Origin of the sequence: Citrobacter werkmanii (assembly GCF_008693645.1) — a bacterium.
GTDB lineage: Bacteria > Pseudomonadota > Gammaproteobacteria > Enterobacterales > Enterobacteriaceae > Citrobacter > Citrobacter werkmanii.
On record NZ_CP044101.1, the window covers coordinates 4,771,852 to 4,829,522 of the forward strand.

General features: G+C 53.9%; 54 protein-coding genes (2 of these 54 only partly in view). 19 read left to right on the forward strand and 35 right to left on the reverse strand.

What is annotated here, in order from left to right:
• The 6 genes from glgP to asd all read right to left on the reverse strand — a co-directional run.
• Window positions 1-2,172, reverse strand: partial view of a glycogen phosphorylase gene (gene glgP / locus FOB24_RS23530; RefSeq protein WP_087856281.1) — the 5' portion only. The gene continues 276 nt to the left of window position 1, outside the view; 2,172 of the gene's 2,448 nt are visible here — the first part of the coding sequence; the start codon lies at window positions 2,170-2,172; its stop codon lies off the left edge, out of view.
• A gap of 19 nt (window positions 2,173-2,191) precedes the next feature.
• Entirely contained in the window at window positions 2,192-3,625 is a 1,434-nt protein-coding gene (gene glgA, locus FOB24_RS23535) for a glycogen synthase GlgA (RefSeq protein ID WP_038634926.1), read from the reverse strand.
• A complete protein-coding gene (glgC, locus tag FOB24_RS23540) occupies window positions 3,625-4,920 on the reverse strand; it encodes a glucose-1-phosphate adenylyltransferase (RefSeq protein ID WP_006687433.1) in 1,296 nt (431 codons plus the stop codon). Before glgC ends, glgA begins: the two co-directional genes overlap by 1 nt.
• Before the next feature lie 14 nt (window positions 4,921-4,934).
• Complete coding sequence (gene glgX, locus FOB24_RS23545) at window positions 4,935-6,911, reverse strand: glycogen debranching protein GlgX (RefSeq protein WP_150345517.1); 1,977 nt, start codon at window positions 6,909-6,911, stop codon at window positions 4,935-4,937.
• A complete protein-coding gene (gene glgB, locus FOB24_RS23550) occupies window positions 6,908-9,094 on the reverse strand; it encodes a 1,4-alpha-glucan branching enzyme (protein WP_150345518.1) in 2,187 nt (728 codons plus the stop codon). Before glgB ends, glgX begins: the two co-directional genes overlap by 4 nt.
• A gap of 273 nt (window positions 9,095-9,367) precedes the next feature.
• Window positions 9,368-10,474: an aspartate-semialdehyde dehydrogenase gene (asd, locus tag FOB24_RS23555; RefSeq protein ID WP_069323790.1), complete on the reverse strand. Its 1,107-nt coding sequence runs from the start codon at window positions 10,472-10,474 to the stop codon at window positions 9,368-9,370.
• 191 nt (window positions 10,475-10,665) lie between these two features.
• On the opposite strand from asd, the gene yhgN reads away from it, so the two are divergent.
• A complete protein-coding gene (yhgN, locus tag FOB24_RS23560; RefSeq protein ID WP_003023480.1) occupies window positions 10,666-11,259 on the forward strand; it encodes an NAAT family transporter YhgN in 594 nt (197 codons plus the stop codon).
• Between the two features lie 257 nt (window positions 11,260-11,516).
• On the opposite strand, the gene gntU is transcribed toward yhgN, so the two are convergent.
• From gntU to FOB24_RS23585, 5 genes are all read right to left on the reverse strand, one after another.
• Complete coding sequence (gene gntU, locus FOB24_RS23565; RefSeq protein ID WP_032940610.1) at window positions 11,517-12,857, reverse strand: gluconate transporter; 1,341 nt, start codon at window positions 12,855-12,857, stop codon at window positions 11,517-11,519.
• Window positions 12,857-13,387 (reverse strand): gluconokinase, encoded by a 531-nt coding sequence (gene gntK / locus FOB24_RS23570; protein ID WP_038634945.1) that lies wholly within the window; start codon window positions 13,385-13,387, stop codon window positions 12,857-12,859. The genes gntU and gntK overlap by 1 nt, the downstream gene beginning before the upstream one ends.
• A gap of 141 nt (window positions 13,388-13,528) precedes the next feature.
• Entirely contained in the window at window positions 13,529-14,524 is a 996-nt protein-coding gene (gene gntR, locus FOB24_RS23575; protein WP_038634949.1) for a gluconate operon transcriptional repressor GntR, read from the reverse strand.
• Between the two features lie 129 nt (window positions 14,525-14,653).
• Window positions 14,654-15,349 carry a quercetin 2,3-dioxygenase gene (gene yhhW, locus FOB24_RS23580; RefSeq protein ID WP_085049023.1) on the reverse strand — a complete coding sequence of 232 codons (696 nt, stop codon included), beginning with the start codon at window positions 15,347-15,349 and terminating at the stop codon, window positions 14,654-14,656.
• 123 nt (window positions 15,350-15,472) lie between these two features.
• The gene (locus FOB24_RS23585) at window positions 15,473-16,510 is read right to left on the reverse strand and encodes an oxidoreductase (RefSeq protein WP_150345519.1); all 1,038 of its coding nucleotides are present in this window, start codon (window positions 16,508-16,510) and stop codon (window positions 15,473-15,475) included.
• Between the two features lie 330 nt (window positions 16,511-16,840).
• On the opposite strand from FOB24_RS23585, the gene yhhY reads away from it, so the two are divergent.
• The 6 genes from yhhY to FOB24_RS23615 all read left to right on the forward strand — a co-directional run bounded on the left by yhhY (window position 16,841) and on the right by FOB24_RS23615 (window position 22,629).
• Window positions 16,841-17,329 carry an N-acetyltransferase gene (gene yhhY / locus FOB24_RS23590; RefSeq protein ID WP_069323786.1) on the forward strand — a complete coding sequence of 163 codons (489 nt, stop codon included), beginning with the start codon at window positions 16,841-16,843 and terminating at the stop codon, window positions 17,327-17,329.
• A 45-nt stretch (window positions 17,330-17,374) separates the two neighbouring features.
• Window positions 17,375-18,259 carry a hypothetical protein gene (locus tag FOB24_RS23595; RefSeq protein WP_087856277.1) on the forward strand — a complete coding sequence of 295 codons (885 nt, stop codon included), beginning with the start codon at window positions 17,375-17,377 and terminating at the stop codon, window positions 18,257-18,259.
• Between the two features lie 322 nt (window positions 18,260-18,581).
• The gene (locus FOB24_RS23600) at window positions 18,582-19,796 is read left to right on the forward strand and encodes a PfkB family carbohydrate kinase (RefSeq protein WP_069323785.1); all 1,215 of its coding nucleotides are present in this window, start codon (window positions 18,582-18,584) and stop codon (window positions 19,794-19,796) included.
• 15 nt (window positions 19,797-19,811) lie between these two features.
• On the forward strand, window positions 19,812-20,573 hold the full coding sequence (locus FOB24_RS23605; protein ID WP_085049026.1) for a glutamine amidotransferase: 762 nt from the start codon (window positions 19,812-19,814) through the stop codon (window positions 20,571-20,573).
• Window positions 20,574-20,626: 53 nt separating this feature from the next.
• Window positions 20,627-21,598, forward strand: a complete 972-nt coding sequence (locus FOB24_RS23610) for a DMT family transporter (protein WP_069323783.1) — start codon at window positions 20,627-20,629, stop codon at window positions 21,596-21,598.
• Window positions 21,595-22,629: a phosphotriesterase family protein gene (locus FOB24_RS23615; RefSeq protein ID WP_150345520.1), complete on the forward strand. Its 1,035-nt coding sequence runs from the start codon at window positions 21,595-21,597 to the stop codon at window positions 22,627-22,629. The genes FOB24_RS23610 and FOB24_RS23615 overlap by 4 nt, the downstream gene beginning before the upstream one ends.
• Window positions 22,630-22,673: 44 nt before the next feature.
• Here FOB24_RS23615 and ggt read toward each other — a convergent pair whose 3' ends face one another.
• Window positions 22,674-24,419, reverse strand: a complete 1,746-nt coding sequence (ggt, locus tag FOB24_RS23620; RefSeq protein ID WP_190971850.1) for a gamma-glutamyltransferase — start codon at window positions 24,417-24,419, stop codon at window positions 22,674-22,676.
• 117 nt (window positions 24,420-24,536) lie between these two features.
• Between ggt and FOB24_RS23625 the strand changes: the two genes are divergently transcribed.
• On the forward strand, window positions 24,537-24,980 hold the full coding sequence (locus tag FOB24_RS23625; RefSeq protein WP_150345521.1) for a DUF2756 family protein: 444 nt from the start codon (window positions 24,537-24,539) through the stop codon (window positions 24,978-24,980).
• On the opposite strand, the gene ugpQ is transcribed toward FOB24_RS23625, so the two are convergent.
• The 12 genes from ugpQ to livK all read right to left on the reverse strand — a co-directional run bounded on the left by ugpQ (window position 24,977) and on the right by livK (window position 35,972).
• Window positions 24,977-25,720 (reverse strand): glycerophosphodiester phosphodiesterase, encoded by a 744-nt coding sequence (gene ugpQ / locus FOB24_RS23630; protein WP_087856273.1) that lies wholly within the window; start codon window positions 25,718-25,720, stop codon window positions 24,977-24,979. The genes FOB24_RS23625 and ugpQ overlap by 4 nt on opposite strands.
• On the reverse strand, window positions 25,717-26,787 hold the full coding sequence (locus tag FOB24_RS23635) for a sn-glycerol-3-phosphate import ATP-binding protein UgpC (protein WP_069323779.1): 1,071 nt from the start codon (window positions 26,785-26,787) through the stop codon (window positions 25,717-25,719). Before FOB24_RS23635 ends, ugpQ begins: the two co-directional genes overlap by 4 nt.
• A 2-nt stretch (window positions 26,788-26,789) precedes the next feature.
• Entirely contained in the window at window positions 26,790-27,635 is an 846-nt protein-coding gene (ugpE, locus tag FOB24_RS23640; RefSeq protein ID WP_006687455.1) for a sn-glycerol-3-phosphate ABC transporter permease UgpE, read from the reverse strand.
• Complete coding sequence (gene ugpA / locus FOB24_RS23645; protein WP_085049029.1) at window positions 27,632-28,519, reverse strand: sn-glycerol-3-phosphate ABC transporter permease UgpA; 888 nt, start codon at window positions 28,517-28,519, stop codon at window positions 27,632-27,634. Before ugpA ends, ugpE begins: the two co-directional genes overlap by 4 nt.
• A 104-nt stretch (window positions 28,520-28,623) precedes the next feature.
• The gene (gene ugpB / locus FOB24_RS23650) at window positions 28,624-29,940 is read right to left on the reverse strand and encodes a sn-glycerol-3-phosphate ABC transporter substrate-binding protein UgpB (protein ID WP_016154831.1); all 1,317 of its coding nucleotides are present in this window, start codon (window positions 29,938-29,940) and stop codon (window positions 28,624-28,626) included.
• A gap of 237 nt (window positions 29,941-30,177) precedes the next feature.
• On the reverse strand, window positions 30,178-30,585 hold the full coding sequence (locus tag FOB24_RS23655) for a hypothetical protein (RefSeq protein ID WP_038634978.1): 408 nt from the start codon (window positions 30,583-30,585) through the stop codon (window positions 30,178-30,180).
• Window positions 30,586-30,725: 140 nt separating this feature from the next.
• Window positions 30,726-31,007, reverse strand: coding sequence for a hypothetical protein (locus tag FOB24_RS23660; protein ID WP_069323776.1), 282 nt, complete (start codon window positions 31,005-31,007; stop codon window positions 30,726-30,728).
• Between the two features lie 98 nt (window positions 31,008-31,105).
• Entirely contained in the window at window positions 31,106-31,819 is a 714-nt protein-coding gene (gene livF / locus FOB24_RS23665) for a high-affinity branched-chain amino acid ABC transporter ATP-binding protein LivF (RefSeq protein ID WP_087856271.1), read from the reverse strand.
• 17 nt (window positions 31,820-31,836) lie between these two features.
• Window positions 31,837-32,604, reverse strand: coding sequence for a high-affinity branched-chain amino acid ABC transporter ATP-binding protein LivG (livG, locus tag FOB24_RS23670; protein ID WP_003827578.1), 768 nt, complete (start codon window positions 32,602-32,604; stop codon window positions 31,837-31,839).
• Window positions 32,601-33,878, reverse strand: coding sequence for a branched chain amino acid ABC transporter permease LivM (gene livM, locus FOB24_RS23675; RefSeq protein WP_150345522.1), 1,278 nt, complete (start codon window positions 33,876-33,878; stop codon window positions 32,601-32,603). Before livM ends, livG begins: the two co-directional genes overlap by 4 nt.
• Window positions 33,875-34,801: a high-affinity branched-chain amino acid ABC transporter permease LivH gene (livH, locus tag FOB24_RS23680; RefSeq protein WP_003827575.1), complete on the reverse strand. Its 927-nt coding sequence runs from the start codon at window positions 34,799-34,801 to the stop codon at window positions 33,875-33,877. The genes livM and livH overlap by 4 nt, the downstream gene beginning before the upstream one ends.
• A gap of 61 nt (window positions 34,802-34,862) precedes the next feature.
• Window positions 34,863-35,972, reverse strand: a complete 1,110-nt coding sequence (livK, locus tag FOB24_RS23685; RefSeq protein ID WP_085049032.1) for a high-affinity branched-chain amino acid ABC transporter substrate-binding protein LivK — start codon at window positions 35,970-35,972, stop codon at window positions 34,863-34,865.
• A gap of 423 nt (window positions 35,973-36,395) precedes the next feature.
• Between livK and panM the strand changes: the two genes are divergently transcribed.
• Window positions 36,396-36,779 (forward strand): aspartate 1-decarboxylase autocleavage activator PanM, encoded by a 384-nt coding sequence (gene panM / locus FOB24_RS23690; RefSeq protein WP_038634992.1) that lies wholly within the window; start codon window positions 36,396-36,398, stop codon window positions 36,777-36,779.
• Window positions 36,780-36,845: 66 nt separating this feature from the next.
• On the opposite strand, the gene livJ is transcribed toward panM, so the two are convergent.
• From livJ to ftsY, 5 genes are all read right to left on the reverse strand, one after another.
• Window positions 36,846-37,949 carry a branched chain amino acid ABC transporter substrate-binding protein LivJ gene (gene livJ / locus FOB24_RS23695; RefSeq protein ID WP_139815584.1) on the reverse strand — a complete coding sequence of 368 codons (1,104 nt, stop codon included), beginning with the start codon at window positions 37,947-37,949 and terminating at the stop codon, window positions 36,846-36,848.
• Window positions 37,950-38,274: 325 nt separating this feature from the next.
• Window positions 38,275-39,129, reverse strand: coding sequence for an RNA polymerase sigma factor RpoH (gene rpoH, locus FOB24_RS23700; protein ID WP_038634997.1), 855 nt, complete (start codon window positions 39,127-39,129; stop codon window positions 38,275-38,277).
• A 269-nt stretch (window positions 39,130-39,398) separates the two neighbouring features.
• A complete protein-coding gene (ftsX, locus tag FOB24_RS23705; RefSeq protein ID WP_038635001.1) occupies window positions 39,399-40,457 on the reverse strand; it encodes a permease-like cell division protein FtsX in 1,059 nt (352 codons plus the stop codon).
• The gene (gene ftsE / locus FOB24_RS23710; protein WP_006687468.1) at window positions 40,450-41,118 is read right to left on the reverse strand and encodes a cell division ATP-binding protein FtsE; all 669 of its coding nucleotides are present in this window, start codon (window positions 41,116-41,118) and stop codon (window positions 40,450-40,452) included. The genes ftsX and ftsE overlap by 8 nt, the downstream gene beginning before the upstream one ends.
• A gap of 2 nt (window positions 41,119-41,120) precedes the next feature.
• Complete coding sequence (gene ftsY, locus FOB24_RS23715; protein WP_085049033.1) at window positions 41,121-42,647, reverse strand: signal recognition particle-docking protein FtsY; 1,527 nt, start codon at window positions 42,645-42,647, stop codon at window positions 41,121-41,123.
• A gap of 276 nt (window positions 42,648-42,923) precedes the next feature.
• Here ftsY and rsmD point away from each other — a divergent pair, with 276 nt between their 5' ends.
• Together rsmD and FOB24_RS23725 are read left to right on the forward strand one after the other, a co-directional pair.
• On the forward strand, window positions 42,924-43,520 hold the full coding sequence (gene rsmD / locus FOB24_RS23720; protein WP_150345523.1) for a 16S rRNA (guanine(966)-N(2))-methyltransferase: 597 nt from the start codon (window positions 42,924-42,926) through the stop codon (window positions 43,518-43,520).
• On the forward strand, window positions 43,510-43,785 hold the full coding sequence (locus tag FOB24_RS23725; RefSeq protein ID WP_038635009.1) for a DUF1145 family protein: 276 nt from the start codon (window positions 43,510-43,512) through the stop codon (window positions 43,783-43,785). The genes rsmD and FOB24_RS23725 overlap by 11 nt, the downstream gene beginning before the upstream one ends.
• A 99-nt stretch (window positions 43,786-43,884) precedes the next feature.
• Here the strand turns inward: FOB24_RS23725 and FOB24_RS23730 are convergent, their stop codons facing one another.
• A complete protein-coding gene (locus FOB24_RS23730; protein WP_038635012.1) occupies window positions 43,885-44,244 on the reverse strand; it encodes a DUF2500 domain-containing protein in 360 nt (119 codons plus the stop codon).
• A 141-nt stretch (window positions 44,245-44,385) separates the two neighbouring features.
• Between FOB24_RS23730 and FOB24_RS23735 the strand changes: the two genes are divergently transcribed.
• Window positions 44,386-45,012 (forward strand): lysoplasmalogenase, encoded by a 627-nt coding sequence (locus FOB24_RS23735; protein ID WP_038635015.1) that lies wholly within the window; start codon window positions 44,386-44,388, stop codon window positions 45,010-45,012.
• Window positions 45,013-45,087: 75 nt separating this feature from the next.
• Window positions 45,088-47,286 (forward strand): Zn(II)/Cd(II)/Pb(II) translocating P-type ATPase ZntA, encoded by a 2,199-nt coding sequence (zntA, locus tag FOB24_RS23740; RefSeq protein ID WP_150345524.1) that lies wholly within the window; start codon window positions 45,088-45,090, stop codon window positions 47,284-47,286.
• A gap of 75 nt (window positions 47,287-47,361) precedes the next feature.
• Here the strand turns inward: zntA and tusA are convergent, their stop codons facing one another.
• A complete protein-coding gene (gene tusA / locus FOB24_RS23745; RefSeq protein ID WP_038635021.1) occupies window positions 47,362-47,607 on the reverse strand; it encodes a sulfurtransferase TusA in 246 nt (81 codons plus the stop codon).
• A gap of 168 nt (window positions 47,608-47,775) precedes the next feature.
• Here tusA and FOB24_RS23750 point away from each other — a divergent pair, with 168 nt between their 5' ends.
• Both FOB24_RS23750 and FOB24_RS23755 read left to right on the forward strand, forming a co-directional pair.
• The gene (locus tag FOB24_RS23750; RefSeq protein ID WP_038635023.1) at window positions 47,776-48,441 is read left to right on the forward strand and encodes a 7-cyano-7-deazaguanine/7-aminomethyl-7-deazaguanine transporter; all 666 of its coding nucleotides are present in this window, start codon (window positions 47,776-47,778) and stop codon (window positions 48,439-48,441) included.
• A gap of 72 nt (window positions 48,442-48,513) precedes the next feature.
• Window positions 48,514-49,071 carry a DcrB family lipoprotein gene (locus FOB24_RS23755; RefSeq protein ID WP_016154847.1) on the forward strand — a complete coding sequence of 186 codons (558 nt, stop codon included), beginning with the start codon at window positions 48,514-48,516 and terminating at the stop codon, window positions 49,069-49,071.
• A gap of 3 nt (window positions 49,072-49,074) precedes the next feature.
• On the opposite strand, the gene FOB24_RS23760 is transcribed toward FOB24_RS23755, so the two are convergent.
• Window positions 49,075-50,292, reverse strand: a complete 1,218-nt coding sequence (locus tag FOB24_RS23760; protein WP_038635029.1) for an MFS transporter — start codon at window positions 50,290-50,292, stop codon at window positions 49,075-49,077.
• A gap of 133 nt (window positions 50,293-50,425) precedes the next feature.
• On the opposite strand from FOB24_RS23760, the gene FOB24_RS23765 reads away from it, so the two are divergent.
• The gene (locus FOB24_RS23765) at window positions 50,426-51,475 is read left to right on the forward strand and encodes an AI-2E family transporter (RefSeq protein ID WP_032940622.1); all 1,050 of its coding nucleotides are present in this window, start codon (window positions 50,426-50,428) and stop codon (window positions 51,473-51,475) included.
• Between the two features lie 62 nt (window positions 51,476-51,537).
• Window positions 51,538-52,128: a 4'-phosphopantetheinyl transferase AcpT gene (acpT, locus tag FOB24_RS23770; protein ID WP_150345525.1), complete on the forward strand. Its 591-nt coding sequence runs from the start codon at window positions 51,538-51,540 to the stop codon at window positions 52,126-52,128.
• Here acpT and FOB24_RS23775 read toward each other — a convergent pair.
• A complete protein-coding gene (locus tag FOB24_RS23775; protein WP_038635035.1) occupies window positions 52,120-52,626 on the reverse strand; it encodes a phenolic acid decarboxylase in 507 nt (168 codons plus the stop codon). The genes acpT and FOB24_RS23775 overlap by 9 nt on opposite strands.
• Before the next feature lie 99 nt (window positions 52,627-52,725).
• Here FOB24_RS23775 and FOB24_RS23780 point away from each other — a divergent pair, with 99 nt between their 5' ends.
• Together FOB24_RS23780 and nikR are read left to right on the forward strand one after the other, a co-directional pair.
• A complete protein-coding gene (locus FOB24_RS23780) occupies window positions 52,726-53,586 on the forward strand; it encodes a LysR family transcriptional regulator (protein ID WP_038635037.1) in 861 nt (286 codons plus the stop codon).
• 91 nt (window positions 53,587-53,677) lie between these two features.
• Entirely contained in the window at window positions 53,678-54,079 is a 402-nt protein-coding gene (nikR, locus tag FOB24_RS23785; RefSeq protein ID WP_006687486.1) for a nickel-responsive transcriptional regulator NikR, read from the forward strand.
• Between the two features lie 97 nt (window positions 54,080-54,176).
• On the opposite strand, the gene FOB24_RS23790 is transcribed toward nikR, so the two are convergent.
• Window positions 54,177-55,301: an ABC transporter permease gene (locus tag FOB24_RS23790; protein ID WP_038635040.1), complete on the reverse strand. Its 1,125-nt coding sequence runs from the start codon at window positions 55,299-55,301 to the stop codon at window positions 54,177-54,179.
• On the reverse strand, window positions 55,301-57,671 hold the 3' portion of the coding sequence (rbbA, locus tag FOB24_RS23795; protein WP_150345526.1) for a ribosome-associated ATPase/putative transporter RbbA. It continues 377 nt past the right edge of the window; the window shows 2,371 of its 2,748 coding nt (coding positions 378-2,748); its start codon lies off the right edge, out of view; its stop codon occupies window positions 55,301-55,303. Before rbbA ends, FOB24_RS23790 begins: the two co-directional genes overlap by 1 nt.

Sequence of the window (57,671 nt, forward strand, 5' to 3'; positions counted from 1 at the left end):
CAGCACCTGATGCAACTCTTCATCTTTCTCGTAATACTCACGCGGCTTGTAGCCCTGAACGCGTAAAGCCTCAACCTCTTCCGCCGTATTACCAAAGATAAAGATATTCTCCGCACCCACATGTTCCAGCATCTCAACGTTGGCGCCATCCAGCGTCCCGATGGTCAGCGCGCCGTTGAGCGCAAATTTCATATTACTGGTCCCGGAGGCTTCGGTCCCGGCCAGCGAAATCTGCTCAGACAAGTCGGCAGCAGGAATAATCACCTGCGCCAGACTGACGCTGTAGTTGGGGATAAACACGACCTTCAATTTATCGCCAATCTGCGGATCGTTGTTGATCACCTTCGCGACATCGTTGATCAAATGAATGATGTGCTTCGCCATGTAATAGGCTGAAGCCGCTTTACCCGCGAAGATATTCACGCGCGGCACCCACTCGGCGTCTGGATCGGCTTTGATGCGGTTGTAGCGGGTGATCACATGCAGCACATTCATTAGCTGACGTTTGTACTCGTGAATACGCTTAATCTGCACATCAAACAGCGATTTCGGGTTCACTACCACGTTCAGCTGCTGGGCGATGAGCGTTGCCAGTCGCTTTTTGTTCTCCAGCTTCGCACGACGCACAGCCTGATTCACTAACGGGAAATCACAGTGCTGCTCAAGCTCGCTGAGCTGGCTGAGATCGGTACGCCAGGTGCGGCCAATGTTCTCATCCAGTACGTCAGAAAGCGATGGGTTCGCCAGCGCCAGCCAGCGACGCGGCGTCACACCGTTGGTCACGTTGCAGAAGCGAGTCGGGAAAATCTTCGCAAAGTCAGCAAACAGCGACTGCACCATCAGGTTGGAGTGCAGTTCAGACACACCGTTAACCTTGTGGCTCACCACCACCGCCAGCCATGCCATACGCACACGACGACCGTTAGATTCATCGATAATCGACGTCCGTCCCAGCAGAGCGGTATCGTTCGGATACTGCTCCTGCAGCGTCTTCAGGAAGTAGTCGTTAATCTCAAAAATGATTTGCAAATGGCGCGGCAGGATTTTGCCCAGCATATCCACCGGCCAGGTTTCCAGCGCTTCACTCATCAAGGTGTGGTTGGTATACGAGAAGACCTGACAGCACACCTCAAACGCGTCGTCCCAACTGAACTTGTGTTCATCGATCAGCAGGCGCATCAGCTCAGGGATCGACAGCACCGGGTGGGTGTCGTTAAGGTGAATGGCGATTTTATCGGCCAGGTTGTCGTAGGTTTTATGCAGTTGATAATGGCGGTTCAGGATGTCCTGCACCGTTGAGGAGACGAGGAAATACTCCTGGCGCAACCGCAGCTCGCGTCCCGAATAGGTAGAGTCATCCGGATACAGTACGCGGGAGACGTTCTCGGAGTGGTTTTTATCTTCCACCGCCGCAAAGTAGTCGCCCTGGTTAAATTTACCGAGGTTGATTTCGCTGCTGGCCTGGGCATTCCACAGGCGCAGCGTGTTGGTGGCGTCAGTGTCATAACCGGGGATAATCTGGTCGTAGGCCACTGCGAGGATCTCTTCGGTCTCAATCCAACGCGTTTTCTTGCCTTCCATCTGCACGCGGCCGCCAAAGCGCACTTTGTAGCGCGTGTTGTGGCGTTTGAATTCCCACGGGTTACCGTATTCCAGCCAATAGTCCGGGGACTCTTTTTGTCGACCATCGACAATGTTCTGTTTAAACATGCCATAGTCATAACGGATACCGTAACCACGTCCGGGCAGACCCAGCGTTGCCAGTGAGTCGAGGAAGCAGGCTGCCAGGCGTCCGAGGCCACCGTTACCGAGACCGGGGTCATTCTCTTCGTCGATCAGATCTTCCAGATCTAATCCCATACCTTCCAGCGCACTTTTAACATCGTCGTAAATCCCCAACGATAACAGCGCATTGGAAAGCGTGCGCCCAATCAGAAACTCCATTGACAGATAATAAACCTGACGGGTTTCCTGGGATAATTGCGCACGGTTAGAACGCAGCCAGCGCTCCACGAGACGATCGCGCACCGCGAATAACGTGGCGTTCAGCCACTCATGTTTGTTGGCAATGACCGGGTCCTTACCAATCGTGAACATCAGTTTGTAGGCAATAGAATGCTTAAGTGCCTCGACGCTGAGTGTGGGCGATGCATAAGTAAATGGAGCGTTCATATAGGTGATTCCTGGATATCTATTTCAAGCGGTAGTAAAGCTCGCGGTAAGACTTCGCCGCGACTTGCCAGCTAAAATCCATGGTCATGGCCTGGCGTTGTACAAACCGCCAAAGCGAAGGCCGGGACCACAATACGAAAGCACGCCGGATCGCGCGTAGCAGCGACCAGGCATTACTGTCCTCAAAGACAAACCCACTGGCGATACCGTCCGCCAGGTTTTCCAGCGAACTGTCAGAGACCGTATCCGCCAGCCCACCGGTACGCCGCACCAGCGGCAGCGTGCCATACTTCAGCCCATACAACTGCGTTAAGCCGCACGGTTCAAAACGGCTGGGTACCAGAATGACGTCGGCCCCACCCATGATGCGGTGCGAGAAGGCTTCGTGATAACCAATTTGCACCCCTACCTGTCCCGGATGTTCCGCCGCAGCGGCCAGGAAGCCTTCCTGTAATACTGGATCGCCCGCGCCAAGCAGCGCCAGTTGCCCCCCCTGCTCTAACAGACCCGGCAGAGCCTCCAACACCAGATCCAGCCCTTTCTGACTGGTCAGACGGCTCACGACAGCAAACAGCGGCACTTTATCGTTAACCTTAAGTCCCATCGCAATTTGTAGCTGACGTTTGTTCTCCGCCTTCTCATCCAGCGTGTCGCGTGTATAGCGCGAGGCCAGTAGCAGATCGGTTTCCGGGCTCCAGATTTTTTCATCAACGCCGTTCAGCACGCCGGAAAGTCGCCCTTCCCGATGACGCTGTTGCAACAGACCTTCCATGCCGTAGGCAAACTGCGGTTCGGTAATCTCCCGCGCGTAGGTCGGACTCACCGCCGTGATGTGGTCGGCGTAGTACAACCCGGCCTTCAGGAACGAAATCTGCCCGTTAAACTCCAGCCCGTGCACATTAAAGAACGACCATGGCAATTGGATGTCATCCATATGCTTTGCATAAAACATGCCTTGATACGCCAGGTTGTGGACGGTGAACACCGATTTCGCCGGATGGCCGCGCGCCGCCAGATACGCCGGGGCCAGACCGGCATGCCAGTCGTGCGCATGCACCACATCCGGGCGCCAGAATGGGTCAAGCCCGCAGGCCATTTCACATCCGGCCCAGCCGAGCAACGCAAAACGCAGGACGTTATCGGTATAAGCGAACAGGTTGGTGTCGTGATACGGACTACCCGGACGGTCATAGAGATGCGGCGCGTCCACGAGGTAAATGCCGACGCCGTTGTAATGCCCGAACAGCAGCGTAATTCTGCCTGCAAAGGTATCGCGACGCGTCACCACCTGAGCATCAGGAATGCCGCGACGGATATCCGGAAACGCCGGGAGCAGCACGCGGGCATCTACACCGTCCGCAATTTGCGCGGCCGGTAACGCCCCAAGAACATCCGCCAGTCCCCCGGTTTTAAGCAGGGGGAACATCTCTGAACATACGTGTAAAACCTGCATTATCGCTCCTGTTTGATTTGCAGTTTGCGCAGCATTTCACGCGTGACCAGCACAATGCCTTCTTCTGAGCGGTAGAAGCGACGAGCATCCTCTTCCGCATTTTCACCAATCACCATGCCTTCAGGGATAACGCAGGCACGGTCAATGATGCAACGACGTAACCGGCATGAACGTCCTACCCATACTTCAGGCAACAACACTGCCGAATCAATGTTACAGAATGAATTCACCCGCACTCGCGGGAACAGAACGGACTGCACCACCACCGAACCAGAAATAATACAGCCGCCGGAGACCAGCGAGTTCAGCGTCATTCCGTGGCTACCGGAACGGTCCTGCACAAATTTCGCCGGCGGCAGAGATTCCATATGCGTACGGATTGGCCAGTCCTGGTCGTACATATCCAGTTCAGGCGTCACCGAGGCCAGATCGAGGTTGGCCTTCCAGTAAGCTTCCAGCGTTCCCACATCGCGCCAGTACGGCTCGGATTCCGGGTCAGACTGTACGCAGGACAACGGGAAGGGATGTGCATACGCCATGCCAGCTTCGGTGATTTTTGGGATGATGTCTTTACCGAAATCGTGACTGGAGTTTTCATCGAGGTCATCTTCCGCCAGTAACTCATACAGGTAATCGGCGTTAAAAACGTAGATCCCCATGCTGGCAAGAGATTTGGTCGGGTCACCCGGCATGGCTGGCGGGTTGGCAGGTTTTTCAACGAACTCGATAATTTTGTCGCTGTCGTCCACGTCCATCACACCAAACGCGCTGGCCTCTTCGATAGGCACCGGCATACAGGCCACGGTGCAACGCGCGCCCTTCTCGACATGGTCGATCAGCATACGCGAGTAGTCCTGCTTATAAATATGATCGCCTGCGAGGATCACTACATATTCCGCTTTGTAGCGGCGAATGATGTCCAGGTTTTGGGTTACCGCATCCGCCGTGCCGCGATACCAGTTTTCACCCTGCATTCTCTGCTGCGCAGGCAGCAGATCGACAAACTCGTTCATCTCTTCGCTAAAGAACGACCAGCCGCGCTGAATATGCTGTACCAGCGTGTGCGACTGGTATTGCGTGATCACGCCGATACGGCGGATGCCGGAGTTAATACAGTTGGATAAAGCAAAATCGATAATGCGGAATTTACCGCCAAAGTGCACGGCCGGCTTGGCACGTTTATTGGTCAAATCTTTCAGGCGGGTACCGCGGCCACCGGCCAGGATCAGGGCAACAGATTTTAATGGCAGCTGGCGCGCCAACATAACACGATCGTTCTTCTCTAAACTCACCATGACTAACTCCTTTTTTATCCTCTATGGAACACACACAATCCGTGCGCAGGTCCCTGCCAGACAGCCGTAAGCACCGGATTGTCCTCTCCGGCAAATGGGGGAATAGCTCGCCATTCCCCTTCAGGTAAAACGATATCTGTCACCTCAAGCGTGGCGTTTATTGCAATCAGGAAACGGTCAGAAAGCAGGATTTGCATCTGCCTCGGGCCGTTTTGCCACTCATCCGCACTTAAGGGTTGTGCGTACTTATTCAGCCAATGAACATTGCCATCGCCCTCTTCCCACCAGCAATCGCCCGTTAATGCGGGGATTTGCTGGCGAAGATGAATCAACGCGGCGGTAAAGGTGGTTAGTCCACCGTTTGCCTGCTGCCAGTCCAGCCAGGTTAAGGCGTTATCCTGACAGTAAGCGTTATTGTTGCCGTGCTGGCTATGGCCATGCTCGTCGCCGGCCAGCAGCATCGGCGTCCCTTGAGAGAGCAACAGCGTACTCAACAGCGCATGAATGCTGTCGCGCCGCCGTTCAATCAGGTCCAGCGAGCCGCCTAACCCTTCTTTACCATGATTATCACTGTAGTTATTGCTAGTGCCGTCGCGATTTTCCTCACCATTCGCTTCATTGTGCTTATTTGTGAAGCACACACAGTCACGTAGGGTAAAACCGTCGTGCGCGGTCACCAGATTGACCGTGGCGCTGGGTTTGCGGCCATTGCGTTTAAACACGTCGCTGGATGCGGCAAAACGCCCGGCGAATTCTCCTAAAGAGAGATTACGCTGGAGCCAGAAACGTCGCGCCGCATCGCGAAAATGGTCATTCCACTCGGCAAACGGCGGTGGAAAGTTCCCCACCTGATACCCGCCTTCACCGATATCCCACGGTTCCGCAATCAGTTTGATGCGTGAGAGCAGCGGACAGTTTTGGATTGCAGTGAACAACGGCGCATCCTGACGAAACGTAGGCGTACGTCCCATAACCGACGCTAAATCAAAACGAAAACCATCCACGTGGCAAGTTTCAACCCAGTAACGCAGGCATTCACACGCATACTCGACAACGCCGGGATGGCTCAGATTGAGGGTGTTCCCACAACCGGTCCAGTTGTAGTAATCGCCATCATCCCTGATCCAATAATAGCTACGGTTATCAATTCCGCGCAGCGAGAAGACGGGCCCTTCGAGATCCAGCTCGGCGCTGTGGTTCAAAACGATGTCGAGAATGACCTCAATCCCCGCTTTGTGCAGCGCTTTCACCGCATCACGGAACTCATCCAACGCGCTCTCCGGCGAGCAGGCGTAAGCCGGATGCAACGCGAACATAGCGACCGGGTTGTAGCCCCAGTAGTTCGACAAGCCCAGCCGCTGCAGACGCGGTTCGCTGGCGAAATGCGCCACCGGTAGCAGCTCAAGCGCAGTAATGCCCAGGCGTTTGAAATAGTCGATCATCACCGGATGACCCAGCGCTTTATAGGTTCCGCGAAGCTCTTCCGGCAGCTCAGGGTGCAGATACGTCAGTCCTTTGACATGCGCTTCGTAAATCACGGTATTGCCCCACGGCGTGCGCGGCGGGGCATCGTCTTCCCAGTCATAATGGTCGGACACCACCACACTCTTCAGCGCGATGGCGGCATTATCATGATGATCAGGTTCATTTAGCCCGCCGTGCAGCAGCGGGTTATCTTTTAACGCGCCATCCACCCGGCGCGCATAAGGATCGAGCAACAGTTTCGCCGGGTTAAACCGGTGGCCTTGCTCTGGTTGCCACGGACCATGTACGCGATAGCCATAGCGCAGGCCCGGACGGGCGTTGGCCAGATAACCGTGCCAAATATCGCCGCTACGCCCCGGCAGGTCATAGCGGAGTTCACAGCCTTGCTCATCGAAAACGCATAATTCAACGCGTTCGGCGTGGGCCGAGAAAAGCGTGAAATTGACGCCATGGCCGTCATACGTTGCACCATGCGGGGTGGCGTTGCCGGTTGCCAGATGCGTCATTCCCCCTCCCGAACCAGCCAGATCGTCGCCAACGGCGGCAACGTCAGGCTCAGTGAGTGCTGGCGGCCATGACTGGCGATTTCATCGCTATGCACCGCGCCGCCGTTACCGGTATTGCTACCGTGGTAATGCATCGAATCGGTATTGAGGATTTCACGCCATTTGCCCGGCTGATTGATACCGAAGCGATAGCCGTGGCGAGGTACTGGCGTAAAATTGCTGATAACGATAATTTCGTTGCCGGCCTTGTCACGACGAACAAAAATCAGCACCGAACGTTCTTTATCGTCAACCACCAGCCATTCAAAGCCATAGCCGTCAAAGTCGAGCTCGTGCAGTGCCTTGTGATGGCGATAAGTATGGTTCAGGTCACGCACCAGACGTTGCACCCCGTGGTGCCAGTTATCGCCGCCTTCCAGTAAGTGCCAGTCCAGACTGACGTCGTGATTCCATTCACGTCCCTGAGCAAACTCGTTGCCCATAAACAGCAGTTTCTTACCCGGGAAGGCCCACATCCAGCCGTAGTAAGCGCGCAGGTTGGCAAACTTCTGCCATGCGTCTCCCGGCATGCGGTCGAGAATGGATTTTTTACCGTGCACCACTTCATCGTGCGACAGCGGCAGAACAAAGTTTTCGGTGTAGTTGTACAGCATGCCGAAGGTCAGCTTGTCGTGATGATACTGACGATAAACCGGATCCAGTTTCATGTAGTCCAGCGTGTCGTGCATCCAGCCGAGGTTCCACTTATACCAGAACCCTAAACCGCCCATGTCCTGCGGTCTTGATACGCCGGCAAAGTCGGTTGACTCTTCCGCCATGCTTACGGCGCCGGGCACCTGCTCGCCAAGAATACGATTGGTATTGCGTAAAAATTCAATCGCTTCGAGGTTCTCACGACCACCAAATTCATTCGGGACCCATTCCCCTTCTTTGCGGCTGTAGTCGCGATAAATCATCGATGCCACGGCATCCACGCGCAGCGCGTCAATCCCAAAACGTTCAATCCAGTACAGGGCGTTACCCACCAGATAGTTGCTGACCTCACGGCGGCCGTAGTTGTAGATCAGCGTATTCCAGTCCTGGTGATACCCTTCACGCGGGTCACTGTGCTCATACAACCTGGTGCCATCAAACTCTGCCAGACCAAAATCATCTGACGGGAAATGGCCCGGAACCCAGTCCAGAATGACGTTCAGCCCCGCCTGATGCGCGGCATTCACAAAATAGCGGAAATCATCACGCGTCCCGAAACGACGGGTCGGCGCATACATACCGGTAGGCTGGTAGCCCCAACTGCCGTCGAACGGATGCTCGTTAATCGGCAATAGCTCGAGATGGGTAAAGCCCATCCACTTGGCGTAAGGAATCAGTTGATCCGCCAGTTCGCGGTAGCTCAGCCAGAAGTTGTTATCAGTATGACGACGCCATGAACCCAGGTGCACCTCGTAGATAGAGATCGGCGCATCAAACTGGTTGGCTTTTTTGCGCTCCTCGCTTTGCACCACTTTTTCGGGCAGGCCGCAGATAAGCGACGCGGTCTCCGGGCGCATCTGCGCTTCGAAGGCGTAAGGGTCAGCTTTAATGCGCAACTTACCGTTAGCATCGATCATCTCGTATTTATACAACTGACCATGCTGTGCGCCGGGGATAAACAGCTCCCAGATACCGCTCTCTTTGCGCAGACGCATCGGGTGGCGACGGCCATCCCAGTAGTTGAACTGCCCGACCACCGAAACACGTTGGGCGTTGGGCGCCCAGACTGAGAAACGCGTACCGGTTACGCCATCCATGGTATCCGCATGCGCGCCCAGCGTTTCGTAAGGCCGCAGGTGCGTACCTTCAGATAACAGCCAGGCATCCATATCCTGGATTAGCGGACCAAAACGATAAGGGTCATCAATAAGATTCTGCTGGCCATGCCAGACAACGGCTAACTGATAACGAAAGAAATTTTTACGGCGGGGAAGTACTGCACAGAAAAAACCGCGAGAGTCGAGGCAGTCCAGCTTGCCGACTTTACGTCCGGTTTTGGGTTCGATCACCCACACTTCTGTGGCGTCTGGAAGTAAGGCGCGGACTTCAAGTCCCGCGTCAGTTTGATGCATACCGAGTACGGAAAAAGGATCCGCAAAATGGCCTGCAATTAGCGCATTAATCACGTCTCTATCGATACGAACGGACATGGTTGTCATCCTGTTTTATGGTGTCACGCCTTCCAACTGATTTTCGACATCAGGTAGTGACACTTTTTTTGACCTGAACGGCGCAGCACAATTGTGCATCCTCTCTGCGTCGTCCCACCTTCAGGCAACAACTTAATACCTCCGGTACTAAGTCACCCTTAAAGAATAGCCAATGCTTTATCTTACTCCTGGTAAAAAATGAAACATCTGCGCTTACTCCTGTATTACGCAAAAAAAGGGGTGATTCCTCACCCCTTGATCGTTAACAAATTATTACGCCAACTGGCGCAGCATACGGCGCAATGGCTCCGCAGCACCCCACAGCAACTGATCGCCCACGGTAAAGGCTGACAGGAACTCCGGTCCCATATTCAGCTTACGCAGACGGCCTACTGGCGTGGTCAGCGTACCGGTAACGGCCGCCGGGGTTAACTCACGCATGGTGATCTCCCGATCGTTTGGCACCACTTTGGCCCACGGATTGTGCGCCGCCAGCAGTTCTTCCACGGTCGGAATAGACACATCTTTTTTCAGTTTAATGGTGAACGCCTGACTGTGGCAGCGCAGCGCGCCGACGCGCACGCACAGGCCATCAACCGGGATCACGGCAGAGGTGTTGAGAATTTTGTTGGTTTCCGCCTGTCCCTTCCACTCTTCACGGCTCTGACCGTTATCGAGCTGTTTGTCGATCCACGGAATCAGGCTCCCGGCCAGCGGTACGCCAAAGTTATCAACCGGCAGTTCGCCGCTGCGGGACAGGGTCGTCACCTTACGTTCGATGTCGAGAATAGCAGAGGAAGGGGTCGCCAGTTCATCGGCCACATGGCCATACAGATGGCCCATCTGGGACAGCAGTTCACGCATGTGGCGCGCGCCGCCGCCGGAAGCCGCCTGATAGGTCGCCACGGAAACCCAGTCGACCAGGTCATTGGCAAACAGGCCGCCGAGGGACATCAGCATCAGGCTAACGGTACAGTTACCGCCGACAAAAGTCTTAATACCTTTGTTCAGACCGTCGGTAATCACATCCTGGTTAACCGGATCGAGAATGATGATGGCATCGTCTTTCATGCGCAGCGAGGAGGCCGCGTCAATCCAGTAACCCTGCCAGCCGCTTTCACGAAGCTTTGGATAGATTTCGTTGGTATAATCGCCGCCCTGACAGGTCACGATGATATCGAGCGCCTTCAGCGCGTCCAGATCAAAAGCGTCCTGAAGCGTGCCGGTCGCGGTTCCACCGAACGTCGGTGCCGCCTGCCCGAGCTGGGAAGTAGAAAAGAAAACAGGGCGAATGGCGTCGAAGTCACGCTCCTCAACCATGCGTTGCATGAGAACAGAGCCGACCATACCGCGCCAGCCGATAAAACCAACATTTTTCATAGCGTTTTTTTCCTGCGAAGATGTGTGCTGTGTATGTATGCCAGTGTCCTGGTGGCATATCCTTCACCATACAAAATGCAGCCAAAGTCGCAAGTGAAATTAATCAATGATAGCGAAGCCATCAGTAATGCGACTTATCCCGCTGCGCAAGCAAGCAGAAAGTCCGCGGTAATTATCAGGGAATTTGAGTTATGAATGAAATCATTTCAGCGGCAGTTTTATTGATCCTGATTATGGATCCGCTCGGAAATCTGCCCATTTTCATGTCCGTATTGAAACATACCGAACCAAAACGCCGCCGCGCGATTATGATTCGCGAGCTGTTCATTGCGCTGTTGGTGATGCTGATATTCCTGTTTGCGGGCGAGAAAATTCTGGCATTTCTTAACCTGCGTGCAGAAACCGTCTCGATCTCCGGGGGCATCATTTTGTTCCTGATCGCCATTAAGATGATTTTCCCCAGCGCCACCGGGAACAGCACCGGCCTTCCGGCAGGCGAAGAGCCGTTTATCGTACCGCTGGCAATCCCTCTGGTGGCCGGGCCGACAATCCTGGCCTCGTTGATGCTGTTATCACATCAGTACCCAAATCAGATGGGACATCTGGTGATAGCGCTACTGATCGCCTGGGGCGGGACATTTGTGATTCTGCTGCAGTCGTCGCTGTTTTTACGTCTGTTGGGCGAGAAAGGAGTGAACGCGCTGGAACGTCTGATGGGATTGATTCTGGTGATGATGGCAACCCAGATGTTCCTCGATGGCGTACGGATGTGGATGAAGGGGTAATTTCTCTTTATTTGGATCAAATAGCATGTTACCCGGAGAACAGTTCCGTTCACGTTATGTTCATTGCTTCTCTGAGATCTCGTCACCAGTGAACGTGTTAAGGGGGCTACGCAGCCCCCTTAACAATCCCGGCTCTCCGGCAGGAAAATCACCGCGTCGCGGTTCCCTCGCCTTATTCCTCCAGGCTACCCGGCCTACGATGTGGTTCTGTGCCCGTTTCCAGGCCCGGTAAGCGCAGCGCCACCGGGCAACAAGACTCAGCTCAGCAGCTGGAAAGCAATCATACCGACAATCGCGCCGACCGTACCGAGGATGGTTTCCATCATCGTCCAGGTCTTCAGCGTTTGCGCTTCGGTCGCGCCGGTGAATTTCCCGAACAGCCAGAAACCGGCGTCGTTAACGTGGCTGACGACGATTGAGCCGCCTGCGATACAGATAGACAGCGCCGCCATCTGCGCGCCGGAGTAGTTCAGTTGCTCAATCACCGGCATGACCAGACCGACCGCCGTTAAGCAGGCCACGGTCGCGGACCCCTGAATGATACGTACTGCCGCCGCCAGCACGAAGCAGGTAATGGCAATGGGCAGCCCCATACCGGTTAACGCTTCACCCAGGGCCGGGCCAACGCCGGAATCAACCAGCACCTGCTTGAACACGCCGCCCGCACCAATCACCAGCAGAATAATCCCCGCCGGTTGCAGCGCGTGACCACAAATCTCCATCACCCGATCTTTTGCCATGCCCTGGCGCACTGCCAGGCCGTAAATCGCCACCAGACAGGCAACCAGAATCGCGGTAAACGGGTGACCGATAAACTCGAACCATTCGTAGGTTGAAGAACCGACCGGCACAAAGCGCGCGGCGATGGTTTTCAGGCCAACCAGTACTAACGGCAGCAGGATCAGCGCCAGACTGAAGCCAAAGGAGGGCATTTTGCCTTCGCCAAGATGCGGCTCGGTAATGTCTTCTGGCACATGCAGTTCAACGTAACGGCTGATGAAATTGCCCCACAACGGCCCGGCAATAATCATGCCCGGAATGGCTGCGCACAGGCCAATCAGGATCATCCAGCCAAAGTCAGCGTGCATTTGGGATGCGAGCAGCATCGGCGCAGGTCCCGGCAGCAGGAACGCCGCAGCGGCCGCCACCCCCGCAAACAGCGGAATAACCAGCTTCACCAGGTTCGTTCCGGTGTGACGCGCCATTGAGAACGCCACGCTTATCAGCAGCACAATCGCCACTTCAAAGAACAGCGGTAGCGCGCAAATCAGGCCGGCCAGACCAATCGCATAATGCGCGCGGCTGTGACCGAAAGATTTCAGCATCTTGACGGCAATCTGATCGACCGCGCCGGTCTCGTGCAAAATCTTGCCAAACATCGCCCCCAGCGCCACCACAATCGCCAGAAAGCCGAGCGTGCCTCCCATCCCTTTTTCCATGGTCGCCGCGATTTTATCAAGCGGCATACCGGAAAAGAGACCTGCACCAATAGACACCACCATCAAAGCAACAAAGGCATGCATACGCGCCTTCATCACCAAAAACAGCAGTAATAAAACAGACCCTACTGCTGTTAAAACAAGCGTTAATGTAGTCACTACTTACTGCCCTGGTTAATCACTTCAATGGTGCTAGCTACCACACCGTCCAGCGGCTGATCGATATCAACCACCAGAACATCTTTTTCATTCGCATCCGGTTCTTCCAGCGCTTCGAACTGGGTTACCAGCATTTGCGTTTTGAAGAAGTGCCCTTTACGCGCCTTCAGGCGGCTTTCGATTACGTCAAAATCGCCCTTCAGGTAAATGAATGAGAGGTTCGGGTTACCGTCGCGCAGCTGATCGCGATAGACTTTTTTTAGCGCGGAACAGACGATCAGCGACACCTTATTGGTACGCTGCATCGCAAAGGCGGCGTCATTCAGCGCCTGTAACCACGGTTTACGGTCGTCATCGTTGAGTGGCTCACCGGAAGCCATTTTCATGATGTTGCTGCGCGGATGGAGAAAATCGCCATCAAGAAACGCGGCCTGCAGTTGATGCGCCACTTCACTTGCGACAGCAGATTTACCGCTGCCTGATACGCCCATCAGAACGTAAACGTGGTGATCATGATTAGTCGTGCTCAAAGCGTTGCCCCCACTGGTACAAGAATCAGGAAATTGTTACGGGTAACTGTTATCGGTAACATTGTCCAGCCGGATAAATAGAGAAGCAATATCCATTCGTGCCCGAAGTGTATAAGTGTGAGCTACTTCAAAGTTGTTGGCTTAAATAGATCCACCCGGTGACAAGGTGAAACCTAAATCTAACATTTTAGGTGTGACTGCTTCACCTCGGATGCGCGCCAGCAGGCGTTCTGCGCCAATGCTGCCCATTCGTTCACGCGGCGTGAGCACACTCGCCAGACGCGGCTCCATTACCTGACCGATATCATGGCCGTGGAAACCGGCAATCGCCATATCGTCAGGGATTCTCAGCCCTAAACGCTGACATTCAAATGCCGCCCCTACCGCCAGGTCATCGTTGGTACAGAACACACCATCCAGTTGCGGATATTCACGCCGCGCCTGACGGATAAGTTCAATACCGGATGAGTAAGATGAAGACTGCTCCACCATCACGCTGTACGGCACCAGATTGGCATCGCGCATAGCCTGTTCGTAGCCCCTCTGTTTGATGATAGTACGTTCATCAAGACGCGCGCCAAGATAAGCAACATGACGGTGCCCGCGGGCGATGATAGCGGCGGTCATCTGACGTGCGGCCTCGAAGTTATCAAAACCGACGGCGATATCCAGACACGGGGACTGACTGTCCATCAACTCGACGACCGGGATACCCGCGACTTCGATCATTTTCAGCGTACGGGGTGTATGGCTACGTTCAGTGAGGATCAGACCATCGATATTCCACGACAGCATCGACTCCAGACGCTCTTGCTCCATTTCGGGCTTATAGCCGTAGTGCGCCAGCATGGTTTGATAACCATGCGCGTCGGTGACGGCCTCAATGCCGCGTAACACTTCCGCAAAAACCTGGTTGGTGAGAGACGGTAACAGCACGCCGATAGCGCGACTGGTGGCGTTAGACAGGATATCAGGTGCGCGATTGGGAATATAACCCAGCTCATCAAGTGCAGCGGCAATTTTGCCCCGCAGCGCCACGGAGACCTGCTCCGGGTTACGCAAAAAGCGACTGACCGTCATTTTGGTGACGCCCACGCGGTCGGCTACATCCTGAAGTACGGGTCTTTTCTTTTTCATCGTCCTGAAGCGTTAAAAAGGGATAGATTTCCCCAGTTTACCACGGACGCACGGAATTAATGACAAACGATGAAAAGCCGGATGGCAACGCTTTCGCGTCTTATCCGGCCTACATCAGGTTACAGCACGTTATACCGGTGGCAGGTCAAACAGTAACACTTCGCTGTCGCTATCGGCATGAATCGAAATTGCCTGCTCATCCCAGATTGCCAGACCATCGCTGGTGGTGGCTTTGGTTCCGTTAATGGTGACATTGCCTTTTACCACCTGGATCCAGACGCGGCGCTCGGCGGCAATCTGATGCACCGACTGCTCATCTTTGAGCAGCGCCCAGCGGTACAACTCCATATCCTGGTACACTTTCAGCGAACCATCGCGGGCATCCGGCGACAGCACCAGCTGTTTGCCCTGCACCGCATCGAAACGGCGCTGTTCATAGCGTGGCGTAATCCCGTTTTCCTGCGGCATGATCCAGATTTGATACAGGTGTAGTTTCTCAGTATTGCTCGGGTTGTACTCCGAGTGTCGGATCCCCGTCCCGGCGCTCATAATCTGGAATTCACCGGCCGGAACCTGCTCTTTGTTGCCCATGCTGTCCTGATGCTCCACCACGCCTTCCAGTACGTAGGTCAGGATTTCCATGTCTTTATGGGGGTGAGTGCCAAAGCCCTGACCTGCGTCGATCACGTCATCGTTAATCACGCGCAGTGCCGAAAACCCCATAAAGTTCGGGTCATAGTAGTTAGCAAAAGAAAAGGTATGCCAGGAATCGAGCCAGCCATGATTCGCATGACCACGGTCGTTCGCTTTGCGTAAATAGATCATTATGTTCACCCCCAGATGTTTTCGATGGAGTAAGTGTGGACCCAATCCGTCTGGGATCATAGAGGGTGAAAATTGACTCCTCTGTTCAAAAAATATGAACAACCTCAGAGGAGTCGGTAAGAGCTATTTGGCGAGGGTTATCGTCGCGGGAGACGCCTGTTCGAAGGCCCGTTCGAGGATTTCCAGGTTGGTAAGAACTTCAGATTCCTTGACGTAATTAGGCGTACCGACGGTCAGCGTGTGGTACAGCGCATCATAGACGCGACCGTAGTCCCCCACTTCCGGTTTCACCTCTTCTTTCACCGTAACGCCATCATCATTGACATACTCCAGCACACCAACAGAATCGTCAGCGGCGAAACCGGGTTCGCCGGGCATAATATTGGCCTTCAGGCTGGTTTCCTGCTGGTCGATACCGTACTTCACAAACGAGCCTTTGGTGCCGTGAACAATAAACTTCGGATAGTCGATTTTCACCAGATGGCTGGTTTTCACAATGGCTTTCAGGTCACCGTAGAACAACTGCGCTTCAAAGGTATCATCCGGGTTCGCCTTGTTGCGCAGACTGCGAATGTCATAGGCTACATGGTCGGGACGCCCGAACAGCGAGATAATCTGATCCATGGTGTGTACGCCCAAACCATAGAATGCGCCGTCCTGCGGCAGGCCCGGTTTGGTTTCCGCCACGGGTCGGTAGTAGTCAAAATGGCTTTCAACTTCCACTATTTCACCCAGTTTGCCGCTCTCAATCGCTTTTTTAGCCGTGAGAAAACAGGAATCAAAACGACGATTCTGATACGGAGTGACGGTCAGTCCTTTGCTTCGCGCCAGTTCGAACAACACTTTTGCTTCCGCCAGCGTCGGCGTGAACGGTTTCTCAACCAGCACGCTTTTACCCGCCTCCAGCGCGCGTTTGGCATATTCAAAATGGCTATCAGCATGCGTACAGACGATCACCAGTTTTACCTGTGGATCGCCCAGCACCTCATCCAGATCGCTGGTGAAGTGAATGTGGGAATAGATCGGCGCCTGCTCTTCCGGTTTAGCGTGACGACGGAAAATATGCGCGACATGCCAGGTATCTTTACGATTCAGAACGTAAGGGAGATGGTAACGGGTGGTGCTTTTACCGAATCCAATAAATGCGCAGTGTAAGGTCATGAGACGATCCTTTTGAAGGTGATTGTTTACACCATAGCGCAAAGCGTGAGGAGACTGAATGTTGGATTCTTTGCCGGGGACAAAATGGCAAGTAAGCCAGGCTGAAACAAAACCCAAAAAAAAAGCCAGCAAAAGCTGGCTAAAATAATACTGGAAGCAATGTGAGCAATGTCGTGCTTTCAGGTTCTCCGTAGGGGTTCCCCTGAACGCAGAGCAATAATAATCATTCTCATTCGCACTTGTCTACTTCTTTTTGCAAAAAAATGCAGTTGACGGAATTTTCTTTCTCAGCGAGTGTAAATGCTCAATTAACCCTGCAGGAGATAAGGAATGAGTGAGATAGTGATACGCCACGCTGAACCGAAAGATTACGACGCCATTCGTCAGATTCACGCCCAGCCGGAGGTGTACCACAACACGCTACAGGTTCCTCATCCTTCCATGGAGATGTGGCAAACGCGACTCGCCGATCAACCGGGGATCAAACAGTTGGTGGCCTGCATCGATGATATCGTCGTGGGACATCTTTCCATTGCAGTTGCCCAGCGCCCGCGCCGCAGCCACGTCGCTGATTTCGGTATTTGCGTTGACGCTCGTTGGCAAAACCGCGGCGTCGCCAGCGCGCTGATCCGCACCATGATCGACATGTGCGACAACTGGCTGCGCGTTGACCGCATTGAGCTAACGGTATTTGTTGATAATGAGCCCGCCGTGGCGGTCTATAAGAAGTACGGCTTTGAAATCGAAGGCACCGGTAAGAGATACGGCCTGCGCAACGGTGAGTATGTTGATGCCTACTTTATGGCGCGCGTGAAATAAATCTCAGGGCGAATTTTTCGCCTTGCTTATTGAAAGGACGCAATAGTGAAAAAGTACCTTCTCCTGGTTTTGCTGGCCTCGCTCTCCCCTGCTTTTGCCACTACCGTACAAAATCTCGATTCCGTACCCAGTGCAATCCAACATCCTGAAGGTAAACAAATTTTCGCTGAGCAAATGGCGGGAGCAACACCAGCGAAAGGATTTGGCGAGCTTCCACAGGGATTATCTGAGAACCAGTGGATTGCCTGGGTTGCGCCGAATGAAGATCCTGGCAACCTGATCCTCACGGGTGCCAAAGCCTGGGGCAAAGACGGCAAATATATTGGCGTCGCCTGTTTCGCTGACAATCAGGCCGATGCCGGGCAGGCAAAGAAATACGCAGATAACAACTGCCCGGAAAACTACAGCAACGGACGCGCTAATAAATTATATCTCGGCGTTTTTTCCTGGCAGAACCAACGGCTAACACCGATTGCTCGTTCGGAAAAACCGTTAAACCAACTCTCGGGGTGGAATAAAGCCGCCGAAAAAGAGAGCGATGATGAGTCCGCCAGACCGCTGGCTTATTATACAAAACTGGATCTGGCACCGTACCGGATAGCACCCGATACACTGGCATTCGGGGTGCGGGGTGGATACTCTGATGCGTATTCCGGCGGTGGCGCATTTTATGAAGTACTGGAACTCTATGCGATCAAAGACAACAGGATAATCAACATATTTTCTGACCTTGTTTATCAATATACGGACATCGCTGGAGACTGGAATAAAGATGGCACAAGGCAGCATGACATCGACGAAAGTAAGTACATTCTCAAAATGCGCTCGGCAAAGACGCACGGATTTTATGATTTAGAACGCGTTAACCTGCAGGATAAAAGCAGCCAAATATTCCACTGGTCTGAATCACTTCAGGGATATGTGCCATAACCACTCCACCTGGCCTACATCATTCAGAATACTGTAGGCCGTTATTCTTAATTTCCCGCCGTTAAATCCAGAAACGGAAGCGCCACCCTGTCCTGAAATAAAGTTATTGATTGCTGCCCATCTTCTCACCGCCGTCATGCTCAGGCCCAACAACCCTCTGAATTATATGGCTATTCACTTTTTATCTTCATCTCTATTTTTCGTAACCTTAATAAAATTAATATTACATTTTTGTTTTTTTTTGGTTTCTGCCGTCACTTTATGGTGACAATCACAACAATATACTTCCCCTGGGACTAACTTAACCACGGTGAGGTAAAAAATGAAATTTGAACGCCATCATAGAATATTGAAAGAACTCAGTATTTCGGGAGCTGTAAAAGTTTCAAATCTGGCGAAATGTCTCAAGGTAACAAAGGAAACTATTCGTTCAGATCTCAATGAACTTGCCGGACAGGGATATCTTACTCGCTGTCATGGTGGTGCATTTATTACCCTTGATTCTCTTGATAACGTCGCAAAAAATGAAATTGCTTATGTGCTGGAAAAATATGAATCAGCACAGAAAATAAAAAAAGGTCTCTCTGCCATGAAAAATAATGTATGTGTTATTGGCTCGTTCAATGTTGATATTATCAGTTATCTACCGAGATTACCCTCAACGGGAGAATCATTGCTTGCCGATAAATTTATTTTTTCACCCGGCGGTAAGGGATGTAATCAGGCATTAGCCGCGAGCTATGCCGATTCTGATGTGCATTTTATTACTAAAGTAGGTTCAGACCATTTTAGTGATTACGCCATTAATTTTATAAACTCATCAAAAATCCATAAAAGTGTTATCTACCAGACCAAAGAAACACAAACAGGTACAGCAACCATCATGGTGAATGGAGATACCGGAGATAATGTCATCGCTATCTACCCTGGCGCCAACATGACAATTTCCCCTGATGAAATCACCATTCAGAAAGAAGCCATTGTTCATTCAGATATTGTTCTTGTACAACTGGAGACGAATTACGAAGCACTGCAGCAAACAATTCGTCTCGCACAAAAAAATGACATACCAGTCATTATCAATCCAGCGCCATACAATGACATGGTTAACACCATCATTGATAACATTGACTATATTACGCCGAATGAAACGGAAGCGGGCCTGCTGGCCAATATGGCGGTTAATGATATCGAATCAGCCAAATGCGCAGCCAAAATTATTCATCAGAAAGGCGTCAAAAATACCATTATTACGTTAGGTAGCAAAGGTTCTCTCGCTTATGACGGAACACAATTCATCTATTCCCCGGCATTTCCGGCAGTAGTAAAAAACACCGCTGGCGCTGGCGACGCTTTCAATGGTGCTCTCGCCTCTGGCCTGGCTAAAGGAAAATCACTGGCATCCGCATTGTGCTACGCCAGCGCATTTGCCTCGCTTGCGGTTGAAACGCCGAATGCGTCTGATATGCCGGAAAACGAATCCGTTCTTCATCGCATTCAGGGTTCACATTACAAACAAACTATCTCTACTCACTAAATCAAGGGGCAGACTATGAACAATACGCAGAAAAAACTAAATGTGCTCTTTATTGGAGAATCCTGGCATATTCACATGATTCATTCAAAAGGTTATGACAGCTTCACTTCCAGTAAATATGAAGAAGGCGCTACATGGTTACTGGAATGCTTGAGGAAAGGCGGCGTTGAAATTGATTACATGCCTGCCCACACGGTACAAATTGCATTTCCAGAGAACATTGATGAGTTAAACCGTTACGATGTTATTGTTATTAGCGACATTGGTAGCAATACCTTCCTGTTGCAAAATGAGACATTTTATCAGCTAAAAATAAAGCCAAATGCCCTGGAATCAATTAAAGAGTACGTCAAAAATGGCGGTGGACTACTCATGATTGGCGGCTATCTGTCATTTATGGGTATTGAGGCAAAAGCCAATTATAAGAACACCGTTCTTGCTGAGGTTCTGCCAGTTATTATGCTTGATGGCGATGACCGGGTAGAAAAGCCAGAGGGTATCTATGCTGAGGCTGCCTCACCTGAACATCCTGTTGTTAACGGATTCTCAGATTATCCGGTATTTCTGGGATATAACCAGGTCGTCGCCAGAGACGATGCCGATGTTGTCTTAACAATAAATAATGACCCATTGTTAGTGTTCGGTGAATACCAACAGGGTAAAACCGCCTGCTTTATGAGTGACTGCTCCCCACACTGGGGAACCCAGCAGTTTATGTCATGGCCATTTTATACCGACCTGTGGGTCAACACGCTTCAATTCATCGCCAGAAAATAAAAAACAATGGAGTAACGAAAGTTACTCCTTTTATAAAATATAAGGATTGATGTATGAACAAGAATAAGTACTCAACCCCCTTACTGATGCTTGCCACCATCTTAGCCGGTATGCTTTCCCCGATGCAGTCTGCCGTTAATGGACAGTTAGGACACTGGTTACAAGACGGTAATGCTTGTGCAGTAATCTCGTTTGCCAGCGGTCTGGTCGTCATGTTTTTTATTATTATTGCGCGCAAAGAAACACGCCAGCAATTCGCCTCAATACCCACTCTGATTAAAAAGAGAAAAATCCCGCTATGGAATTGGTTTGCAGGATTATGCGGGGCGATGGTCGTATTTTCTGAAGGCGCATCCGCCAGCGCGCTGGGCGTTGCCACCTTTCAAACGGCATTAATTTCCGCCCTGCTCCTTTCCGGCCTGCTGTGCGACCGTTTTGGCGTCGGTGTGGATGAGAAGAAATATTTTACGCCATGGCGCATTACTGGCGCATTGTTCGCAGTTATCGCCACAGTTTTTGTCGTGTCGCCACAGTGGCACTCCACCTCGTTTATCCTGCTCGCTATCCTTCCCTTTTTGGCAGGGTTACTCGCTGGCTGGCAGCCTGCGGGGAATGCTAAGGTCGCCGAGGCAACAGGCTCCATGCTGGTGTCCATTACATGGAACTTCATTGTCGGCTTTTGTGTCCTGGGCGCGGCGCTGGCGATCCGTATCGCATTAGGCCATGTCACCGTCCAGTTACCCGATACATGGTGGATGTATCTCGGTGGTCCTCTGGGTCTGCTGTCCATCGGGCTGATGGCGATTCTGGTGAGAGGCTTAGGGCTATTGATGCTGGGCGTAGCGTCAACAGCGGGCCAACTGCTTGGCTCTGTGCTAATTGATGAATTGATCCCTTCATTAGGCAATACGGTCTACCTGGTCACCATCATCGGTACGCTGTTCGCGTTAGTCGGTGCGATTGTTACCACCATACCTGAATACAGAGCATCCAAAATGGCGCAAAAAATGGAGGTGTCAGGATGAAAGGTTTCCTGCAAACCGTAACTGGCCCGGTGGCGAATACTGATATGGGTCTGACGCTACCGCATGAACATCTGTTTAACGATCTGTCATCGGTCGTTGACGAGCCACATTATGCTTTTTCACAGCAACTGGTGGGAAAGAAAGTCAGTGCTGACCTGCAGTGGGGGCTGAAACACGACCCCTACTGCTGCGCCGATAACATGGACCGAAAAGAGATTGATGATGTTATTTTTGAAATCAATAACTTTATGTCCCTGGGCGGCAGGACGATTGTCGACGCCACGGGATCAGAATCCATTGGGCGGGACGCCTCAGCGCTACGAGAAGTTGCCTTAAAAACGGGTTTGAATATCGTTGCGTCATCGGGGCCTTATCTGGAGAAATTTGAAAGCACCCGGATCCATAAACCTGTCGAGCTGTTAGCCTCACTCATTGATAAAGAACTGAATCAGGGTATTGGCGAGACGGATATTCGTGCTGGCATGATCGGTGAAATCGGCGTATCACCTGCTTTTACCCAAGCGGAGCGTAACAGCCTGCGAGCAGCGTCTCTGGCACAATGTAACAACCCCCACACGGCGATGAATATCCATATGCCGGGGTGGCTGCGACTGGGGGATGAGGTGCTGGATATTGTGCTGGAAGAAATGAACGTCTCTCCGGCAAAAGTCTCGCTGGCGCATTCGGACCCTTCAGGAAAAGATGTCGTCTATCAACGTAAAATGCTCGACCGCGGCGTATGGCTTGAATTTGACATGATTGGTCTGGACATTACCTTCCCAAAAGAAGGTGTCGCGCCGGGCGTTCAGGAGACAGCTGATGCGGTAGCACACCTGATTGAGTTAGGTTACGCCGACCAAATCGTTTTAAGCCATGATGTTTTTCTCAAACAGATGTGGGCAAAAAATGGGGGGAATGGTTGGGGATTTGTCCCGAATGTTTTCCTCGCCTATCTGGCTGCACGTGGAGTAGACAACAATACTCTTCGTAAGCTCTGTGTTGATAATCCAGCTCGATTACTCACGGCATAATCTGCAAATAGCCCGGTGCCTGACACCGGGCCTGGTAGTAAAAATCAGTATCCCGCCGTTAAATCATCCACGGAACGCGGGTCGGACGCGCCATACAGGGCGCCATCCGGCCCAACCATAATACTTTGCGTGCTGCCCATCGCCTCTTTCAGCGCCACTTTCTGTCCTTTTTGCTCCAGCAACTTGAGCGTGTCCGGGCTGAAGCCCTTCTCGACGCGAAGCTCATCCGGCAACCACTGATGATGGAAGCGCGGCGCGTTGGTCGCTTCGGCGACGTTCATTCCGAAATCAATGCTGTTCACTACCATTTGCAGCACAGTAGTGATGATTCGACTCCCGCCAGGGCTGCCGGTCACCAGCCAGGTTTTCCCGTCTTTTACCACGATAGTCGGCGACATCGACGACAGCGGACGCTTCTTCGGCCCGACCGCGTTGGCATCGCCGCCCACCAGTCCGTATACGTTCGGCACGCCCGGCTTGGCAGAGAAATCGTCCATTTCATTATTGAGCAGAATACCGGTATTACCCGCCACAATCCCGGTGCCGAAGGTTGTATTCAAGGTATAGGTCACCGCCACGGCATTGCCGTCTTTATCCACCACCGAGAAGTGGGTGGTCTGGTTGCTTTCATACGGGGCGAGCTTGCCCGGTTTTATCTGGCTGGAAGGTTTGGCCTTGTTGATATCAATTTGATCGGCCAGCGTTTTCGCATAGGCTTTGTTGGTCAGCGCCTGCCACGGCACTTTCACAAAGTCCGGGTCACCCAGATACTCTGAACGGTCGGCATAGGCGTATTTTTCCGCTTCCGCCATGATTTGCATGGCATCGGCGCTGCCAAAGCCGTACTTCTTCATGTCGAAGTTTTCAAGAATATTGAGAATTTGCACGATGTGAATACCGCCCGAGGATGGCGGCGGCATGGAGAAGACCTGATATCCGCGATAGTCACCACTGATTGGCGTACGCTCAACGGCTTTATAGCTGGCTAAATCCTCTTTGGTCATCAGACCGCCGTTCTTCTGCATTTCGCCGGCAATCTGGTCGGCAATCGCCCCTTTATAAAACGCATCCGGGCCGTTTTCGGCAATCATTTCCAGGCTTTTCGCCAGATCCTTCTGGACCAGCTTATCGCCCTTCTTCAGCGGCTCGCCGTCTTTCCAGAAAATGGCTTTGCTGTTCTCATGATTAGGGATCACTTCGCTGCCGTAAGTTTTTAAGTCGTCGGCCAGCGCATCGTTAACCACAAAACCCTCTTCCGCCAGCTTCATCGCCGGACGCACTACTTTATTCAGCGGCATCGTGCCGTATTTCTCCAGCGCCAGCGAGAAACCCGCCACGGTACCCGGCGTACCGGATGCCAGATGCGACGTCAGCGACTTTTTCGCATCGGCGTTACCCTGATCGTCGAGGAACATATCACGGGTCGCGGCAGCAGGCGCCATTTCACGAAAATCAATCGCCGTAGTGTTACCGTCTTTGGTGCGCAGCAGCATAAAACCACCGCCGCCCAGGTTCCCCGCCTGAGGATGCGTCACCGCCAGCGCGTAACCAACGGCGACGGCGGCATCAACGGCATTGCCCCCCTGTTTGAGGATATCCACCCCGACCTGGGTGGCTAACGCATCCACCGAGGCCACCATTCCCTGCTGCGCACGCACGGGATGGAACACATCTTCCTCGACACCGTAGGATACCGGCGGTGGCGCTGCCGGCGCGGCAGCAACGCTAAAACAACTTCCTGAGAGCAGAGCAGCAATGGCTACCCGGCGTAAAAACGTCGGTTTTATCATCGTTATTCTCCAGATGTATGGGGTCGGCCCCCACTAAGCCTGGTGCATAACTCTGAAATAATCATCGTAACGGCGAGAAAGGAGTAAACTTAAGCGATCCCCGAGAGGAGAAAAGCGATGAAACGATTCTTACTTTTAGCCATGCTATTGCCGTTTGCAGGCTTTGCACAGCCCATCAACACCATGAATAACCCGAATCAACCGGGTTACCAGATCCCGAGCCAGCAGCGTATGCAAACCCAAATGCAAACGCAGCAAATTCAGCAAAAAGGGATGCTCAACCAGCAGTTGCAAACGCAAACCCGCATGCAGCAACAGCATATGGAAAACCAAATCAACACCAATTCCCAGCGAGTCCTTCAGTCCCAGCCTGGAGAGTTGAATTCGGGTCAACAGCAGATGCTGCCCAACAGCAACGGTGGCATGTTGAACGGAACCCGCAACCCGGACAGTTCGCTGAATAAACAGCAACATATGCTGTCGGAGAAAAAGAACGGCGACATGCTGAAGCCCTCCAGCACGCCGCAGCCTAACGTTCCGTTAAAAACGATTGGGCCTTAATAGGGTTGAAAATCCGGTCCTATCGTATCAATAGCATCGGTACAGATGCAGTCCACTCCCCAGCGCAGCAGCTCTGCCGCGCGCTGGGGTCGGTTGACGGTATAAACCAAAATACGTAGCCCCGCGTCGCGCAACGCATCCACGCGCGCTTCATCCAGCAGCTTATGATTAAGATGAATCGAGACGCAGCCGAGCCGGGTAGTGAGTTCGCGCCAGTCGTCACGCCATTCATCAAGCAGTAAACCGCGCGGCAGTTCTGGAACCGCCTGCTGCGCCGCTTCAAGCGCGTCAATTTCAAAAGACGACAACAGCGGCGGCGTCATTCCCGCCCACAGTTCACGCGCGGCCAGCGCCACGACTTTGCCGGTTAACGTTCCGGTGCCGGTAGTGGGTTTAATTTCAATATTCGCCATCATGCCGTGCTGACGGCAGCGCGCGGCCACTTGCGAGAGCAGCGGCAGCGGTTCGCCTTTAAACTCGCCGCTAAACCAACCGCCTGCGTCCACGCGTAATAGATCCTGCCAGTTCAGTTCACCCGCCACGCCCCAGCCGTTACTGGTCCGTTCGAGATTGTCGTCGTGCAGCAAAAAGATCTCGCCGTCTTTCGACAACTTAGCGTCAAACTCAATCATGGTATGCCCGTATCGCGCCCCCACGTCGATCGCCGCCAGGGTGTTTTCCGGAGCCAGCTTACCGCCGCCGCGATGGGCGACAATGTGGGGATAAGGCCAGTTACTCATACGCGTTGTCCTGTTTCGCCATCAAAAAGATGCAAATGATTTTCTGGCAGATGCAGCCACAGCGTGCTGCCTGCCGTCGGGCGATGCTGATGCGCCAGTCGCACCACCAGCTTTTGCTCGCCCCAGCGCCCGTGCGCGAGGTTATCCGCACCCAGCATTTCCAGCGTGTCGACAACCAACGGCACACCGCCATCGGCCTGCGAGCTTAACGCAATATGCTCCGGGCGGATACCCAGCGTCATGTTACGCCCAATACACTCCCGGACGCTCCTGGCGATGGGCAAAGCCATGCCGTCATCCAGTTCAAAATGCGTACCCGAAGCGCTAATACGCCCATCCAGCAGGTTCATCGCCGGGCTGCCGATAAAGCTCGCCACAAAGCGGCTGGCAGGTTTCTCGTACACTTCAACCGGCGTACCGATCTGCTCGGCAATGCCTTTGTTCATCACCATCACCCGCTGGGCAAGGGTCATCGCTTCAACCTGATCGTGCGTCACATACAGCGAGGTGGTTTTCAGTCGGCGATGCAGATGTTGTAACTCCAGACGCATCTGGACGCGCAGCTTGGCATCGAGGTTAGAAAGCGGCTCATCGAACAGGAATACCGCCGGATCGCGAACAATCGCCCGTCCCATCGCCACGCGCTGACGCTGGCCGCCGGAAAGTTCGCGTGGGCGACGTTTGAGCAGTTCACCCAGTTCGAGAATACGTGCCGCCTCTTTCACCCGCTCGGCAATATGCTCCTTACCCATTCCACGGATCTTCAGCCCCCATGCCATGTTTTCTTCTACGCTCATATGCGGGTAGAGGGCATAGTTCTGGAACACCATCGCAATGCCGCGATCTTTCGGCTCCATCTCGGTGACGCGCTTATTATCGATCCAGATATCGCCGCCGCTGACCCGCTCCAGCCCGGCCACCATCCGCAGCAGCGTAGACTTGCCGCAGCCGGATGGCCCGACCATCACGATAAACTCCCCGTCCGCAACGTCCAGCGTCAGCGGTTTAATCACCTGGGTTTTGCCATCCCAGCTTTTGGTTACTGCCTGTAGTTTTAAACCAGCCATTTTTATTTCTCACTATCGACCAGGCCACGCACAAAGGCACGCTGCATGGCTAACACGATAATTACCGGAGGGATGAGCGTCAGCAGCATGGCTGCCATCACCTGATTCCATTGGGTGGTACCTTCGCCGGTGGCGATCATGCCTTTGATGCCCGCTACCGCAGTGCCCAGGTTGACATCGGTAATAATTAACAACGGCCACAAATACTGGTTCCAGCCGTAAATAAAGGTGATCACGAACAGCGCCGCCAGATTGGTTTTTGACAGCGGTAGCACGATATCGCGGAAAAAGCGCATCGGTGACGCGCCGTCAATACGCGCCGCTTCAACCAGCTCATCCGGCAGGGTCATAAAGAACTGACGGAACAGGAAGGTCGCGGTAGCCGACGCCATCAGCGGCAGCGTCAGGCCCGCGTAGCTGTCGAGCATTTTCAGGTTGGCGATCACTTCTACCGTCGGGAAAATACGCACCTCAACCGGCAGCATCAGGGTGATAAAAATCATCCAGAAGAACAGATTGCGCAGCGGAAAGCGAAACCAGACGATGGCGAATGCGGAGAGCATAGATACGGTGATTTTCCCCACCGTAATACTGAACGCCATGATGAAACTGTTGAGCATCATCAGCCAGAACGGCGCGCTGTTGACGCCCACGCCGTTGACCCAGATGTATTTCATGTTTTCCAGCAACTGCGTGCCGGGAATCAGCGTCATCGGCGTTTCAAATACCGCTTTGTTGTCCAGCGTCGCCGCGACAAACGCGACGTACAACGGGAACAGGATCACCATGATTCCCAGCATTAGCATGGTATGGCTGAATATTGTCAGCCCACGACGGTTCTCAATCATTGGTAACGCACCTTACTTTCCACATAGCGGAACTGCACCACCGTCAAAATAATGACCAGGAACATCAGCACCACCGACTGCGCGGCTGACGCAGAGAGATCCAGGCCGACAAAGCCTTCACGATAGATCTTATAAATCAACGTCGTGGTCGCCTGTACCGGCCCACCTGCCGTGGCGGCGTCGATCACCGGGAAGGTGTCAAAGAAGGCATACACCAGATTCACCACCAGCAAAAAGAAACTGACCGGCGCAATCAGCGGCAGCGCTAATTTAAAGAAGCGGCGAACCGGTCCTGCGCCATCAATCGCGGCGGCTTCGATCAGCGACCGGGGAATAGATTGCAGTGCGGCAAAGAAGAACAGGAAGTTGTAACTAATCTGCTTCCAGACCGACGCGAACACCACCAGAAACATGGCCTGACCGCTGTTTTGCGCGTGATTCCAGTCATAGCCAAACTCAGCGAGCAAATGGGTGATCAGCCCGCGACCCGGGTTAAACAGGAAGATCCACAGTACGGCGGCAACGGCGGGCGCAACGGCGTAGGGCAACAGCATCAACGTCTGGTAAAAACGGCTACCGCGCACGACATAATTCACCAGCGCAGCAAAAAACAGCGACACCAGCAGGCCGCTTACCGTAACCAGCGTACTGAACTTTATCGTCGTCCAGAACGAATCAAGGTAGTACGGGTCATGGAACAGCGCGACAAAGTTTTCCAGTCCGACAAACTGGCTGGAAAGGCCAAAAGGATCAACGCTTTGTAGCGAGTACCACAGCGCTTCACCGGCGGGCCAGATAAAGAAAATAACGGTGATAACCAACTGCGGGGCCACCAGTAAATAGGGGAGCCAGCGCGAGCGGAACACCGGACGGGATGAGGACATGAAGGTTTTTTTCCTGGAAGGTGCCGGATGGCGGTGCAAGCACCTTATCCGGCCTACAAACGCTGTAGGCCTGATAAGCGCAGCGCCATCAGGCACTTATACACTTAAGATTTGGTCGATTGCTCAAAGCGGCGCAGTAACTGATTGCCACGCTCAACCGCGGCATCCAACGCCTGCTGTGGGGTTTTCTTTCCAGTCCACACGCTTTCCAGCTCTTCATCCACGATGGTACGGATCTGCGGCATGTTGCCCAGACGCAGCCCTTTAGTGAACGGCAACGGCGGTTTGTTCAGCATCTGACGGGTGGCGATATCGGCCCCGGGGTTCTTATCATAGAAGCCCTGCTCGCGAGTCAGATCGTACGCGGCGGTGGTGATCGGCAGATAGCCGGTCTTCTGATGCCATTCGGCAGCAATCTCTGGTTTTGCGAGGAAATTAAGGAATTGCGCCACACCTTCGTAGGTGGCTTTGTCTTTACCCTGCATCACCCACAGACTGGCTCCACCGATAATCGCGTTCTGCGGTGCGCCCTTCACATCGGCATCGTACGGCATCATGCCGACGCCATAGTTGAATTTGGCGTAGTGACGGATGTCGGCCAGAGAACCTGAAGAAGCGGTAGTAATGGCGCAATCCCCGTTGTAGAACTTCTCGGTGGATTCATCTTTACGTCCAAAGTAGCTGAAGTCGCCCTTTTTATTCAGCTCTTCCAGTAGTGCAATGTGTTTCACCTGCTCCGGTTTATTGAACTCCAGCACCGCATCAGTACCGTCAAAACCGTTGTTTTTGGTGGCGACCGGCAGACCGTTCCAGGCGCTGAAGTTTTCAATCTGGATCCAGCCCTGCCAACCGCTGGCATAGCCACACTTCATACCTGCGGCTTTCAGCTTCGCGGTGTATTCCGCCAGATCCTGCCAGGTTTTTGGCGGCTGCTCAGGATCTAAACCGGCTTTTTTGAAGGCATCTTTGTTGTAATACAGCACCGGCGTGGAGCTGTTAAACGGCTGGGAGAGTAAATGTCCGCTTTTCGAGTCAGTGTAATAACCGGAAACCGTCGGCACGAACTGAGATTCATCAAAGTTAATACCGGCCTCTTTGAATACTTCATAGACCGGTTTAATGGCTTTCGAGGCCATCATCGTTGCCGTCCCCACTTCATAAACCTGCAGCAGCGCAGGCGCGTTTCCGGTACGGAAGGCGGCAATACCTGCGCTCAGGCTTTGCTCATAGTTGCCTTTATACTGTGGAACAATTTTGTAGTCGGGATTGGCGGCATTAAAACGTTGCGCCAGTGAATCAACTTCTTTACCCAGTTCGCCTTCCATTGAGTGCCAGAACGGGATGGTGGTGACTGCCAGCGCCTGACCTGCAAATGCCAGGCTAAGTGCCAGTCCTAAAGCTGTATGTCGTAACGATATCATCGGTTATCTCTCTTGTTGTGCCGGATGCGCGATATCACGCGTTTTATGCTCGCGGGGGTAACATGACATGCTCGAATGACAGAAAAATAACTTTTTTATTACAAAAAAAAGATAGTAAGGCGACAAACAGATGGCAAGGCGGTGAAAGCGGAGTGACAGGAAAATGCGGGGTGGAGCACAACAAAGCCGGGGAGGTGCCTTACCCGGCCCATAAAAAGATTTGCCGTACAGATGAGATCACTCAGGCTGTGCGAACGTAAACTCCAGCGCCAGACCCAGGACCTGCATACCGTGGATATTATCTTCCGGCGATATCGCCACCAGACTTTCCAGAAACTTGAGCCGTCGCGACTGGGCGTTAATGATGAGCTTTCCTCGTAACGCAGGAAGCTTCAGCGAAGTGATGGGATAAACCACACGGCCAACGACTTCAACCGGCAGCTTGCGTAAGTCGACCTGCTGCAGCACACCAACAGAAGAGTACAGCAATGCAACAGGCGTAACGGCAAGCAACGGCGCGCTACTGATACTCACGAAATCCAGAAGTAGCTCGGGGCGCAGATAGTGCAGTCCATTAAAAGAGACCGTGACACCGTCTATTGCGGGCATGGGCAGCACGTCAGTTTGACGCGGTAAATCATTCATTCAATTACCATTGACTCAAGATATACATCAAGCCGTTGATTATGCAGCAAATAACCTATACTTGCTGGGACAAGGCTCGCAATACCTGCAGATTTAGCTAGCGACGTTACCTGACACGCTGCCCATTGACTCCGGTAACGTTAATCCCGACGCCAGCGTCGCTCAAATTCATTCTGTAAACGCTGCTGTTCCCGCCGCTCACGTTCACGTTGGATATCTGATTTTTCATCTTCCCAGCCAGGGCATACCGAGCTGGTGAATACTTCGCAGGGCGAGCTGGATTGTGCCAACGGGTTGGCCGGTTTCTCTTCCCAGATAGATGGATCGCGCGGGTCGAACGTTTGCGGTTCCAGTGCCTGAACACCAGATGCAAACGCCAATAACAGAGTTCCAATCATCATGCAGGTACCTGAACGTATCATCCTTTCTCCATGTTCATGTTATTATTGATAACCATTCTCAATAATAACATAACGCGATAAAAAGGGGCCATCAGGCCCCTTAGCTCTTAAGAGAAATCTTAACCGCCCAGATAAGCGCTACGCACCGCTTCATTCGCCAGTAGCGCATCGCCGGTGTCTTCCAGTACCACATGACCGTTTTCCAGCACGTAGCCGCGGTCGGCGAGTTTCAGCGCCTGGTTGGCGTTCTGCTCGACGAGGAAGATGGTCATCCCCTGCTCGCGCAACTGCTCGATAGTATTAAAGATCTGCTGGATGATAATCGGCGCCAGACCCAGCGACGGCTCATCAAGCAACAATAGCCGGGGCTGGCTCATCAGCGCACGACCTATCGCCAGCATCTGCTGTTCACCGCCGGACATGGTGCCCGCACGCTGAATGCGACGCTCATGCAGGCGCGGAAACAGGTCATACACCCATTTGATACGTTCCTGAAACTGGTCCTTCTCGGCAAAGAAACCGCCCATCGCCAGGTTCTCTTCCACCGTCATGCGCGAAAACACACGACGCCCTTCCGGGACGATCGCCACCGCTTCACGCATGATTTTAGCCGTTTGCCAGTCGGTAATGTCTTTACCATCAAAGACAATGCGTCCGCTGGTCGCGCGTGGGTCGCCGCATAACGTACCGAGCAGGGTGGTTTTCCCCGCGCCGTTGGCACCGATAAGCGTTACGATTTCACCCTGATTGATATACAGGCTCACCTCGTGCAGCGCCTGAATTTTGCCGTAGTGGGCGCTGACTTTATCGAACGATAACATCGCCTTATCCATATTATGCCTCGCCCCCATTATGCTTCACCTAAATAGGCGCGGATCACGTCCGGGTTATTACGAATCTGTTCCGGCGTCCCGTTCGCCAGCGGCGTGCCCTGGTTCACCACGTAAATACGGTCGGAAATGCCCATCACCAGTTTCATATCGTGCTCAATCAACAGAATGGTGGTGTTGTGATGGTTGCGCAGCTCGGCAATCAGCTCGTCCAGCTCTTTGGTCTCTTTCGGGTTGAGGCCAGCGGCAGGCTCGTCAAGCATCAGGATCTCCGGTTGCGTCACCATGCAGCGGGCGATCTCCAGACGACGCTGGTCACCGTAGGCGAGGTTACTGGCCTGGCGGTTGGCATGCTCCAGCAAACCAATACGCGCAAGCCAGGTAGCAGCGCGATCCAGGGCTTCACTTTGCGCGCGACGGAACGACGGCGTTTTTAACAGACCGGAAAAGACACCGGTTTTCAATTGCTGATGTTGCGCCACCAGCAAGTTTTCAATCACCGTCATTTCGCGAAACAGGCGTACGTGCTGGAAAGTACGCACCACGCCCATACGCGCAATTTGCTGACCCGGCAGCCCTTCCAGATGCTGGTCACGCAGCTTAATCGTCCCACCCGTCGGTTTATAAAAACCGGTCAGGCAGTTAAAGACCGTGGTTTTTCCCGCGCCGTTCGGCCCGATTAACGAGACGATTTCCTGCGGTCTCAGTTCCAGCTCAACGTTGTTCACCGCCAGCAGACCGCCGAAGCGCATCATCAGGCCGTTAACGGATAATAATGGCTGACTCATGCCTGCTCTCCTTTTGCTTCCCCGTTTTTCAGCTTCAACTGCGGACGGGTCATCGGTAACAAGCCCTGCGGACGCCAGATCATCATCAGTACCATCAAACCACCCAGCATTAACATGCTGTATTCATTGAAATCACGCATCAGTTCGCGTGACACCACCAGCAGGATAGCTGCGAGAATGACCGCAAACTGCGAGCCCATTCCACCCAGTACCACAATCGCCAACACAAAGGCCGACTCGGCAAAGGTGAACGATTCCGGGCTGACAAAACCCTGCCGCGCGGCAAACAGCGTGCCGGCAAAACCCGCGAACGCGGCGCTGATGGTAAAGGCGGTCAGCTTGATGCGTGTAGGATTTAAGCCCAGCGAACGGCAGGCGATTTCATCTTCACGCAGCGCTTCCCACGCACGTCCCAGCGGCATGCGCAGCAGACGGTTGATGACAAACAGCGAGAACACCACCAGCAGCAGCGCCACCAGATAGAGGAAAATCACGCGATCGGACGGGTCATACTTCACGTTAAAGAAGTTGCTGAAGGTATCCCAGCCGCCTTCACGCGCGCTGCGGCTGAACTCAAGACCGAAAAAGGTGGGTTTCGGGATCTGGCTAATACCGTTCGGGCCGCCGGTGATTTCGGTGTTGTTGAGCAGCAGGATACGGACGATTTCGCCGAAGCCTAAGGTCACAATCGCCAGATAATCACCGCGCAGACGCAGGACCGGGAAGCCGAGCAGGAACCCCGCAGCGGCAGAAACCAGCCCCGCCAGCGGCAGACAGGTCCAGAAACCGAGGCCGTAATAGTGGTTCAGCAGCGCAAAGGTATAAGCGCCGATGGCATAGAAGCCGCCGTAGCCCAGCACCAGCAGACCGGAAAGCCCCACCACCACGTTTAAGCCGAGGCCGAGGATGATATAAATCATCGTCAGCGTGGCGATATCGACCGTGCCGCGCGAGACCATAAACGGCCATGCCACGGCAATCGCCAGCAGCGCCACCAGAAACAGTTTCTGTTTAACGGTGGAGCCGTCAATCGCTGGCAGAATAAACTTCGGCCCGGAGACGCTCTTCAGACCTTTCTGGAACGCCGGACGCAACAGTTGGAAAAGAAACACGACGCCAGTGCCGATAAACACCCACTGCCAGCGGATATCCGCAGCGGTGTCCACCACCAGTTTGGTGCCGTCCAGCTCTAACTGGACGCCCATGAAGACGCCCGCCAGGATGAAGAACATGGCGGCAGAGAGCAGCGCCATTGCAAAATGCATCGGTTTCATACTTTCTCTACCTCCGGACGACCCAGAATACCGGTCGGCATCACCAGCAGTACCAGAATCAGCAACGCGAACGACACCACGTCTTTGTATTCCGTACTCAGATAAGCAGAGGAAAGCGCTTCGGCAACGCCCAAAATCAGGCCGCCAATCATCGCGCCAGGAATGCTGCCAATGCCGCCCAGTACCGCCGCGGTAAAGGCTTTCATCCCGGCCATAAAGCCGATGTAAGGGTTAATTACGCCATAGAACTGACCGAGCAGCACGCCCGCAACCGCCGCCATTGCCGCACCGATCACAAAGGTCAGCGCAATCACGCGGTCGGTGTTAATGCCGAGCAGGCTGGCCATTTTCAGATCTTCCGCACAGGCGCGGCAGGCACGTCCCATACGCGAATAGCGGATAAACAGCGTCAGTGCCAGCATCGCGAGGAAGGTTACAATCCAGATAACCAACTGCATAGTGGTGATAGATGCAGAGAAGTTATCACTACTGCCGACAGTCCACTGGCCGTTAAACAGGCTGGGCAGCGCCACGTCGCGCGAACCTTCCGTCAGGCTGACGTAGTTTTGCAGGAAGATGGACATCCCGATAGCGGAAATTAGCGCGATCAGGCGCTTGGAGCTGCGCACGGGCCGATACGCCACCCGTTCAATACTCCAGCCGTAGGCGCTGGCAATCACAATCGCGCCGACGAAACCCGCCGCGACCAGTAGCCAACTGGAATCAATCCCCATCATCATTAGCGCAGCGATGATCATAAAGGAGACATAGCTGCCGATCATATACACCTCACCATGGGCGAAGTTGATCATGCCAATAATGCCGTACACCATCGTATAACCGATGGCGATCAGCGCGTAGGTGCTTCCCAGCGTGACGCCGTTAAACATCTGCTGCAAGAAATAGAGGAACTGCTCGGACATAAGGTAACCTTTCTTAACCCGCCCGTTTTGCACGGGCGGTGGGATAACTCGTCTTCAGGTATTACTTCGCGACGGTTGATGAACCATCTGCGTGCCACTGAAAGACACCAAACTCAAATCCCTTCAAATCGCCTTTTTCGTCCCATTTCAGCGGCCCAATCACGGTATCAGCCCCGTGTGCTTTCAGATCTTTCACCAGATCCAGCGGCTCTTTGCTTCCGCTGCGATCCATTGCGCTCGCCAGTGACTGGACGGCTGCATAAGTGATCCACACGTATGGTCCACTTGGATCTTTCTTGTCAGCTTTGAGCGCATCGACAATCGCTTTATTCGCCGGATCCTGGTCATAGCGTTTTGGCATCGTCACCAGCATGCCTTCTGCGGCATCACCGGCGATGTTAGACAGAGAGGCATTACCCACACCCTCTGGCCCCATAAACTGCGTTTTCAGGCCAACGGATCGCGCCTGGCGCAGCATTTGCCCCATTTCCGGGTAGTAGCCGCCGTAATAGACGAAGTCGATATTTTCTTTCTTCAGACGGGCAATCAGCGCAGAGAAATCTTTTTCCCCGGCGGTGATGCCATCAAAGAAGACGATGTTGGCTTTGCCCGCTTTCAGGCTGTCCTGTACCGAACGCGCCAGGCCTTCGCCGTATTGCTGTTTATCATGGATGATGGCGATGCGCTGCGGCTTCACCTTCTCCAGAATGTATTTCGCGGCGGTTGGTCCCTGAGAGGAGTCCAGACCCGCAGTACGCATAATGTGTGCGTAACCGCGCTGTGTCAGTTCCGGGTTAGTGGCGCCCGGGGAAATCATCAGGATCCCTTCGTCTTCATAGATGTCTGACGCTGGCTGAGTCGAAGATGAGCACAGGTGGCCAATAACATACTGAATACCGTCGTTGACGATTTTGTTTGCTACGGCAACGGCCTGTTTTGGATCGCAAGCATCGTCATATTCCACGGCCACCAGCTTGTCGCCTTTGATCCCGCCTTTGGCATTGATATCTTTAATGGCCTGACGTGCGCCATTAAATTCCATATCACCCCACTGCGCGACCGGACCCGACATCGCCCCGACAACAGCCACCTTGATATCTTCTGCCATGACAGCATGCGACATTGCCAGTGCTATCACCCCTGCGATGATTGTTTTCGCATTCCGTTTCATTAACTGAATCCCCATTCGTGACGTAATTAATATTTTGTATTTATGTGGTTAAAAAGCAGACTGTGCTTTTTTTGAACTGCACTATTTTTACCAGTCTCATTAATGGGTTAGCGCAGTTTTTTAAGCAAAATCAGACTAAAATCTCTATATTTCAGTCGATTAAGAAAAGATAATATTCTGCTTTTCACTATAGATAAACAAAAAAAAGCACGTTTGTCAGCATAAAATAACGGTACAAAGAGCGGAATAAAATGCTGCATTCCAGGGTATTATCCTGCCTGTTTTTCAATCTCTAATGTTTCAAACTGTCATTACCGTTGTCGCAAAACTATTAACCTGGTTAATCGCATAAAAAAGAGAAAGCATCCGGGCGAATTATTTCGGTACACTGATCTCATCTTTTGTGATTTGGACATGCTGCTAATGAAGCTGACCATCGTTCGTTTAAACAACTTTAGCGCCCAGGATCTGATTGATCTGGGCAAAATCTGGCCGGAATATTCCGCCTCATCATTAAGCGTAGATGAAACGCACCGGATCTACGCCGCGCGTTTTAACGAGCGTCTGTTAGGCGCAGTACGTGTCACCCTGAGCGGCACACAAGGTGCTCTGGATTCGTTGCGCGTACGTGAAATCACCCGTCGTCGCGGCGTCGGGCAGTATTTGATCGAAGAGGTGATCCGTGAAAACCCAAGTGTGAGTTCATGGTGGATGGCAGATGTAGGCGTTGAAGACCGCAGCGTGATGGCCGCGTTTATGCAGGCGTTAGGCTTTACAGCCCAGGCGGATGGCTGGGAGAAAAGATAAAAAAACCACCTCGCAATTTTCCAGGTATGTAGGCCGGGTAAGGCGAAGCCGCCACCCGGCACTCAATTACTTGGCGTCGGTCGCCGTACCATTAGCATGCCAGTCAAACACGCCGAATTCGAAGCCTTTCAGATCGCCCTTCTCGTCCCAGGACAGCGGCCCCATTACGGTTTCTACTGAGTTTGCTTTCAGGTACTTGGCAATTTCAGCCGGATCGTCAGACTGGTTCAGGCCGGCCTGCAAGGATTGCAGCGCGGCGTAAGTGGTCCACACGAATGCGCCACTTGGATCCTGTTTCTTGGCCTTGATAGCATCCACAATCGGTTTGTTCGCTGGCACCTGGTCGTAGTTCTTCGGCTTGGTTACCAGTAAGCCTTCCGCAGACTCACCCGCGATGTTAGACAGCGACACGTTCGCTACCCCTTCCGGACCCATAAACTGGGTTTTCAGACCTGCGGCACGAGACTGACGCAGGATCTGCCCCATTTCCGGGTGATAACCACCGTAGTAAACGAAATCGATATTCTCTTTCTTCAGGCGCGCTACCAGCGTCGAGAAGTCTTTTTCACCGGCGGTAATCCCGTCAAAGAACACCACGTTGGCGTTGCCTTTCTTCAGGCCGTCCTGCACCGCACGCGCCAGACCTTCACCGTACTGCTGCTTATCGTGAATGATGGCAATGCGTTGCGGTTTCACTTTTTCCAGAATGTATTTGGCGGCAGTTGGCCCCTGATCGGAATCCAGGCCGGTGGTGCGCATCACCAGCTTATAACCACGCGCGGTCAGCTCCGGTGCCGTCGCTGCCGGGGTGATCATCAGAATGCCTTCATCTTCATAGATATCTGACGCGGGCTGGGTAGAAGATGAGCACAGATGGCCGATAACGTATTTAATCCCGTCGTTGACCACTTTGTTCGCGACCGCTACCGCTTGTTTCGGGTCACAGGCATCGTCATATTTCACCACGACCAGTTTGTCACCTTTTACCCCGCCCTTAGCGTTGATATCCGCAATCGCCTGCTCTGCGCCAGTAAACTCCTGATCGCCATACTGCGCTACCGGACCGGACATTGCGCCGACAACGGCCACTTTAATATCCTTAGCAAACGCCATATTGCTCAAAGACAGGGCGATACATCCTGCCAATAACGCTTTACCCTTCATATTCATCCTGACAATCCCCATTATTGTGGTTATTACGTGTGTTGTGATGTTGTTGTTCAGCACTTTATTTCGATTATTGGATAGCCGCACGTGCTTTAGCAGCATACTCTGCTAAAACATACCCGATTTTTATTATTTTGGAATAGCTAAATTTACATCCAGATAACAAATTCGTGTCTGTGGAGGGGAGGAAAGGAAAGGTCGTAGGCCCGATAAGCAAAGCGCCATCGGGCAAAGGTGTTGCCGGATGGCAGCGTAAACGCCTTATCCAGCCTACAAAAAACAAAACCCCCGAATTCACATTCGAGGGTTCATTGGCAATGCGCGAAGATTACGCTTCGATCGCCGCGCGCAGTTTTTTCATGGCGTTCTTTTCAAGCTGACGAACACGTTCAGCGGAAACGCCGTAGCGATCGGCCAGTTCCTGCAACGTCGACTTGTTGTCTTCGTCCAGCCAACGGGCGCGGATGATATCCTGGCTACGTTCGTCCAGACCTTCCATGGCGTGAGTCAGTTTGTTCGCGGCCTGATCTTCCCAGTTATCTTCTTCAATGCCATCGGCAAAGTTAGAGGATTTATCCTGCAGATACAGAACCGGCGCCATCGGCTGGCTGTCAGACTCGTCGTCTGAAGACATATCAAACGTCATGTCCTGCGCCGCCATACGGGATTCCATTTCGCGCACGTCTTTGCTGGAAACACCCAGCTCACGAGCCACCATTTCAACTTCGTCCTGGTTGAACCAACCCAGACGCTGCTTGGTTTTACGCAAGTTAAAGAACAGCTTACGCTGTGCTTTAGTGGTCGCGACTTTCACGATACGCCAGTTACGCAGAACGTATTCATGGATCTCAGCTTTGATCCAGTGCACGGCGAAAGAAACCAGGCGCACACCCACTTCCGGGTTGAAACGGCGCACGGCTTTCATCAGGCCGATATTACCTTCCTGAATCAGATCCGCCTGCGGCAGGCCATAGCCCGCGTAGTTACGAGCAATATGAACAACAAAGCGCAGGTGAGACAGGATCAGCGTTTTAGCTGCTTCCAGATCGCCCTGGTAATGCAGCTTTTCAGCCAGCGCCCGCTCCTCGTCAGCCGACAACATCGGCCACGCGTTCGCAGCCCGGATGTAAGACTCCAGGTTACCAACAGGGGCTAAAGCTAAATTTTGCATTTCTTTGGTCATTCAAATCCTCTCAATCTTTTCATCTGGCGCGTTGGCAAAAACTAATTAACAAAAACCAGTAGCAACAACCATGCCAGAGCTTATGAGCAACGAGAATATCATTCAATCTTTTATCAGACAGTGATTTTATCCACAAGTTCCATGTCGTAATGTGTATAGATTACGCACAAAATGTGACATCACAATGAATACGCCGGGAAGAGATAACAGGGACTCTTTCCCTGCAGAGCGAACTACTCAGTGCAGGGAAAGATTATACCAGAGATTTTTTAATCGGGGGTAAAGTGGCGTAAATGTTGAACCGTGGCAAGCCAGGCTGCCACCCAGCCGATCATTGAGCACACCAGCAGTAACAACAGGCACTCGTCGAATGATAAGCCATTGATATCAAACTTAGTTCCAAAGACCTGCGCCACTTCAGTAACCGCTGACGACAGACGCATCACCAAAATTTCTGACAAAATCAGTGAAAGAAATGCGCCGGAAAAACCGAGCAGCGCGCCGCCGTAAAGGAATGGGCGCAGGATAAATCCGTCGGTTGCGCCAATCAGCTTCTGCACGTTAATGGTATCGCGACGCGCAAAAATACTCAGGCGCACGCTGTTACCAATGACGAGGAAGACCGCCGCCACCATCAGCACGCCAATCATCGCGGATACGCGCCCCACGAGTCCCGTCAGCGCCGCCAGACGAGCAAACCAGCTGTCATCCATTCGCACTTCATCAATACCGTTGATTTGTGCAATACGGTCGCGCAGGGTGTTCAGCGACTCCGTCCCCTGGAAGTCCAGTTTCGGGATAACTACCGCTACGGCAGGAAGCGGGTTCTCTTCCAGCATGTCCAGCGCGCCGCCAAAACCGGACCAGTTACGGAATTCGCCCAGCGCATCTTCGCGGGAAAGATAATTTACTTTCTCAACGCCCTGTTCGGCCTGCAACTGACCAACCACCCGCGCCGCCGCGTCATCATCCAGCGTTTTTTGCAGATAGACGGTGATTTGCGGCGAAGGATAATACTGGCTTGCCGCCTGGTTTACGTTTTTATAAACCATGTAGCACACGCTTGGCAGCGTCAGGGAGATGGCGATCACCATTACCGTGAGGAACGTCGCCAACGGCTTACTTTTCAAGTCCTGCAACGCGCCATGGAACGCATAGCGCACCTGCTCGTTAAAAACGTTGGTTTTACGTGAGTTCGGTTTTGGCGCGGCTTTCGCTCGTTTTGGCGCATTGCGACCACCGTCACCCGGCGCGCCGCCTGATTTACGAAAACGATCCAGTCGGCCACCGAACTGTTTGATTTGATTGATAGCGTCACGTCTATTCATGCGCCAGGCCTCCATGCAGGTGTCCATCACTCAGGACCAGCTGGCGGTAGGAGCGACGGGAGATCAGTCCAATGTCATGCGTGGCCATTAATACCGTGACCCCGACGCGGTTAAACTCTTCGAACAGGCGCAGGATCCCTTCCGACAGCGCGTCATCCAGGTTCCCCGTCGGTTCATCCGCCAGCAGTACCGCAGGTTTATTCACCACCGCGCGGGCGATACCCACGCGCTGTTGTTCACCGCCAGAGAGCTGAATCGGGAAGTTTTTCGCTTTGTCCAACAGCCCGACCTTATCCAGTGCCGCTGACACGCGACGACGAATATCGTCCCCGCTGGCGCCCGCGATGATCAGCGGGATTGCCACGTTGTCAAATACGGTTCTGTCCATCAACAGGTGGTGATCCTGAAAAATCATGCCAATCTGACGACGCAGAAACGGCACTTCACGGTTTTTCAAACGGCTGATGTCATGCCCGCTGAAGTAGATTTTCCCGGCGCTGGGCCGTTCAATTCCACAGATCAGCTTCAGCAGGGTACTTTTACCCGCACCAGAGTGGCCGGTCAGAAACGCCATCTCGCCAGGCTGCATATGGAAGGTCACTCCCTGCAGCGCTTGTCTCCCACCGAGATAGGCCTTGCTGACATGTTCAAAGCGAATCATTGTTAATCCTCTCGGGCAAAAAGTGCCTCTATAAAATCGTCCGCTTTAAACGGACGTAAATCCTCGATACGTTCGCCCACACCAATATAGCGGATAGGGATGCCAAACTGATCGGCAACCGAGAAGATGACCCCACCCTTCGCCGTACCGTCCAGCTTGGTCAGGGTGATACCGGTTAAGCCCACCGCTTCATGGAACAGTTTGGCCTGGCTTATCGCATTCTGCCCGGTACTGGCGTCGATAGTCAGCATAACTTCATGCGGCGCCTCTTCGTCGAGCTTCTTCATGACGCGAACGATTTTTTTCAGTTCTTCCATCAGGTGCGATTTGTTCTGCAAACGCCCTGCGGTATCAGCGATCAGCACGTCTACGTTACGTGCCTTCGCGGCCTGGATGGCATCAAAGATAACGGAGGCGGAATCCGCACCGGTATGCTGTGCAATCACCGGAATATTGTTACGCTGACCCCAGACCTGCAACTGCTCTACCGCTGCCGCACGGAAGGTATCGCCCGCCGCCAGCATCACCGTTTTACCCTGCTGCTCAAACTGACGCGCCAGCTTACCAATGGTAGTCGTTTTACCCACGCCGTTTACGCCAACCATTAAGATAACAAATGGCGTTTTACCCTCGACGTTCAGCGGCTCATCAACCTTCGCCAGGATCTCGCCCATCTCATCTTTCAGCAGGCCATACAGCGCTTCAGCATCTTTGAGCTGCTTGCGGCTAGCGCCTTCCGTCAGATTCGCAATAATCTTACGGGTCGTTTCTACGCCCACATCCGCAATCAGCAACTGCTCTTCCAGCTCTTCAAACAGATCATCGTCGATCTTTTTACCGCGGAACAGACTGATAAATCCGGAACCGAGGTTTTCTTTTGTTTTCAGCAGACTGCGTTTCAGACGCGCAAAGAAACCTTCTTTAGTTGGTTTTTCCTGCTCCTGGACAGCCTCTTCTTCTACCGGTTTTTCAACGGCAGGTTCTTCAACCGGCACCACCATGACGGCTTCTTCCGCCGCCTCGGCAGCCAGGGCCTGCGCTTCCAGTTCTTCGTCAGTCAGTTGCGGTTCGTTTTCGGCTTCTTCTTCAACCGCCTCGACGATTTCGACAGTTTCCGCTTCAGCCTGCCACTCTTCGGCAGAAACATCTGCGGTTTTCACCTCTTCCGGCAGCGGCAATTCTTCGCGTTCGATAACCGCCGCCGCAGGGGTTTCCACTTCAGGTTCAACAGTGGATTCAGCAACCGCCTCAGCCTCCGGCTGCGGTTGCCCGGCAACAGGCGCTGCTTCCGGCTGCAGTTTTTCGATTTCCGCAACTTGTTCCGTGACTTCAACAACTTCAGCAGCAAAGGCTTGTGTTTGTGCCTCGCTACGGGTTTCCTCGGCGCGCGGCTGTTCGTCAACGACGGTAGTTTCTTCAGCAACCGGTTGTTGTTCTTCGTTTTTTAGTTCTGTCTCGTTTTCCGGTGCCTGCTCTTTTTGACCAAAGCCCAGCCAGGAAAAAAAGCCACGTTTTTTCTCTTTCGCCATTTGCGACTACACTCCCCCGCTGTTGCTTCATGGCACAGCGTCAACGCTATGTACATAGCAGCTAAAAAAATGATGAAATAGTCTATCACTTATACCCAATGAATTTCGAGTTACGTCAAGGCGGCAAGCGCACGAATCCCGATGAGCTTACTTTTAGTAAGTGATTCGGGTGAGTAAGTGCAGCCAACGAAGAGGTAACTTGAAAGGCGAAGGGTTAACTTAACTCACATCACCGCCTGGAATGACATGCTATAGGCGGATTGAGCAATAATAGAAATGAAAAAACCGAATCACTCTGGTAGCGGCCAGATCCGCATTATTGGCGGGCAATGGCGTGGCCGTAAACTCCCGGTTCCGGACAGCCCCGGCCTGCGCCCGACCACTGACCGCGTACGCGAAACCTTATTTAACTGGTTGGCCCCGGTAATGGTTGATGCACAGTGCCTGGACTGCTTCGCTGGCAGCGGCGCGTTGGGGCTGGAAGCGCTCTCTCGCTATGCGGCAAATGCGACGCTTCTGGAGATGGATCGCGCGGTATCGCAGCAGTTGCAAAAGAATCTTGCTACGCTGAAGGCAAATCATGCCCGCGTCGTCAACACCAATACGCTGGCGTTCCTGGCCCAACCCGGTACGCCGCATAACGTGGTGTTCGTTGATCCGCCGTTTCGCAAAGGATTACTGGAAGAAACTTTAACGCTTCTGGAAACCCATGGTTGGCTGGCAGATGAAGCGTATATTTACGTTGAGAGCGAAGTCGAAAACGGCCTGCCGCCGGTCCCGGTAAACTGGTCGCTATACCGTGAAAAAGTGGCAGGACAGGTCGCCTACCGCCTGTATCAACGTGAAGCACAAGGAGAGCACGATGCTAATTAATCTGGGACGTCTGTTGATGCTCTGCGTCTGGGCATTTTTACTACTGAATATTTTCCAACCCTTCCCACGCCCGCTTAACATCTTCGTTAACGTCGCGCTGATCTTTATGGTGCTGATGCACGGCATGCAATTAGCGCTGCTAAAAAGCACCATGCCAAAAGATGGCCCGCAGATGACCAGCGGGGAGAAAATCCGCATTTTCCTGTTCGGCGTCTTTGAGCTGCTGGTCTGGCAGAAGAAGATTAAGAACCAGTTGAAGAAGTAACTGTGATGTTTTCGCCCGGCGGCGCGTTGCGAGCCGGGGCGACAAAATTTGTAGGCCGGATAAGGCGTAACCGCCATCCGGCATCAGTCAGATGAAACCTTAGCGTTCAGCCGTAAAATCAATAAAACGCGAACCTTTATAACTCAGCGTGCCCTTGTCTCCGACCGTTAGCGCATGGTACTGCCGGGCATCCAGGCGAAACGTCTGCTCCAGACCGCCGCTTTGCGGCTTAAAGCTGGCTTCATAGCGCATGCTGGTTCCTGCCGGGCTCACTTCCTGTTGACGGGATCGCCGATCGTTAAGTGGTTTTTCCCGCTTATTACTCACTACCACCTGCTTTTGCACCAGCGGTGCTGCATCGTTATCCGCTTTTTCACGCCGCTGCTGGACAAAGCGAAACGACGCGGCGACAACAATTAAGACAATGATAACAATGAAAAAAAGTGGCGGTTTGCTCATAGTATTAACCCATCAGAAAATGCGGAAATAAGCATACATTGCCTGTTATGGTGTTGTCATCTGGCAGTGTCGACCTCTACACTGAACAATAGAGCCGTAAGCACCCCGCTTACGAAAAAATAACGAATTCAAGGAACTAAGATGCTTTGGTCGTTTATCGCTGTCTGCCTTTCCGCATGGCTGTTCGTGGATGCTTCCTATCGTGGGCCCGCCTGGCAACGCTGGGTCTTTAAACCCCTCACTTTACTCCTGCTGGCGCTGCTGGCCTGGCAGGCGCCAATGTTTAACGCCATCAGCTATCTGGTGCTGGCAGGGCTGCTTGCCTCACTGCTGGGCGATGCGCTGACGCTGTTGCCGCGCCAACGTCTGCTCTACGCCGTGGGGGCGTTTTTCCTCTCGCACCTGCTGTATACCATCTACTTCGCCAGCCAAATGACGCTGTCGTTCTTCTGGCCTTTGCCATTGGTATTGGTGGTGCTGGGGGCGTTGCTGATCGCCATCATCTGGACACGGCTGGAAGAGTTGCGTTTAGCCATCTGTACTTTTATCGGCATCACGCTGATGATGGTCTGGATGGCGGGCGAACTGTGGTTCTTCCGTCCCACTGGCCCCGCGCTGTCGGCATTCCTCGGCGCCTCATTATTGTTCATCGGCAATTTTGTCTGGCTGGGTAGCCATTATCGCCGCCGCTTCCGCGCCGATAACGCCATTGCCGCCGCCTGCTACTTCGCCGGACATTTCCTGATTGTTCGTTCGTTGTATCTCTAATATCGCTTGACTCTGGAGTCGACTCCAGAGTGTATCCTTCGGTTAATACGAAATGATTATTAACCGGAGGATGCCATGTCGACGCCCGATGCCCCTGGCAAAAAAGCCCCACAATTTTCTTCATTCAAGCCAGCGCCAGCCCCAAAAAAGGCGGACGACTGCTGCTGCGAAGGAAGTTGCTCCACCCCAACCACCGTATCCGAAAGCGTAATGGGCACCCGTTATTCCTGGAAAGTGGCAGGAATGGACTGTGCCGCCTGCGCCCGAAAAGTGGAAAATGCGGTCCGCCAGGTGAGCGGCGTCAACCAGGTCCAGGTGCTGTTCGCTACCGAAAAACTGGTCGTCGACGCGGGTTCTGATATCCGTCAGCAAGTTGAAAGCGCGGTACAAAAGGCAGGTTATACCCTACGCGATGAACAAGCGCCGGAAGCCGCCCCCGAATCACGGCTGAAAGAGAACCTGCCGCTGATTTCGCTGATAATCATGATGGCGATTAGCTGGGGGCTGGAACAGTTCAATCATCCTTTCGGTCAGATAGCGTTTATCGCCACCACGCTGGTCGGCTTGTATCCCATTGCCCGCCAGGCCCTGCGTCTGATGAAAACCGGCAGCTACTTCGCCATTGAAACGTTGATGAGCGTGGCCGCGATTGGCGCACTGTTTATCGGCGCGACGGCGGAAGCCGCCATGGTGCTACTGCTGTTTTTAATTGGCGAGCGCCTGGAAGGGTGGGCCGCCAGCCGCGCCCGCAAAGGTGTCAGCGCATTGATGGCACTCAAGCCAGAAACCGCCACGCGCCTGCGTAATGGCGAACGTGAAGAGGTCGCAATCAATACGCTCCGGCCTGGCGATGTTATTGAAGTTGCCGCCGGTGGACGTTTACCCGCCGACGGTAAGCTGGTCTCCGGTTTTGCCAGCTTTGATGAAAGCGCCCTGACCGGCGAATCGATCCCGGTTGAACGCGCCACCGGCGAGAAAGTCCCGGCGGGCGCCACCAGCGTAGATCGTCTGGTTACGCTGGAAGTGCTTTCCGAGCCGGGCGCCAGCGCTATCGATCGCATTCTGAAGCTTATTGAAGAAGCGGAAGAACGCCGCGCCCCCATTGAGCGCTTTATTGACCGTTTCAGCCGAATTTATACCCCCGCTATTATGGCGGTTGCGCTGCTGGTTACCCTCGTCCCGCCGCTGCTGTTTGCCGCCTCGTGGCAGGAGTGGATTTATAAAGGACTGACGCTGTTGCTGATTGGCTGCCCGTGCGCGCTGGTTATCTCAACCCCCGCAGCGATTACCTCTGGTCTTGCCGCCGCGGCGCGTCGTGGCGCGTTAATCAAAGGCGGCGCCGCGCTGGAACAGTTGGGCAGAGTCACGCAGGTGGCGTTTGATAAAACCGGCACCCTGACCATCGGTAAACCGCGCGTGACGGCGATCCATCCGGCAAGCGGTATAAATGAGGCTGAACTGCTGGCGCTGGCAGCGGCGGTAGAGCAAGGCGCGACGCACCCACTGGCGCAGGCGATTGTTCGGGAAGCGCAAACGCGCGAGCTGACTATTCCTGTCGCGGAAGAACAGCGGGCGCTGGTTGGCTCCGGAATAGAAGCGCTGATCAACGGCGAGCGCGTGCTGATTTGCGCCGCCGGTAAGCAGCCTGCCGATGCCTTTGCCGGACAGATAAGCGAGCTGGAAAGCGCGGGCCAGACGGTGGTGCTGGTGCTGCGTAACGATACCGTTCTCGGCGTACTGGCCCTACAGGATACGTTGCGCGACGACGCCCGCACTGCCATCAGCGAGCTCAATCAGATCGGCGTGAAAGGGGTGATCCTGACCGGTGATAACCCACGCGCGGCAGCAGCCATTGCCGGGGAGCTGGGTCTGGAATTCAAAGCGGGGTTATTGCCGGAGGATAAGGTGCGAGCCGTTACCTCTCTCAACCAACAGTCGCCGCTGGCAATGGTCGGCGATGGCATCAACGACGCCCCGGCGATGAAAGCGGCGACCATCGGCATTGCCATGGGTAGCGGAACCGACGTCGCCCTGGAAACCGCCGATGCCGCCCTGACCCACAACCGTCTGCGTGGCCTGGTGCAAATGATTCAGCTGGCGCGCGCCACCCATGCCAATATTCGCCAGAACATTGCGATTGCGCTGGGTTTGAAGGGGATTTTCCTCGTCACCACGCTGCTCGGGATAACCGGACTGTGGCTGGCGGTGCTGGCTGATACGGGGGCGACGGTGCTGGTGACCGCGAACGCGCTGCGGTTGTTGCGTAAAGGATAATGTGTGCGCCGGATGCGGCGTTGCCTTATCCGGCCTACAGGTTACACCGTCTTTGTAGGCCGGATGGCGCTTCGCTTAATGACCTTTGCGCACTAAATAGCGGTACGGCAGCGAGTCGGTCTCTTTGGCTACCAGTTCATGCTCCATAAAGGTACAGAAGCCGGGAATGTCGCGGGTTGTCGCCGGATCGTCGGCGACAATCAGCAGCGTTTCACCCGCCTGCATACCGCGCACGGTTTTACGCACCATCATTACAGGTTCCGGGCAGCGTAGTCCCTGAGCATCAAGCGTATGGTCGGGAGAGGTAAACAGATCGCTCATCGTAGTCTCATTCATGCAAAAACGGCGTTATTTTACGCTCTGTTGTGGCGTAAGCCAATCAGGTTAACGATTGCGTGAAAAACAACCATTGCAATGTGCTCTTAAAGCAGTATCATGCGACGGTTTTTTATTGGGTTCCCTCACCCCATCCAACAAAAAGGTCACAATATGACTCCGTTTACACAATCTCAGCGCGTAAAAGCGTTGTTTTGGCTATCGCTATTTCATCTGCTGGTGATCACCTCCAGCAACTATCTGGTACAGCTACCGATCTCCATTTTTGGTTTCCATACCACATGGGGCGCTTTTAGCTTTCCGTTTATTTTCCTCGCGACCGACCTGACCGTGCGTATTTTTGGCGCGCCGTTGGCACGACGTATCATCTTTGCGGTGATGATCCCCGCGCTGCTGATCTCCTATGTTGTTTCATCACTGTTCTATATGGGATCGTGGCAGGGATTCGGCGCGCTGCTGCACTTTAACCTGTTTGTCGCCCGTATCGCCGCCGCCAGCTTTATGGCTTACGCGCTGGGACAAATTCTGGATGTGCATGTCTTTAACCGCCTGCGTCAGAGCCGTCGCTGGTGGCTGGCGCCGACGGCTTCCACGCTGTTTGGCAACATCAGCGATACGTTGGCCTTTTTCTTTATCGCTTTCTGGCGCAGCCCGGATGCCTTTATGGCCGAGCACTGGATGGAAATCGCGCTGGTCGACTACTGCTTCAAAGTACTGATCAGCATTATTTTCTTCCTGCCGATGTACGGCGTGCTGCTGAATATGTTACTGAAAAGGCTGGCAGATAAATCTGAAATATCTGCATTGCAGACGAGTTAAAGGTTCATTTTCCGAGTTGTGATAAGATGGTCGAATGAGCCGTTATGGCCGTTTATCGAAAGGAAGAAGTCAATGCGCAATCTGGTTAAATATGTCGGTATTGGCCTGCTGGTTATGGGGCTTGCGGCCTGTGATAATAGCGATACAAAAGCGCCGGCAGAGGGTGCCGCCGCAGAGAGTAGCGCCACCGGACAACCGGTCAGCCTGCTGGACGGCAAACTCAGTTTTTCCCTGCCAGCGGATATGACCGATCAGAGCGGCAAGCTGGGCACCCAGGCAAACAATATGCACGTGTATTCTGACGCAACCGGCCAGAAAGCGGTGATTGTGATTGTCGGCGACAATACCAACGAAGATCTTGCCGTACTGGCAAAACGTCTGGAAGATCAGCAGCGTAGCCGCGACCCGCAGTTGCAGGTCGTCACCAATAAATCTATTGAGCTGAAAGGCCACACGCTGCAACAGTTAGACAGCATCATCTCGGCCAAAGGCCAGACCGCATACTCTTCCGTAGTGCTGGGTAAAGTGGACAACCAACTGCTGACGCTGCAAATCACGCTGCCGGCTGACGATCAGCAAAAAGCGCAAACGACCGCAGAAAACATCATTAACACGCTGGTTATCCAGTAACGGTTAAGACGAAGACTCGGCCTCCGGTGACGCCACCTGAGGCCGTTTTTTTAGCCGCCAGGTCAGCAGTAGCGCTACCGCCACCAGCCCGGCCGCCGCCAGGTAGATAACCGGTACGCCCGCCCACGTCATGACCAGCCCGGCCAGCGGCCCGGTAACGCCCAGCGATAAATCCATAAACACCGTATAGGTCGCCAGCGCGGCACCCTGATTTTGCTGCGGGACGGCTTTTACCGCCACCACGCCCAGCGCCGGGAAGACCAACGAGAACCCGGCACCTGCCAGCAGAACGCCGATTTTAGCCATCCACGGCATGGAGGCCATGCCGACCAGCAGCAGTCCAACAATCTCGACGCTAAAGCAGATCATCGCGACATTGAGCCCTCCTAACCGGTTGATACCATTTGGGAATAACAAGCGAGTGCCCACAAACGTACAGCTAAAAAGCGTCAGCGCAAAAGCTGCGCCGTCCCAGCCTTTAGCATCATAAAACAGCGTGATAAAGGTGGCGATCACGCCAAATCCGGCGGAGGCCAGCGCCAGCGCCATCCCGTACAACCAAACGCGCCCGAGCACAGCGCGAAACGGTAACGGCTTGCCTTTGCTGGCCTTTACCGCCGGTCGAGGGAGCGCCAAAAGTATCGCCAACAGCGCCACGCCCATCACGGTCAGCGCCAGCCCCTGTAAGCCACCCCAGGCATAACACAGAACACCCAGCGGAGCGCCTATCGCCATCGCGCCATAGGTCACGATGCCGTTCCACGAAATCACCCGTCCGATATGCATCGAGCCAACAACTCCCACGCCCCATAGCGTAGAGCCGGTCCCGGCAAAGCTTTGCCCGATGCCCAGAATCACCCGCCCGATGCATAACAGCAACAAACTTACCAGCGGCCAATCTTGGGTTGATCCTGCCAGCAGGTAACCCAGGCCACTTAAAAAGCAGCCGCACAGTCCGAAGACCACGATTTTTTTCGGCCCCAGCAGATCGGCATAGCGACCGGCATGAGGGCGGCTCAGCAGCGTGGCGAAATATTGCAGGCTGATGACCAGTCCCGCCCAGAAGGCGCTAAATCCCATCACATCATGGACATAGCCGGGCAATACCGCGAGCGGCAGGCCGATGGTCAGATAGCTGGCGAAGTTAAACATCACCACCGAAACAATGCGCAGATTAAGGCGCAAACCGCTTAACGTCGGTTCAGCGACGGGTTCGGGCATGGAAGGTCACCACATTTTCACAACAGTGTTTCATTTCTACCATGTTGCAGACCATAAATCAGCAGCCAGTTTAGGAATAACAGACGCAAGCCAACCGCTACACTTAATGCAAAAACGCAAACAGGAAGAAAACATGACAACCGCTCAGCCCGATAAAACGGGTATGCATATTCTGCTCAAACTGGCCGCTTTGGTGGTGATCCTCGCGGGCATCCATGCCGCGGCGGATATCATTGTGCAACTGTTGCTGGCGCTCTTTTTTGCCATCGTATTGAACCCGCTGGTCACCTGGTTTATTCGCCGAGGGGTGCGTCGCCCGGTAGCCATTACGTTAGTGGTCGTGGTAATGCTGATTGTTCTTACGGCGCTGGTTGGCGTGCTGGCATCGTCGATCACTGAGTTCATGGCCATGCTGCCAAAATACAATAAGGAACTGACGCGCAAAGTTCTGTATCTGCAAGAAATGGTCCCCTTTCTGAACCTGCATATGTCCCCGGAGCGCATGTTGCAGCGTATGGACTCCGACAAACTGATGACCTTCACGACCACGCTAATGACGAGTCTTTCCGGCGCCATGGCCAGCGTCGTCCTGTTGGTAATGACGGTCGTCTTTATGCTGTTTGAAGTGCGCCATGTTCCTTATAAGCTGCGCTTCGCGTTAAACAATCCGCAGATTCATATTGCGGGGCTGCATCGGGCGCTGAAGGGCGTTTCACACTATCTGGCGCTGAAAACGTTGCTCAGCTTATGGACCGGCGCCATTGTCTGGCTGGGGCTGGCGTTGATGGGGATTCAGTTTGCTCTGATGTGGGGCGTGCTGGCATTCCTGCTAAACTACGTGCCCAACATTGGCTCGGTCATTTCCGCCGTCCCGCCAATGATTCAGGCGCTGCTGTTCAACGGCATTTACGAATGCGTGCTGGTTGGCGCGCTGTTTCTGGTCGTGCATATGGTGATTGGTAATATTCTCGAACCCCGTATGATGGGGCACCGCCTGGGATTATCGACGCTGATCGTCTTTCTCTCCCTGTTGGTATGGGGATGGCTGCTCGGCCCGGTCGGCATGTTACTCTCCGTGCCGTTAACCAGCGTGTGTAAAATCTGGATGGAAACCACCAAAGGCGGCAGCAAACTGGCAATTTTGCTCGGACCTGGCAGGCCCAAAAGTCGATTACCGGGATAAACTTGCAAATGGCACGTGAAGAATGATACACAACCCCATTATTACTAAAGGTTAGTCCTGATATGTATCAGCTCGTTCTTGGGAAAGTTTCTGTTTTAAGCGCTGGCGAACTGCCTGCCGCGATGAAAGCGCAAGCGCCGCAAGGTGCTCGCCGGGCACGTTGGCTGGCTGGCCGTGTGCTGCTTTCCCATGCCCTTTCGCCATTGCCGGACATTGTCTACGGCGAGCAAGGAAAACCCGCTTTTCCCGCTGATACGCCGCTGTGGTTCAATCTCAGCCATAGCGGCGATGACATCGTCCTGCTGCTCAGTGACGAAGGGGAAGTCGGCTGCGATATTGAAGTTATTCGCCCCCGCGATAACTGGCAGTCGCTGGCAAATACGGTATTCAGTCTTGGGGAACATGCTGAAGTTGAAGCCGAACGCCCGGAGCAACAGCTGGCGGCGTTCTGGCGCATCTGGACGCGCAAAGAAGCCATAGTAAAACAGCGTGGCGGCAGCGCCTGGCAAATCGTCAGCGTCGATAGCACCGCGCTGACCTCCTCACTCTCCGTCAGCCAGTGCCAGATCGATACCCTGAGCCTGGCGGTGTGCACCCCCACGCCATTTACCCTGACCGCCGACGCCGTGCAGCGTCTGGAAGCCTTAGCGTAAATTTTCCGGGAAGTTTTTCGGCAACTCACTCGCCGCGCAGGCAATCACGTCGTCATTATCTGCCCCGCAGTCGCGCACGAAGGTGATGGTCGCGAACTCATCAATCACCTCGGTTGGATACGCCGGACCCGCATCGCGATACGACATCATCAGCGGAATATGATCATTCTGGAAGCACACCGTTTTTTCCGGATTGTTGATCACCCAGCGCGGGAAAAAGATGGTGCCGTGAAAGAGTTTGTCACCCAGGTTTACGATCAGGCTGACGTCGGTCCCGGTCGGTTCGGTCCAGGAAATTTTATAAACACTCGCCCCTACCCGCACAATATACGCCCGCTGATCTTTCACCCAACGATTACCCACAATACCGCTGTGAATGCGGTAATCCAGCGTGGTCTCATTTTTTACGTAGATCTCGTAATTCCAGCCATTATCGTAGGTATAGACCAGATGTTTGCCGACAAATCCGCTCAAATCATGTTTATCAAAAGCGCTCATATTCGTTCTCCTCTTACTTGATGCGAGGATCTTAACGCTTCAAAAATTGGATGAATAACGCTATGTTTACATCATATTCATTCAATTTTTAGATAAGTTATGCACAAAACAACCCTTGAGCAATGGGCCCTGTTGGAGAAAGTGGTGGAACTGGGCAGCTTTGCGAAAGCCGCGGAAGAGACCAACCGTAGCCAGTCATCGGTAAGCTACAATCTGGCGCTATTGCAGGAGCGACTCGGCGTGACGCTGCTGACGCCGGAAGGCCGCAGGGCGGTGTTGACCCCGGCGGGCGAGCTGTTGCTAGCTCAGGTCAAACCGTTACTGAAGGCCTTTTTATGGGTGGAGACCCGGGCAGCAACGCTGCAAAACGGCACACGAACACGGCTGGATTTGCTGGTCGATAGCATCTTCCCACGCAGACGCCTGTTCGCAATCCTCAAACAGTTTCAGCAGGCGTGGCCGCAAACGCAGGTGCGGCTGACCGAGGTACTGGAAAATGCAGACGACAGGCTGGCAGCGCATGCCGATGCGGACGTAATGGTCCTGACCCGGCGTCAGGATGTGACCGGGCGTGGTGAATGGCTGATGAACATTGACTTCGTGGCCGTTGCCCATCGCGATCACCCACTCTGCACGCTGAATGCGCCGCTGGATGAAGACGCATTACGCGCGTGGCCACTGATTCGCATTGCCGATCGCGACAACCCGCAGCAACCGGTTCGCGATGCCTGGACCTTCTCTACCATTGATGCCGCGATTGATGCAGTGATGTATCAGGTCGGTTACGGCTGGCTGCCTGAGGAGCGTATTCAGACGCAACTGGCCCAGGGGCTTTTACGTCCGCTGCCGTTAAGCCATGGCGCTCGCCGCGCCACGCCGCTGCATCTGATCGTTAAAGATACTCTCGCGCCGCTGGATGAGCAGGTGAGCACGCTACTGCGTTTATTGCGGGAGCATTAACCTTTTCCCCAGAGGCCGAACGTGTGTTACAAAATACGCTAATTCCCGCATTCTCTGTGCGTCAACGCGCCACATGAAAGGTTAATTGCAGATGCAACGAGTCACCATTACCCTCGATGACGATTTACTGGAAACGCTCGACGGCCTGAGCCAGCGCCGTGGCTACAACAACCGTTCCGAAGCGATTCGCGATATTCTGCGCGGGGCGCTGGCGCAAGAAACCACCCAGGAGCACGGCACCCAGGGCTTCGCGGTACTCTCGTATGTTTATGAGCATGAGAAGCGCGACCTGGCGAGCCGTATTGTTTCCACCCAGCACCACCACCATGATTTATCGGTCGCCACATTACATGTGCATATCAACCATGACGACTGCCTGGAAATCGCCGTGCTGAAAGGCGACATGGGCGATGTACAGCATTTTGCCGATGACGTCATTTCCCAGCGCGGCGTACGCCACGGTCATTTGCAGTGCCTGCCGAAAGAAGAGTGATTGCCTGTTTCGTTGCCGGATGGCGGCTGCGCCTTATCCGGCCTACGTCCGTTACCGTCTGTAGGCCGGGCAAGCGAAGCGCCCCCGGCAATGATGATTACGCCATTGTGCCGATCGTCTTGCGAAAACGCAGCAGCGCTATCAGGAAGAACGCACCGCCAATCGCCAGCAGCGTCAGGAACTGCGGCCAGACGATGCTAAACCCGGCCCCGCGATAAAGTATCGCCTGCGCGAGGCTGACAAAGTGGGTGGTCGGCATGGTCAACATAATGTCCTGCACCGCCTGCGGCATGCTTTCACGCGGCGTGGAGCCGCCGGAGAGCATCTGTAACGGCAGTAGCACCAGAATCATCAGCAGCCCCAGTTGCGGCATGGAACGCGCCAGCGTACCCATAAAAATGCCGATCGAGGTGGTGGCGAACAGGCTCAGCGCCACGCCCAGCATAAACAGCGGTATCGAGCCTTCAATTGGCACCCCGAGCACGCCTTTTACCATCAGCATCAGCGACAGACCGGAAACCACCAGCACCACCAGTCCCATCGACCAGATTTTCGCCATCATTATCTCAAACGGTGTCACCGGCATCACCAGCAGGTGCTCAATGGTCCCATGTTCGCGCTCGCGGATCAGCGCCGACCCGGTAAGCACAATCGCCAGCATAGTGATGTTGTTGATGATCGCCATTACCGCGCCAAAGCGGGCTGGCTCCAGATTGGGGTTAAAGCGCATGCGCATTTCCAGCGCCACCGGCGGCTCATTATTGTCGCGGTAACGCGCCACAAAACTATTCACTTCACCGCTAATGATATTCTGGATATAGCTGTTGCCGGTGAAGGCCTGGCTCATCCGCGTGGCATCGACGTTGACCTGGATATCCGGCTGTCGCCCGGCCAGCACATCACGCTGAAAATCAGGCGGAATGTTCACGGCGAAGGTGTAGCGACCGGCATCCAGCCCGGCATCCATCTCATCGGCGGTGATCATCTCCGGCGGCAAAAACCACGGGCGATAAAAGCTGTTCACAATCCGGTTCGACAACTGCGACTGGTCCATATCCGCGATGGCAATCGGCGCCAGATGCAACGACCCCGGCAGGACAGTTGCGGAGGAGTAAACCGAAATCGTGAAGGCGAAAACGATCAGCGTCAGCATCGCTTTGTCACCCAGCAGACTGCGTAACTCTTTGATGCCAAGGTTATAAATATTGCGTAATCGGCGCATCACCCCTCCTGTTTTTTCAGCAGTAATACGCTCAGACCAACCACTACCGGAATGGCGATTGCCAGCGGGATAAATAGCTGCCAAAGATCCGCCAGATCCAGCGCTTTAGAGAACGTCCCGCGCGCAATGGTCAGAAAATGGCTGGTCGGATAAATTTCACCAATCCAGCGTCCCGGCCCTTCCAACGAGGCCACCGGATCGATCATCCCGGAAAACTGCGTCGCCGGGATCAGCGTAATAATCGCCGTACCAAAAATGGCGGCGATCTGGCTTTTCATAAACGTAGAGATTAACAAGCCCAGTCCGGTAGCAATGGTGACGTACAGCAGCGCGGCCAGCGTCAGCGTTAAAAAGCTGCCCTTATGCGGGACGCCGAAGACAAACACCGACAGCGCACATAACAGCAGGAAATTCAGCATTCCCAGCACGATGTAAGGCAACTGTTTGCCGAGCAAAAACTCGCTGCGGGTGGTGGGCGTAACGTACAGGTTGATAATCGACCCCAGCTCTTTTTCGCGCACCACACTGAGTGCGCTGAGCATGGAGGGAATCATCATCAACAGCAGCGGGATCACCGCCGGAACAATCGCCGGCAGGCTCTTCACATCCGGGTTGTAACGATAGCGCGTCTCGATGGTCATCAGCCCGTTTTTCCCACTGGCATTGGGCTGACGCGCCATCACATCCTGCAGCCAGGTCTGGTGCATCGCCTGTACATAGCCTCTGACCGTTTCTGCGCGGCTCGGCATCGCCCCATCAACCCAGACGCCAATCTTCACCGGCGTTCCACGCGCGATGTCGCGGCCAAAATTGGGCGGGATTTCAATGGCTACCGCCACCTCGCCCGAACGCATCCGTTTGTCCAGTTCGTCATAACTGGTGAGCGGCGGCTGCTCGATAAAATAGCGCGACCCCGCCAGATTCAACGTCCACGCCTGGCTACTGACGGTCTGGTCACGATCGAGCACCGAAAAACGCAGGTTTTCCACATCCATACTGATGCCGTAGCCCATAATCAGCATCAGGATCACCGTCCCCATCAGCGCCAGCGTGGAGCGCACCGGATCGCGTCGCAGCTCCAGCGCTTCACGGCGACTGTAGCTGAACAAACGCCGCAGGCTAAAGCCCTGGCGTGGCGGCTGATTATTTTCATGTACCACCGGCGCATCCGCTTGCGAAAGCGTCGTCTCCGGCACCGGGCCTGCGGCCTCCTGTAACCAGGAGATAAACGCCTCTTCCAGACTGGCGGCACCGCGCTGCTTCACCAGTTCCTGCGGCGTGCCGCTGGCCAGCACTTTTCCGGCGTGCATCAGCGACATGCGATCGCAGCGCTCCGCTTCGTTCATAAAGTGGGTGGAGATAAAAATGGTCACTTTATCCTGCCGCGACAAATCGACCATCAATTGCCAGAACATGTCCCTCGCCACCGGATCGACCCCGGAGGTCGGCTCATCAAGAATGAGCATTTCCGGGCGATGAATCACCGCCACCGCCAGCGACAGGCGTTGCCGGATCCCCAACGGCAGCGCGCCGGGCAACACGTCTTCGACATCGGTCAGGCTAAAGCGCTCGCTCATCTCTTGTACGCGCTCAGGGATTTCTGCCTCAGGGATATGGAACAGCCGCGCGTGTAGTTCGAGGTTTTGCCGCACGGTCAGCTCGCTGTAGAGCGAGAACGCCTGTGACATATAGCCTACCCGACGGCGGGTATCGATATTCTTCGGATCAACCGCTTGCCCAAACAGCCATGCCTCGCCTTCGCTTGCGGGCAGCAGTCCGGTAAGCATCTTCATGGTGGTAGATTTGCCGCAGCCATTGGAGCCGAGAAAACCGAAGATTTCCCCGCGTGGAATGCGAAAGTTAACGTGGTCAACGGCGACGAACTTGCCGAAGCGCATGGTCAAATCTTTCGCCTCAATGGCAATCTCTTCCCGCTCAGCGTGATACGGCGGGATCACCACCGGTTTGTGCGCCTGACGCTGGGCTTCGGGTAACAGCGCGATAAACGCCTGCTCCAGCGTGTCGCTGGCGGTTTGTTCCCGTAGCTGCTGCGCGCTCCCGGTGGCTAACACTTCCCCGGCGTTCATCGCCACCAGCCAGTCAAAGCGCTCGGCTTCTTCCATGTAGGCGGTCGCAACCAGCACGCTCATGTTGGTCTGGCGCTGGCGAATACTGTCAATCAGATCCCAGAACTGAGCGCGGGACAGGGGGTCGACCCCGGTGGTGGGTTCATCGAGAATTAATAGCTCCGGGTCGTGGATCAACGCGCAGCACAGCCCCAGTTTTTGTTTCATCCCCCCCGAGAGTTTCCCGGCAGGACGATCGCGAAACGGCGCCAGGCCGGTACTGTTCAGTAGCTCGGTAATCCGC

Bases quoted from the DNA above. Each gene is read 5' to 3' on its own strand.
- glgA (WP_038634926.1), bottom strand. From the start codon at position 3,625: ATGCAGGTTTTACACGTATGTTCAGAGATGTTCCCCCTGCTTAAAACC.
- glgC (WP_006687433.1), bottom strand. From the start codon at position 4,920: ATGGTGAGTTTAGAGAAGAACGATCGTGTTATGTTGGCGCGCCAGCTG.
- glgX (WP_150345517.1), bottom strand. From the start codon at position 6,911: ATGACGCATCTGGCAACCGGCAACGCCACCCCGCATGGTGCAACGTAT.
- glgB (WP_150345518.1), bottom strand. From the start codon at position 9,094: ATGTCCGTTCGTATCGATAGAGACGTGATTAATGCGCTAATTGCAGGC.
- asd (WP_069323790.1), bottom strand. From the start codon at position 10,474: ATGAAAAATGTTGGTTTTATCGGCTGGCGCGGTATGGTCGGCTCTGTT.
- yhgN (WP_003023480.1), top strand. From the start codon at position 10,666: ATGAATGAAATCATTTCAGCGGCAGTTTTATTGATCCTGATTATGGAT.
- gntR (WP_038634949.1), bottom strand. From the start codon at position 14,524: ATGAAAAAGAAAAGACCCGTACTTCAGGATGTAGCCGACCGCGTGGGC.
- yhhW (WP_085049023.1), bottom strand. From the start codon at position 15,349: ATGATCTATTTACGCAAAGCGAACGACCGTGGTCATGCGAATCATGGC.
- FOB24_RS23585 (WP_150345519.1), bottom strand. From the start codon at position 16,510: ATGACCTTACACTGCGCATTTATTGGATTCGGTAAAAGCACCACCCGT.
- yhhY (WP_069323786.1), top strand. From the start codon at position 16,841: ATGAGTGAGATAGTGATACGCCACGCTGAACCGAAAGATTACGACGCC.
- FOB24_RS23600 (WP_069323785.1), top strand. From the start codon at position 18,582: ATGAAATTTGAACGCCATCATAGAATATTGAAAGAACTCAGTATTTCG.
- FOB24_RS23605 (WP_085049026.1), top strand. From the start codon at position 19,812: ATGAACAATACGCAGAAAAAACTAAATGTGCTCTTTATTGGAGAATCC.
- FOB24_RS23610 (WP_069323783.1), top strand. From the start codon at position 20,627: ATGAACAAGAATAAGTACTCAACCCCCTTACTGATGCTTGCCACCATC.
- FOB24_RS23615 (WP_150345520.1), top strand. From the start codon at position 21,595: ATGAAAGGTTTCCTGCAAACCGTAACTGGCCCGGTGGCGAATACTGAT.
- ggt (WP_190971850.1), bottom strand. From the start codon at position 24,419: ATGATAAAACCGACGTTTTTACGCCGGGTAGCCATTGCTGCTCTGCTC.
- FOB24_RS23625 (WP_150345521.1), top strand. From the start codon at position 24,537: ATGAAACGATTCTTACTTTTAGCCATGCTATTGCCGTTTGCAGGCTTT.
- ugpQ (WP_087856273.1), bottom strand. From the start codon at position 25,720: ATGAGTAACTGGCCTTATCCCCACATTGTCGCCCATCGCGGCGGCGGT.
- FOB24_RS23635 (WP_069323779.1), bottom strand. From the start codon at position 26,787: ATGGCTGGTTTAAAACTACAGGCAGTAACCAAAAGCTGGGATGGCAAA.
- ugpE (WP_006687455.1), bottom strand. From the start codon at position 27,635: ATGATTGAGAACCGTCGTGGGCTGACAATATTCAGCCATACCATGCTA.
- ugpA (WP_085049029.1), bottom strand. From the start codon at position 28,519: ATGTCCTCATCCCGTCCGGTGTTCCGCTCGCGCTGGCTCCCCTATTTA.
- ugpB (WP_016154831.1), bottom strand. From the start codon at position 29,940: ATGATATCGTTACGACATACAGCTTTAGGACTGGCACTTAGCCTGGCA.
- FOB24_RS23655 (WP_038634978.1), bottom strand. From the start codon at position 30,585: ATGAATGATTTACCGCGTCAAACTGACGTGCTGCCCATGCCCGCAATA.
- FOB24_RS23660 (WP_069323776.1), bottom strand. From the start codon at position 31,007: ATGATACGTTCAGGTACCTGCATGATGATTGGAACTCTGTTATTGGCG.
- livF (WP_087856271.1), bottom strand. From the start codon at position 31,819: ATGGATAAGGCGATGTTATCGTTCGATAAAGTCAGCGCCCACTACGGC.
- livG (WP_003827578.1), bottom strand. From the start codon at position 32,604: ATGAGTCAGCCATTATTATCCGTTAACGGCCTGATGATGCGCTTCGGC.
- livM (WP_150345522.1), bottom strand. From the start codon at position 33,878: ATGAAACCGATGCATTTTGCAATGGCGCTGCTCTCTGCCGCCATGTTC.
- livH (WP_003827575.1), bottom strand. From the start codon at position 34,801: ATGTCCGAGCAGTTCCTCTATTTCTTGCAGCAGATGTTTAACGGCGTC.
- livK (WP_085049032.1), bottom strand. From the start codon at position 35,972: ATGAAACGGAATGCGAAAACAATCATCGCAGGGGTGATAGCACTGGCA.
- panM (WP_038634992.1), top strand. From the start codon at position 36,396: ATGAAGCTGACCATCGTTCGTTTAAACAACTTTAGCGCCCAGGATCTG.
- livJ (WP_139815584.1), bottom strand. From the start codon at position 37,949: ATGAATATGAAGGGTAAAGCGTTATTGGCAGGATGTATCGCCCTGTCT.
- rpoH (WP_038634997.1), bottom strand. From the start codon at position 39,129: ATGACCAAAGAAATGCAAAATTTAGCTTTAGCCCCTGTTGGTAACCTG.
- ftsX (WP_038635001.1), bottom strand. From the start codon at position 40,457: ATGAATAGACGTGACGCTATCAATCAAATCAAACAGTTCGGTGGCCGA.
- ftsE (WP_006687468.1), bottom strand. From the start codon at position 41,118: ATGATTCGCTTTGAACATGTCAGCAAGGCCTATCTCGGTGGGAGACAA.
- ftsY (WP_085049033.1), bottom strand. From the start codon at position 42,647: ATGGCGAAAGAGAAAAAACGTGGCTTTTTTTCCTGGCTGGGCTTTGGT.
- rsmD (WP_150345523.1), top strand. From the start codon at position 42,924: ATGAAAAAACCGAATCACTCTGGTAGCGGCCAGATCCGCATTATTGGC.
- FOB24_RS23725 (WP_038635009.1), top strand. From the start codon at position 43,510: ATGCTAATTAATCTGGGACGTCTGTTGATGCTCTGCGTCTGGGCATTT.
- FOB24_RS23730 (WP_038635012.1), bottom strand. From the start codon at position 44,244: ATGAGCAAACCGCCACTTTTTTTCATTGTTATCATTGTCTTAATTGTT.
- FOB24_RS23735 (WP_038635015.1), top strand. From the start codon at position 44,386: ATGCTTTGGTCGTTTATCGCTGTCTGCCTTTCCGCATGGCTGTTCGTG.
- zntA (WP_150345524.1), top strand. From the start codon at position 45,088: ATGTCGACGCCCGATGCCCCTGGCAAAAAAGCCCCACAATTTTCTTCA.
- tusA (WP_038635021.1), bottom strand. From the start codon at position 47,607: ATGAGCGATCTGTTTACCTCTCCCGACCATACGCTTGATGCTCAGGGA.
- FOB24_RS23750 (WP_038635023.1), top strand. From the start codon at position 47,776: ATGACTCCGTTTACACAATCTCAGCGCGTAAAAGCGTTGTTTTGGCTA.
- FOB24_RS23755 (WP_016154847.1), top strand. From the start codon at position 48,514: ATGCGCAATCTGGTTAAATATGTCGGTATTGGCCTGCTGGTTATGGGG.
- FOB24_RS23760 (WP_038635029.1), bottom strand. From the start codon at position 50,292: ATGCCCGAACCCGTCGCTGAACCGACGTTAAGCGGTTTGCGCCTTAAT.
- FOB24_RS23765 (WP_032940622.1), top strand. From the start codon at position 50,426: ATGACAACCGCTCAGCCCGATAAAACGGGTATGCATATTCTGCTCAAA.
- acpT (WP_150345525.1), top strand. From the start codon at position 51,538: ATGTATCAGCTCGTTCTTGGGAAAGTTTCTGTTTTAAGCGCTGGCGAA.
- FOB24_RS23775 (WP_038635035.1), bottom strand. From the start codon at position 52,626: ATGAGCGCTTTTGATAAACATGATTTGAGCGGATTTGTCGGCAAACAT.
- FOB24_RS23780 (WP_038635037.1), top strand. From the start codon at position 52,726: ATGCACAAAACAACCCTTGAGCAATGGGCCCTGTTGGAGAAAGTGGTG.
- nikR (WP_006687486.1), top strand. From the start codon at position 53,678: ATGCAACGAGTCACCATTACCCTCGATGACGATTTACTGGAAACGCTC.
- FOB24_RS23790 (WP_038635040.1), bottom strand. From the start codon at position 55,301: ATGCGCCGATTACGCAATATTTATAACCTTGGCATCAAAGAGTTACGC.